At 44.8% G+C, this 57,671-nt stretch carries 48 protein-coding genes and 1 tRNA gene (2 of these 49 cut by a window edge); 25 read left to right on the top strand and 24 right to left on the bottom strand.

The features are described from left to right. Window positions 1-1,814: the 5' portion of an acyl-CoA dehydratase activase-related protein gene (locus HGH47_RS08530; RefSeq protein WP_432911730.1), read on the bottom strand. It extends 2,749 nt beyond the left edge of the window; 1,814 of the gene's 4,563 nt are visible here — the first part of the coding sequence; it begins with the start codon at window positions 1,812-1,814; the stop codon falls past the left edge of the window. A gap of 92 nt (window positions 1,815-1,906) precedes the next feature. Between HGH47_RS08530 and HGH47_RS08525 the strand changes: the two genes are divergently transcribed. Together HGH47_RS08525 and rsmD are read left to right on the top strand one after the other, a co-directional pair. After that, window positions 1,907-2,347, top strand: coding sequence for a hypothetical protein (locus tag HGH47_RS08525; protein ID WP_212564810.1), 441 nt, complete (start codon window positions 1,907-1,909; stop codon window positions 2,345-2,347). Window positions 2,348-2,357: 10 nt separating this feature from the next. After that, a complete protein-coding gene (rsmD, locus tag HGH47_RS08520) occupies window positions 2,358-2,897 on the top strand; it encodes a 16S rRNA (guanine(966)-N(2))-methyltransferase RsmD (protein WP_212564809.1) in 540 nt (179 codons plus the stop codon). Between the two features lie 545 nt (window positions 2,898-3,442). Here rsmD and HGH47_RS08515 read toward each other — a convergent pair. Next, a complete protein-coding gene (locus HGH47_RS08515; RefSeq protein ID WP_212564808.1) occupies window positions 3,443-4,216 on the bottom strand; it encodes an IclR family transcriptional regulator in 774 nt (257 codons plus the stop codon). Window positions 4,217-4,556: 340 nt separating this feature from the next. Between HGH47_RS08515 and HGH47_RS08510 the strand changes: the two genes are divergently transcribed. Together HGH47_RS08510 and HGH47_RS08505 are read left to right on the top strand one after the other, a co-directional pair. Continuing rightward, the gene (locus tag HGH47_RS08510) at window positions 4,557-5,783 is read left to right on the top strand and encodes an Nramp family divalent metal transporter (RefSeq protein ID WP_212564807.1); all 1,227 of its coding nucleotides are present in this window, start codon (window positions 4,557-4,559) and stop codon (window positions 5,781-5,783) included. Between the two features lie 45 nt (window positions 5,784-5,828). Next, a complete protein-coding gene (locus HGH47_RS08505; RefSeq protein WP_212564806.1) occupies window positions 5,829-6,812 on the top strand; it encodes an agmatinase family protein in 984 nt (327 codons plus the stop codon). 250 nt (window positions 6,813-7,062) lie between these two features. Here the strand turns inward: HGH47_RS08505 and HGH47_RS08500 are convergent, their stop codons facing one another. Genes HGH47_RS08500 through HGH47_RS08490 form a run of 3 tightly spaced genes read right to left on the bottom strand, consistent with a single transcriptional unit; the run spans window position 7,063 to window position 9,503 of the window. Then, on the bottom strand, window positions 7,063-7,602 hold the full coding sequence (locus HGH47_RS08500; RefSeq protein WP_212564805.1) for an ATP-binding protein: 540 nt from the start codon (window positions 7,600-7,602) through the stop codon (window positions 7,063-7,065). A 20-nt stretch (window positions 7,603-7,622) separates the two neighbouring features. After that, on the bottom strand, window positions 7,623-7,967 hold the full coding sequence (locus HGH47_RS08495) for an anti-sigma factor antagonist (RefSeq protein ID WP_212564804.1): 345 nt from the start codon (window positions 7,965-7,967) through the stop codon (window positions 7,623-7,625). 18 nt (window positions 7,968-7,985) lie between these two features. Beyond that, window positions 7,986-9,503 (bottom strand): PP2C family protein-serine/threonine phosphatase, encoded by a 1,518-nt coding sequence (locus tag HGH47_RS08490; protein WP_230974327.1) that lies wholly within the window; start codon window positions 9,501-9,503, stop codon window positions 7,986-7,988. Between the two features lie 374 nt (window positions 9,504-9,877). On the opposite strand from HGH47_RS08490, the gene ftsH reads away from it, so the two are divergent. From ftsH to ispH, 5 genes are all read left to right on the top strand, one after another. After that, on the top strand, window positions 9,878-11,956 hold the full coding sequence (ftsH, locus tag HGH47_RS08485) for an ATP-dependent zinc metalloprotease FtsH (protein ID WP_230974326.1): 2,079 nt from the start codon (window positions 9,878-9,880) through the stop codon (window positions 11,954-11,956). A 175-nt stretch (window positions 11,957-12,131) separates the two neighbouring features. Continuing rightward, window positions 12,132-14,069, top strand: coding sequence for an alpha-amylase/4-alpha-glucanotransferase domain-containing protein (locus HGH47_RS08480; protein ID WP_212564802.1), 1,938 nt, complete (start codon window positions 12,132-12,134; stop codon window positions 14,067-14,069). A 25-nt stretch (window positions 14,070-14,094) separates the two neighbouring features. After that, complete coding sequence (locus HGH47_RS08475; protein ID WP_212564801.1) at window positions 14,095-15,177, top strand: 3-dehydroquinate synthase; 1,083 nt, start codon at window positions 14,095-14,097, stop codon at window positions 15,175-15,177. Beyond that, window positions 15,174-16,358, top strand: a complete 1,185-nt coding sequence (locus HGH47_RS08470; protein WP_253675125.1) for a cysteine desulfurase family protein — start codon at window positions 15,174-15,176, stop codon at window positions 16,356-16,358. The genes HGH47_RS08475 and HGH47_RS08470 overlap by 4 nt, the downstream gene beginning before the upstream one ends. Window positions 16,359-16,382: 24 nt before the next feature. Next, on the top strand, window positions 16,383-17,291 hold the full coding sequence (ispH, locus tag HGH47_RS08465; RefSeq protein ID WP_432911721.1) for a 4-hydroxy-3-methylbut-2-enyl diphosphate reductase: 909 nt from the start codon (window positions 16,383-16,385) through the stop codon (window positions 17,289-17,291). A gap of 161 nt (window positions 17,292-17,452) precedes the next feature. On the opposite strand, the gene HGH47_RS08460 is transcribed toward ispH, so the two are convergent. After that, a tRNA-Val gene (locus HGH47_RS08460) sits at window positions 17,453-17,526 on the bottom strand. 82 nt (window positions 17,527-17,608) lie between these two features. Here HGH47_RS08460 and HGH47_RS08455 point away from each other — a divergent pair. Beyond that, a complete protein-coding gene (locus HGH47_RS08455) occupies window positions 17,609-18,535 on the top strand; it encodes a ribonuclease Z (protein ID WP_432911718.1) in 927 nt (308 codons plus the stop codon). 50 nt (window positions 18,536-18,585) lie between these two features. Here HGH47_RS08455 and HGH47_RS08450 read toward each other — a convergent pair whose 3' ends face one another. The 11 genes from HGH47_RS08450 to HGH47_RS08400 all read right to left on the bottom strand — a co-directional run bounded on the left by HGH47_RS08450 (window position 18,586) and on the right by HGH47_RS08400 (window position 36,887). Next, window positions 18,586-19,842 carry a fibronectin type III domain-containing protein gene (locus HGH47_RS08450; protein WP_212564798.1) on the bottom strand — a complete coding sequence of 419 codons (1,257 nt, stop codon included), beginning with the start codon at window positions 19,840-19,842 and terminating at the stop codon, window positions 18,586-18,588. Continuing rightward, window positions 19,832-22,603: a FecR domain-containing protein gene (locus HGH47_RS08445; RefSeq protein ID WP_432911713.1), complete on the bottom strand. Its 2,772-nt coding sequence runs from the start codon at window positions 22,601-22,603 to the stop codon at window positions 19,832-19,834. The genes HGH47_RS08450 and HGH47_RS08445 overlap by 11 nt, the downstream gene beginning before the upstream one ends. After that, window positions 22,569-24,479, bottom strand: a complete 1,911-nt coding sequence (locus HGH47_RS08440; RefSeq protein ID WP_432911711.1) for an adenylate/guanylate cyclase domain-containing protein — start codon at window positions 24,477-24,479, stop codon at window positions 22,569-22,571. The genes HGH47_RS08445 and HGH47_RS08440 overlap by 35 nt, the downstream gene beginning before the upstream one ends. Window positions 24,480-24,935: 456 nt before the next feature. Then, on the bottom strand, window positions 24,936-26,411 hold the full coding sequence (gene gatB, locus HGH47_RS08435; RefSeq protein ID WP_432911708.1) for an Asp-tRNA(Asn)/Glu-tRNA(Gln) amidotransferase subunit GatB: 1,476 nt from the start codon (window positions 26,409-26,411) through the stop codon (window positions 24,936-24,938). Beyond that, window positions 26,408-27,868 carry an Asp-tRNA(Asn)/Glu-tRNA(Gln) amidotransferase subunit GatA gene (gatA, locus tag HGH47_RS08430; protein WP_432911705.1) on the bottom strand — a complete coding sequence of 487 codons (1,461 nt, stop codon included), beginning with the start codon at window positions 27,866-27,868 and terminating at the stop codon, window positions 26,408-26,410. The genes gatB and gatA overlap by 4 nt, the downstream gene beginning before the upstream one ends. 2 nt (window positions 27,869-27,870) lie before the next feature. Beyond that, entirely contained in the window at window positions 27,871-28,176 is a 306-nt protein-coding gene (locus HGH47_RS08425; protein ID WP_212564794.1) for an Asp-tRNA(Asn)/Glu-tRNA(Gln) amidotransferase subunit GatC, read from the bottom strand. A 91-nt stretch (window positions 28,177-28,267) separates the two neighbouring features. After that, the gene (locus HGH47_RS08420; protein ID WP_432911701.1) at window positions 28,268-30,664 is read right to left on the bottom strand and encodes a methyl-accepting chemotaxis protein; all 2,397 of its coding nucleotides are present in this window, start codon (window positions 30,662-30,664) and stop codon (window positions 28,268-28,270) included. Window positions 30,665-31,036: 372 nt separating this feature from the next. Next, complete coding sequence (locus HGH47_RS08415) at window positions 31,037-32,392, bottom strand: MFS transporter (protein ID WP_432911698.1); 1,356 nt, start codon at window positions 32,390-32,392, stop codon at window positions 31,037-31,039. Window positions 32,393-32,399: 7 nt separating this feature from the next. Continuing rightward, a complete protein-coding gene (locus HGH47_RS08410; protein WP_230974324.1) occupies window positions 32,400-32,861 on the bottom strand; it encodes a SoxR reducing system RseC family protein in 462 nt (153 codons plus the stop codon). A gap of 82 nt (window positions 32,862-32,943) precedes the next feature. Then, complete coding sequence (locus HGH47_RS08405; RefSeq protein WP_212564791.1) at window positions 32,944-35,010, bottom strand: adenylate/guanylate cyclase domain-containing protein; 2,067 nt, start codon at window positions 35,008-35,010, stop codon at window positions 32,944-32,946. Then, entirely contained in the window at window positions 35,007-36,887 is a 1,881-nt protein-coding gene (locus HGH47_RS08400; protein ID WP_212564790.1) for an adenylate/guanylate cyclase domain-containing protein, read from the bottom strand. The genes HGH47_RS08405 and HGH47_RS08400 overlap by 4 nt, the downstream gene beginning before the upstream one ends. A 191-nt stretch (window positions 36,888-37,078) precedes the next feature. On the opposite strand from HGH47_RS08400, the gene HGH47_RS08395 reads away from it, so the two are divergent. The 6 genes from HGH47_RS08395 to dnaB all read left to right on the top strand — a co-directional run bounded on the left by HGH47_RS08395 (window position 37,079) and on the right by dnaB (window position 41,621). After that, window positions 37,079-38,122 (top strand): hypothetical protein, encoded by a 1,044-nt coding sequence (locus tag HGH47_RS08395; RefSeq protein ID WP_212564789.1) that lies wholly within the window; start codon window positions 37,079-37,081, stop codon window positions 38,120-38,122. A gap of 158 nt (window positions 38,123-38,280) precedes the next feature. Continuing rightward, window positions 38,281-38,562, top strand: coding sequence for a 30S ribosomal protein S6 (gene rpsF, locus HGH47_RS08390; RefSeq protein WP_212564788.1), 282 nt, complete (start codon window positions 38,281-38,283; stop codon window positions 38,560-38,562). A 15-nt stretch (window positions 38,563-38,577) separates the two neighbouring features. After that, window positions 38,578-39,057, top strand: a complete 480-nt coding sequence (ssb, locus tag HGH47_RS08385; protein WP_212564787.1) for a single-stranded DNA-binding protein — start codon at window positions 38,578-38,580, stop codon at window positions 39,055-39,057. A gap of 12 nt (window positions 39,058-39,069) precedes the next feature. Further along, complete coding sequence (rpsR, locus tag HGH47_RS08380) at window positions 39,070-39,381, top strand: 30S ribosomal protein S18 (protein WP_212564786.1); 312 nt, start codon at window positions 39,070-39,072, stop codon at window positions 39,379-39,381. A 169-nt stretch (window positions 39,382-39,550) separates the two neighbouring features. Then, window positions 39,551-40,150, top strand: a complete 600-nt coding sequence (gene rplI, locus HGH47_RS08375) for a 50S ribosomal protein L9 (protein ID WP_432911691.1) — start codon at window positions 39,551-39,553, stop codon at window positions 40,148-40,150. Between the two features lie 142 nt (window positions 40,151-40,292). Further along, window positions 40,293-41,621 (top strand): replicative DNA helicase, encoded by a 1,329-nt coding sequence (gene dnaB, locus HGH47_RS08370; protein WP_432911688.1) that lies wholly within the window; start codon window positions 40,293-40,295, stop codon window positions 41,619-41,621. A 49-nt stretch (window positions 41,622-41,670) separates the two neighbouring features. On the opposite strand, the gene HGH47_RS08365 is transcribed toward dnaB, so the two are convergent. Next, window positions 41,671-42,918 carry a CapA family protein gene (locus HGH47_RS08365; RefSeq protein ID WP_432911685.1) on the bottom strand — a complete coding sequence of 416 codons (1,248 nt, stop codon included), beginning with the start codon at window positions 42,916-42,918 and terminating at the stop codon, window positions 41,671-41,673. A 136-nt stretch (window positions 42,919-43,054) separates the two neighbouring features. Here HGH47_RS08365 and HGH47_RS08360 point away from each other — a divergent pair, with 136 nt between their 5' ends. Beyond that, entirely contained in the window at window positions 43,055-43,783 is a 729-nt protein-coding gene (locus HGH47_RS08360) for a hypothetical protein (RefSeq protein ID WP_253675140.1), read from the top strand. A 98-nt stretch (window positions 43,784-43,881) separates the two neighbouring features. On the opposite strand, the gene HGH47_RS08355 is transcribed toward HGH47_RS08360, so the two are convergent. The 3 genes from HGH47_RS08355 to murG are packed head-to-tail and all read right to left on the bottom strand — an operon-like array spanning window position 43,882 to window position 46,807. Next, on the bottom strand, window positions 43,882-45,183 hold the full coding sequence (locus tag HGH47_RS08355; RefSeq protein ID WP_212564784.1) for a hypothetical protein: 1,302 nt from the start codon (window positions 45,181-45,183) through the stop codon (window positions 43,882-43,884). A 14-nt stretch (window positions 45,184-45,197) separates the two neighbouring features. Beyond that, window positions 45,198-45,686, bottom strand: a complete 489-nt coding sequence (locus HGH47_RS08350; protein ID WP_212564783.1) for a CvpA family protein — start codon at window positions 45,684-45,686, stop codon at window positions 45,198-45,200. Then, on the bottom strand, window positions 45,683-46,807 hold the full coding sequence (murG, locus tag HGH47_RS08345) for an undecaprenyldiphospho-muramoylpentapeptide beta-N-acetylglucosaminyltransferase (RefSeq protein ID WP_212564782.1): 1,125 nt from the start codon (window positions 46,805-46,807) through the stop codon (window positions 45,683-45,685). Before murG ends, HGH47_RS08350 begins: the two co-directional genes overlap by 4 nt. Window positions 46,808-46,898: 91 nt before the next feature. Here murG and folD point away from each other — a divergent pair, with 91 nt between their 5' ends. From folD to HGH47_RS08305, 8 genes are all read left to right on the top strand, one after another. Further along, on the top strand, window positions 46,899-47,819 hold the full coding sequence (gene folD, locus HGH47_RS08340; RefSeq protein ID WP_432911680.1) for a bifunctional methylenetetrahydrofolate dehydrogenase/methenyltetrahydrofolate cyclohydrolase FolD: 921 nt from the start codon (window positions 46,899-46,901) through the stop codon (window positions 47,817-47,819). A gap of 83 nt (window positions 47,820-47,902) precedes the next feature. Beyond that, window positions 47,903-48,529: an IMPACT family protein gene (locus tag HGH47_RS08335; protein ID WP_432911740.1), complete on the top strand. Its 627-nt coding sequence runs from the start codon at window positions 47,903-47,905 to the stop codon at window positions 48,527-48,529. A gap of 60 nt (window positions 48,530-48,589) precedes the next feature. Next, window positions 48,590-49,198, top strand: coding sequence for a Holliday junction branch migration protein RuvA (gene ruvA / locus HGH47_RS08330; protein ID WP_212564779.1), 609 nt, complete (start codon window positions 48,590-48,592; stop codon window positions 49,196-49,198). 127 nt (window positions 49,199-49,325) lie between these two features. Beyond that, a complete protein-coding gene (locus HGH47_RS08325; protein ID WP_432911677.1) occupies window positions 49,326-49,742 on the top strand; it encodes an iron dependent repressor, metal binding and dimerization domain protein in 417 nt (138 codons plus the stop codon). Between the two features lie 196 nt (window positions 49,743-49,938). Beyond that, window positions 49,939-50,889 carry a metal ABC transporter substrate-binding protein gene (locus tag HGH47_RS08320; RefSeq protein WP_432911674.1) on the top strand — a complete coding sequence of 317 codons (951 nt, stop codon included), beginning with the start codon at window positions 49,939-49,941 and terminating at the stop codon, window positions 50,887-50,889. Between the two features lie 142 nt (window positions 50,890-51,031). Next, window positions 51,032-51,961, top strand: coding sequence for a metal ABC transporter ATP-binding protein (locus tag HGH47_RS08315; protein ID WP_212564777.1), 930 nt, complete (start codon window positions 51,032-51,034; stop codon window positions 51,959-51,961). An 84-nt stretch (window positions 51,962-52,045) separates the two neighbouring features. After that, window positions 52,046-52,933 carry a metal ABC transporter permease gene (locus tag HGH47_RS08310; RefSeq protein WP_212564776.1) on the top strand — a complete coding sequence of 296 codons (888 nt, stop codon included), beginning with the start codon at window positions 52,046-52,048 and terminating at the stop codon, window positions 52,931-52,933. Window positions 52,934-53,066: 133 nt separating this feature from the next. Further along, window positions 53,067-53,930, top strand: coding sequence for a metal ABC transporter permease (locus HGH47_RS08305; protein ID WP_212564775.1), 864 nt, complete (start codon window positions 53,067-53,069; stop codon window positions 53,928-53,930). On the opposite strand, the gene HGH47_RS08300 is transcribed toward HGH47_RS08305, so the two are convergent. The 3 genes from HGH47_RS08300 to HGH47_RS08290 all read right to left on the bottom strand — a co-directional run. Continuing rightward, window positions 53,927-54,376 (bottom strand): DUF523 domain-containing protein, encoded by a 450-nt coding sequence (locus HGH47_RS08300; RefSeq protein WP_212564774.1) that lies wholly within the window; start codon window positions 54,374-54,376, stop codon window positions 53,927-53,929. The genes HGH47_RS08305 and HGH47_RS08300 overlap by 4 nt on opposite strands. Window positions 54,377-54,457: 81 nt before the next feature. Then, window positions 54,458-56,947 carry an ATP-dependent Clp protease ATP-binding subunit gene (locus HGH47_RS08295; RefSeq protein WP_212564773.1) on the bottom strand — a complete coding sequence of 830 codons (2,490 nt, stop codon included), beginning with the start codon at window positions 56,945-56,947 and terminating at the stop codon, window positions 54,458-54,460. A gap of 15 nt (window positions 56,948-56,962) precedes the next feature. Continuing rightward, window positions 56,963-57,671: the 3' portion of an ATP--guanido phosphotransferase gene (locus HGH47_RS08290; RefSeq protein WP_212564772.1), read on the bottom strand. The gene runs 392 nt beyond the window's last position; 709 of the gene's 1,101 nt are visible here — the last part of the coding sequence; its start codon lies beyond the right edge, outside the window; it ends in the stop codon at window positions 56,963-56,965.

The raw sequence follows: 57,671 nt of genomic DNA, 5'->3' as shown, positions 1-57,671 counted from the left end.
AACGTACCGCCCTGCACAATCACCTTTTCGCCGATAGCGGCGGTATTTCTCAGTTTGATAACCTTAAAGAGGGCATTTTTAATCACCGAATAGGAAAGCCCCGCAGAAATATCGCCGACGGACGCGCCTTCCTTTTGCGCCTGCTTAACACGGCTGTTCATAAAGACCGTACAGCGGCTTCCGAGATCGATAGGTTTCGGTGCAAGGAGCGCTTGAGCGGAAAAGTCCGTAACCGGCATACCGAGCGAGCGGGCAAAGTTATCCAAAAAGCTGCCGCAGCCCGAAGAACATGCCTCGTTCAGTTGAATGGAGCTGATACAGTTATTCTTCATGCGGATGCACTTCATATCCTGTCCGCCGATGTCGAGCAAAAACTCAACACCGGGAAGAAAGAAATCGGCTGCGCGGTGGTGTGCGATGGTTTCAACTTCTCCCGCATCGACGCCGAAGGCCGCTTGGAAAAGCCCTTCGCCGTAGCCGGTAGATAAAGAGCGGGCGATATGCGCTCCGCTCGGAATTTGCTCATAGAGGGATTTCAGCATGGTTACTGCAAGATTGACAGGGTTCCCTGCATTCGATTCGTAGAACTGCCAGAGGATTCTCCCTTCTTGGTCGATAAGCACGGCCTTCGTTGTGGTGGAACCGGCATCCATACCGAGGAACACGGGTCCCGTTGCTGCTTCAAGCGGGGCGGTTTCCGCCCGTTCTCGCCCGTGTCGTTCGCGGAACTCTGCAAGCGCCGCATCATTTTCAAAGAGGGGCGTAAGCCGCTGGACTTCCTGCATTTCCGCATCGGCGAGGGAGCCGAGCTTATTCCGCAGTATTTCCACGGTCAAGGCGGCGGGGGCGATAAATACTGTTGTGTTTGTTATTTCCGGCGGTGCACTCGGATGAGCACGGAAGCCCGTGCGTAAGAGCTGTGTTTTCGTTGGCGCCGTGCAGGAAATCGCCGCCGATTCGGCGCCGTTGTTGACAGCCCTATGGGGCGATGCCCGCAGCGATTGATTGGAACCGGCGCTGAGCGCTGCGCCGAGTGCGACAAAGAGTTCCGATTTTTCCGGCACGATGATTTCATCGTCCGTCAGGTGCAGGGTTTCGATAAATCGCTGCCTCAGCTGATCAAGGAAGTGTAGGGGGCCGCCTAAAAAGGCGCAGCGGCCGCGGATTGGTTTCCCGCATGCAAGACCGGATATTGTCTGGCTGACAACCGCCTGAAAGATACTCGCGGCAATATCTTCCCGCCGCGCTCCTTCGTTGATCAGCGGCTGTACGTCGGTTTTTGCAAAGACCCCGCAGCGAGCGGCGATGGGGTAAATCGTTGTTGCGTTTTTTGCAAGCTCATTTAAGCCTGTCGCATCGGTTTCGAGGAGCGCCGCCATTTGGTCGATAAAGGCGCCCGTACCGCCTGCGCAGGTGCCGTTCATACGCTGCTCAACCGAACGGCCGAAGTACGTTATCTTGGCATCTTCGCCGCCCAACTCGATAGCAACATCGGTTTGCGGAATCTTTGCCTGCACGGCGACAGCTGCGGCGACAACCTCCTGCACAAAAGGCACGGAGAGCCACTTTGAAACAGCCAAGCCGCCGGATCCGGTTACCTGTACTTGTAATTGAGCGCGGCTGCCGTAAACCTTTGCCACCTCATCCAAGGCTTCCGTTACCACCAAAATAATTGTCTTGCGGATATCTGCGCGGTGCCGCTCGTATCTGCTATATATTATGGAATTATCAGCAGCAAGAATCACCGTTTTTACGGTTGTCGAGCCGACATCAATTCCCATGTGAAGTTTATCATTGAAAACCATGCGTATCATACTGCCACATTGCATAAAAAATGGCAAGTTCGGCAAAACTCATATTTATTGAGAAAATACCGATACTGAAAAAGTAGAAAGGGAGGCGTTCTATGCTTAAAAATACCGCATTCCATGATAATCTCTATCAGCTTGCAAAAATAATCAATATTACCACCGAAGGACTTTCGCTTGAACTGTCGGAAAATATGTTTTTAGAAAAGACCATTGCTGATATATCTTTTATATCCGATACATTGCAGTCGCTATTTACCGAAGTGCAGAATCTTTCACATTTGCCTGAATATCTTCCGATTATGCAGAGTCTCTATTCCTGCGAAACTGATTATTTATTGCTCTTAAAAGCATTTGCCGCTAAAACGATTGAAAAACAGATTACTTTGTCTGTTTCGGGTACCGATCTGGGGGCTTATTATAAATTACATACTGATATAAAAGATCGAATAGAAAAGCGGATTCAAGAAAGCGATAAGAATCTTGATGCGTATCAGATTGTTTCGCAAAACGAACTCAGTCAACTTCTTTGTATTTAAGTAAATCGATATGCGTATAACAGGCGGGACGCTAAAAAACCGGAAAGTTCAATGTCCTAAAGGTATTATCCGACCGGCAATGGATAGAATGAGGGAATCTCTTTTTGCGATTTTAGGTGATTTGGAAGGAAAATCTTTTTTAGATTTGTTTACCGGATCGGGTATGTGCGGACTGGAAGCCTATTCACGGGGAGCATATCCGGTCGTATTGGTGGAAAAAGACAAGGATAAATTTCCTATTTTGTTAAAAAATGCCGCGCTTGCAGACAAAAAACTTGACTGTAAATGTATGCCGGTGGAGCTTTATCTCCAGCGTTCAAAACATATCTTTGATATTATCTATCTTGATCCCCCGTTTCCCTATCAGTTCCATTATGATCTATTACATACAATTGCCGAAAAACCGATTCTTGCTGCCGGAGGGCTTACGCTGATACATCGCCCCAAAGAGAAAGAGCTTCCGGAACAAATCCTGTCATTAACCCGCATCGACCAACGCGCTTATGGGCGGTCGATAGTGGATTTTTATCGAAAAGCAAGCTCCTTTTGAAATATACGGCGCATCTGCGCCAAAACTATACATCTGTGTATAGTTTTGGCTGCGAGTTTTGCGTGAACGAAAAACATCGCTTCTCTGACAGGATGTCAGTGGTTCCATACAGTATCGCGGGGATGTATCAAAAGTTGGTTGCTTTTTCGCCATCCCTCATCAGCATAGCTGATAACGAGTTTAAAATTAAGTCTTTATACAGTAATAACTTTTAAATCTGCCATGGATGGTAGTGGTTTTAACAGTAACAAGTTTTCGATGAGAAAACTTGAAGATAACAACGGTACAAGGACGTACCGTTGTTATCGTAACATCGCATCTAAATCTAAGGAAACTGTCAAAAAGCTGTTACGCAATCCGCTTTAGCGGATATGATAAATCATTTCCTTACAGAAAAAGCCGATAGGCTTCCAGTTTTTGGACAGCCCCCTATGCTATCATATGCTTGGGGCAGGAAAAATGACATTATAAGAACCTTTGAAAAGTATAAATCGGATATTAAAAAAGTAAAGAAGATGCCGCTTTCTCAGAAGCAACGTCTATGCCTACTCATGATTAAAAAGCATATCACTGAAGTTATCCGCAAGTGTTTTTAGCTCTCTTACTAAATCTATGTTATTTTTAATCAGCACTGAAAGACCGGTTGCGCTGATAGTAGCATATAAGCATTGCTTATCATCTACAATCGGCGCCGAAACCGCATAGACGCCCAACTCAAGCTCCTCATCTTCTATAGAATACCGATTTCTGCGGATTAATTCGATGTTTTCCCGTAATGCTTTCTTTGTTGTAATGCTGTGCGATGTTGTGCTTAGAAGGGGATGCCGTCTTAAATATCTATCGAGCTGTTCTTCATCAAAAGTTGCAAGAAGCAGTTTACCCGATGCGGACGTGTGCAGCGGATTAATAATTGTTTCCATCGCAGCAATAGAATAGATTGAAGAGTTAGGCTGTATGCGCTCAAGGAGTATTAATTCTCCCGATTCCAACGTAAATATTGCAGTACTGCAGTTATATCGGTTAGAAAGCTCCTGCATTGCTTTCTTTGCTTTTTCTTTGAGAATGCGTTGTTTGGAATCATTCATCACGATAATCTTGTCGCGGAAAAAATGCCCAAGTTTATACTTTCCCGATATATCCTGTTCAACGTATTCATTTTGACGCAGCGTGTTAAGAAGTCCGTGCACAGTGCTTTTGTTAAGATGGAGAAGACTGCTGATTTCTGCAAGACTCATTTCAGTACTGCCGTTCTTAAAGCAGGCGATGATATCAATAGCACGCTGAACGGATTGAATATTTTTCGGAGATTTCGGATTCATACATTTTCCTTTTGATTCGTGCGGAGGGTTTAATACCCCGACGCTTGCGTCGTAACAAAGGGTATTAAAGCCGACTGCAACCACCTTATGAGAACAACATACCCCGACGCAAGCGTCGGGGTTGTTGATTCGTGGTGCTGAAACAAAAATTAGTATAGCCATACAATTTGAAATGGTCAAATATCTTTAGTAAAAATCAAAATCAACGAACAGCTATTTGATAATGTAGTAAAATATGAAAATATCAAAATATTATATTGACAAAAGATAATACACTCCTTAGAATATTATATAGACAAATTGCATTTGCTATTGTCAAAAATAAAAAGGGGGTGACAAAATGCAAGGACAAAAGAAAAGGTACGGTTTTAAGGATAAACTGATTGCTATGGGCCCCGGCTTTCTCATTGTAGGTTCTTTTATCGGGCCGGGAACGGTAACAAGTTCTACTCGGGCAGGAGCAGCCCACGGTTTCGCACTGTTTTGGTGCATTATCTTTTCCGTCATTGCCGTAGTTGTGGTGCAAGGAATGGCGGCTCGGCTTGGTATTGTAACTCAAAAAGATTTGGCACAGAATCTTACAGATGACTTTGCGGAACGTCCGGTGCTTAAATACATTCTTTGCGGTTTGGTAGCTGTTGCTATCGCTGTGGGCGGTTTTGCTTATATGGGCGGAGATTTAACGGGAACGGCTCTTGGTATTAGCGCTTTGACAGGTATTTCTACAAAAATTATTGCTCCGATTTGGGGTTTGGGAATCCTGCTGCTTCTCTTTTTTGCCAATGATGCTGTAAAATACTTGGAAAAGCTTTTAGGTGTGTGTGTGATTATTATGGCCGCTGTATTTTTAATCACTATGATTATTGTAAAGCCGAACATAGTTGAATTGCTTCGCGGCTGTATTCCAATAGTTCCGCAAGGAAATATTATGACTTGTTTGGCTCTTATCGGTACCACAGTAGTCCCTTACAATATGTTTTTACATGCTGCCAGTGCAAAACGGACATGGAAAACGGCGGATGAGCTTCCGCTTTGTTCTTTCGGCACCACTGTGCCTATGCTTGTCGGCGGTGTCGTAACCGGTGCTATTATGGTTACGTCTGCTACTGTAATGCGCGGTATGGCCGTCAACAATGCTATGGATATGGCTGTTCAGTTAAAACCGCTGCTCGGCGATGCTGCTCTGCCGTTTATGGCAATCGGTTTGATAGCTGCCGGTGTTTCATCTGCAGTCTGTACACCTATCGGCGTTTCCTATGTGCTGGCAGGTCTTCTTGGTTGGGAAACTTCGCGCTCCGACAAACGATATACCATTACCAACGCCGCCGTTTTGATTGTCGGCATTATCATTGCCGCTACCGGCAGCAACCCTCTTGCGTTGATTATGACAGCACAGGCTGTTAATGGAATTGTGTTGCCGGTTGTTGTGGGTATTACCGTTTATCTTACCGGACGTAAAAAGATCATGGGGCAGTACACTAATACTATTATACAAAACATTCTCGGAATAGCCATCTTTATTGTTTCTCTGATACTCGGTATCAGCAGTTTTATCGGTGTATTCTAATACAAGAGTATTTAATACGATTTTATACAAGGAGGACGTAAAATTATGCGCTACAGCAAACCTACAATTTATGACCCTAACTTTCTGCCAAATACTATTTACAGCGGAGTTCCTTCGTGGCTCAATCTTCCGGTGCTGGAATGCCGGTCGGATCTTAAAGGACTGGATGCCGCAGTCATCGGTATTCCATGGGAGGGCGGCTGTACTATAGGCGGATACTCTTCCTGTACTGAGGGGCCAAAATCCATCCGTTCCGTTTCAATCCGTTATACCGGTTTTTTGCCGGATTTTGGTATTGACTGTACAGATTACCTGAAAATCGGCGATTATGGCGATGTTGCCTGCCGTAACGGCGACTACGGTTTTACCTTTGAAAAAGTGCGGGAGCGGATTGGGGAAATTATTGATGAAGGGCTATTTCCTATTACATTCGGCGGAGATCACGGCATAGCATATCCTATTATCAGTGAAATTGCAAAACGGCATCCCCACAAGATCGGTGTTCTGCACTTTGATGCGCATTTGGACAACTATGCACGTTTCGGGGACGATGAATTATCCCGCTGTTCTCCGTTTTACCGTATGTACAATGACCCAAACATTGATCCTGAGAAAATCGTCCATATAGGAATTCGCGGCCCGCGGAATCATCGCGATGAATTTAACAATGCAAAAAAATTCGGCGCACACATTATTCTTGCTCGTGAGATCAAGGAAAACGGGTGGAAGGCTTCTATCGATGAGGCTATTGCGGTGGCATTTAAAGATACGGAGCAAGTCTATATAACTATCTGTGCAGACGCACTGGATGCATCTTGTATGCCTCAAGGCCCGCAGGATATGTGCGGGCTTAGCTCCTATGAGTTGTGCATGATGGTTCATGAAGCCGGGCTTTACGGAGCAAAAGGGTTTGATTTTGTAGAAATCTATCCGGATGTTCTAAGTTATCAGACTGCGTCCCACGATGCCTGTTGGGCTGCGCTCTACTATTTGAATGGTCTCGCAGAATACAAAAAGAATCAGGCGTAAATAGATTCTCCGACACCGGTTTTTCGAGACAGAGCGGTAAAAGATCGCTTTCTTCTAAAATCAACAACCCCGATACTTGCGTCGGAGTTGTTGATTTTTTGAGTAGCCTTTTTAAAAACTTCAGTTCCGTGGAAAGGCGGAGCCTTAGGATTAATTGCTCCGTCAGCTTGTTGAAAAAGTAAGCAACTTTTGAGATATCCCCATTGCTACAAACGGCGGGATGGAAAAGGCGTATTAGCACCGTGTTATTTTATTCTATTGCAATACCGTGGCGTTTTTTGGGGTATTGTTTCAGCATCGCGATCGAATTACGCTTATCGCCGAATACAAAACCGCCGTTCCAGTACTCAAGAGCGGCAAATAATGCATTCCCGCCGTCATTTTCATCACTCTGCGCTGTCCTAAAGGAAACATAGTCGCCGAGGTTTGTAAAATCCTGCTTATGCAGACATTCAAGCCGTTTCCGGTTAAACTCGTTCCATTTTTCTATGTCTTTAAAGCCGGAACCTTCGTCTTCTACGATGAGGTGTGCGTGTTCGGGGCTAAACTCGTACCACACCTTCACTTTCTTTTTAGGGTCGCATTTATTTCCATGCTTTACGGCATTTTTGATAATTTCACTGATTTGCTGTTCAAGCAGGTTAATTCCTTTAATTTCCAACGGAGCGGATTGAACAATTAAAAGGGTAAAATAGCGAATCTGCCGAAAATCCGAAGGGAATTCCTTATAGAGCATACCGGTCTTATCAAACAACGGATCATTTCCATCAACACGTAACTCTTTAATCATATTGTAACTTTCTCCTATTTTTATTGACTATCGGCTAATTTTTGCAGTGCTTCTTCCAAAGTATTAGTGATGGGAAAGAAACCCATCAACTTTGTTAATTCGATAACTTTTTTTACCGAACCGTGAATATTAGTAATATATAATTTTAAGTTTTTCTTTTTTAAGGTTGAACAAATATAAATCAACGCGCCGATACCGGAAGAATCGATATATTCAACTTCTTCAAGATTGAGTACGATACATTGAATCTGACGTTCAAGCATCTTGGTAATCAACTCCTTTAGTTTATACGAATTGTATAAATCCATTTCTCCGCTTATATCGACAATGTATATATCCTTGTTTTTTCGGATTTTCAGTTCCATATTCCGTTCTCCTTCACGCTATTTTACCTTAATAATCATCACCGTCTGATCATCATGCGGTGATGTCTTTCCCATAAACATCTTTATTTGCTTATTGATTTTATCGGTAATGGCTTTCGCCGACAATGTAGCGTTTGCAGCCAAAAGCTCCGCAAGAGCTTTTAATCCAAACGGTTCGCCCCGATCATTCAGTGTTTCGATAATACCGTCGGTAAACAAAACAGCGATATCTCCTTTTTCAACAGGAATCCTTTTGCAGATATAAACCGATTTACTATCTACACCGATAGGATCCGATTTTTGTTCAAGCCGCACTAATTTCTTTGTCGAAGCTTTCCACAAGAGGAGAGACTGCGTTCCGGCATTTACATATTCAATGCTTTTCTCTACAGGAATATACGTCAATAACGATATGCTTGCATAGTGGTCAATCGATATTTTTCCGGTAATACCCTTATTTAAAATATCGAGGATACTCTGAGTGTTCTGCGCCGTATTGGTGATAAGATAGAGCAACGAGCGAATCATCACCATAACGATACAGGCGTGAATACTTTTTCCGGCAACGTCTGCGGTAATACAGAAAAGCCTATCTTTCTGATTCTGAATAATATCATAGTAATCACTGCAAACGCCTCGCGCCTGATTAAAAAGCACTGAAAAATTCAAGTCCGCTGTGTCGACAATCTTCTTAGGAAGCAAGATTCTTTGAATACGGCTCGCAATATCGGTTTCGTTTTCGATGGTGTTTAATTCCGTTTCATCCTGCAAATCATATATCAGTCTCAGAGCAGCCGTTGCATAGCTGGTCAATATTTCGCCGATTTGTACATCGGATTCGGTAAACGGTGCATGCTCGGTACTGCGTGATAAAGAAATCAGCCCCGCTACCGTACCGTGATAAATCATTGGTAGCGTTAATAACGAACCCGGCAAGAGGAACGGCTCTTCTCCGTTGATAACAATTCTACTATCGTCCTGTGCATGCGGAATTAAAATCGATTGTGCCGAACGCGCGGCCTCACCGAAAAATGAATTATTGAGTGGAAATTCCGCATATCTAAAATTAGTGGCAACCTGCTCTTGCTGGTGCGGCACATCATCGGGCAGCTTATACGGCGGCGGATAATTTCCACTATACGCCTTAACGCTGAGCACGTCTTCAAATTCACCGATGGTAAGGATAACACCTCCGTCTGCAAAGAGCTGTTCTATCATGATTTTATTGATAAAACCGAGAATACCGGACGTATCGGTTCGTTGTCGTATCGCTTCGGCGGCTTTTATCAGGAACGTATTGCCGACCGGTAACAATTCTTTTGCCCTCATTGCAGTTTCATCAGGCCGTTGCGCCTTAACCAGTTCTTCTTGTATTAGCTCCGTCTGCGTTTTGAGCGTTGTATATTCCCGCCGGTAGACCGCATCGTTTGATGCAATAATCACTAATAGTATAAAACAAAGAGCGCCGAGTGCTGTCGACGCAAGAGGAAAAGATGTATGCCTGAAAAACAAAGCTGCCGCTATCGACAAGAGCATAATCACAACCAATACAATGTTATATAACCGAACTGATTGTGCACTTTTTCTATTTCTTATAGCTCGTATTATGAAAAACAAGCAACATATTACACTTACCGCAAGAAACACCGTTGCGGCGGAAACTATTTTCATAAATGCAATTCTATCATCTATTTCCGGTATCGTCAATTATAAAACTTTTCCTTGTTTTCCATTATTCTGCAGGCGCGTATTGCGGAGAACTTGATGCATTTGCCCTGACTTTTTGAATATCCTGCTTGTCTATATTGTCTTTTTTGAGTATGTTATGCCTTATAAGATAGGGAATCTCCACTACCTTCACCGAAGTTTTGAGCGGAATCCTAAAATAAAAAGATGAGGCAACGGCAATTATGAATCAAAATGATGATAAGAATAAAAAGGATCCGAACGAACGAGATCCCTTTAATTTTTTTAAGTTGAGTCCGGAACCGTCCAATAACAATAATAACAACAAGGATCAAAAGAAACCGAAACTTCCTTTTATCGCTATTATTGTCGGCGTGTTTATCGCGCTGCTTATTGCAAACCAGTTTTTGATGAAGCAAGATGCGAATGTTATTCCCTTTTCGGAGTTTAAAGATCGCGTTGCATCGGGTGAAATCGTCAAAGTCATTATGGGACCGACGTATTTTATCGGGCAAACAAAGACGCAGGCGAGCAGTGAGCAAACCCGCAGCAGATTGCCGTTTTTGTCGGCAGATACGGGAGACGCCTATCAAACGGTCGGGATCTATTCGGAATCTTTTTTACAGCTGCTGGATGAGCACAATGTCATTTATTTAGTACGCCCTAAAGAAAATAACTTTCTTGTCGACTTTTTGGTACAATGGATACTTCCGTTCGGTTTTATCTTCCTTCTCTGGCATTTTGTGATGAAGCGTTTCACCTCGAATCTCGGCGGACTCGGCGGCAGTATCTTTTCCGGAGGGCAAGCGCGATCCGCAGCTGTCGAGGAAGGAAAAGTTACCACCCGCTTTAGCGATGTCGCAGGTGTCGATGAGGCAAAAGAAGAACTGGTTGAAGTTGTAGACTTTTTAAAATACCCTCAAAAATATACCGAAATAGGCGGTAAAATACCTCGGGGTGTCTTATTGGTTGGCCCGCCCGGTACCGGAAAGACCTTACTGGCTCGCGCCGTTGCAGGGGAATCCGGTGTTCCTTTCTTTAGAATCAGCGGTTCGGACTTTGTAGAGATGTTCGTCGGTGTCGGAGCCTCTCGCGTACGCGACCTTTTTAAACAAGCACGGGAAAAAGCTCCCTGTATCATATTTATCGACGAGCTGGATGCCATCGGTAAGTCTCGTCTGAATTCCATTCATTCAAACGACGAGCGGGAGCAGACGCTCAATCAGCTGCTCGTAGAAATGGATGGATTCGATAACAGCACGGGACTCATTTTGCTTGCGGCAACCAACCGGCCTGATGTTCTAGATCCCGCGCTGCTTCGTCCCGGACGGTTTGACCGGCAGGTAGCGGTTGATCGCCCCGATATGAAAGGGCGGGAGCAAATTCTCAAGATACATGCCAAGAATGTGAAGCTTTCCAGCGGAATTGATCTCAGCGATACGGCGCGGATTACGAGCGGTTTTTCGGGCGCGGATCTTGCAAACGTGATTAACGAGGCTGCGTTGCTTGCGGTGCGCGGCGGTCGTAAAGAAGTTATTGCGGAAGACCTCAACGAAGCGGTGGAAAAGGCCATCGCCGGTTTGCAGAAGAAGAGTAGGGTAATCAAGGAAAAAGAACGCCAGATTGTTGCCTACCATGAAACAGGCCACGCTATAACGGCCGCCTTTACCGAAGGGGCGGATAAGGTACATAAGGTTTCCATTATACCGCGCGGTATTGCAGCGCTTGGCTATACCCTAAACATCCCCGAAGAAGACCGCTTCCTGCGCACTGAAAAGGAATTGCTTGCAGAGGTTGACTGTCTGCTTGGCGGGCGGGCTGCCGAATTTGTGCAGTTCGGCGTTGTTTCCACCGGCGCTGCAAATGATCTTTCACGCGCTACCGATATTATCCGCGGTATGATAACCGACTATGGTATGAGCGACCGCTTTAAAAACGTTGCGCTTTCAAAGCGGGGCAGTGGATACGGAGCGGGGGATCCTCAGCTGGTACGCGAATACTCTGAAACAACGCAGCAGTATATCGATGAAGAGATTGCCCGCATCATGGAAGAGCAATACGCCATCGTTGTAAACCGGTTACAAGCAAAAAAGTCCCTGTTGGACTATATTGCAAAGCGCCTGCTTGAGAAAGAAACGATTGATAAACAAGAATTTGAGGATATTATCAAGGCGGAATCTCAGTTACCGCACCAACCTGTCCTCGCAGCGCCGGAAACTACACTGTCTGATTCATCCGATGCAGTCGCCGAAACGGACAAGCCCGCTGCCGATGACTCGGATTCATCCACTTCTCATCAATAATCAACATAAAAAATACTCATCGGGTATCTCTAACAACTAGCTGAAGTTTTTAGAGCTACCCAAGGAGGCTTTCACTTAAAATTTTCTGATACAGTTGCTATGAATACGAAAATTTATGCTTCCATATTTACTAAAAATAGTATACAATAAGCATTGTTTTAGTAAGGATGATCCTGTGAATACCTCGAAGAAAAATGTACATTTATGCTTTTGCGTACAGCTTTCCATCTCCTATTTGCAGCAGATTGATAAAAATGACATTGCATCGCTGTATAAATCTTTTTTTTCCGGTATTCAAGCGGAAGAAAAACTGCCTCTGACTATTTTTGCAACAGGCAGCTTTTTAGAGTGGCAGAAAGGGAAGCGTCAAGCATATACGATGTTGCTTAACAATATGCTTTCCCGTAAGCAAATTGAGCTTCTGGGCGGAGGATATTACCAGCCCTATCTCTCGCTCTTGTCGGCTCCCGATGTTATCGGTCAAATTGAGATGATGACTTCTGCTATCCGTACCCATTTCGGAAAGCGGCCACGCGGTCTTTTTTTAACTGCTTCTGCATGGACACCGTCATTGATTACACCGTTTACTCGGTGCGGTATGGAATATTGTCTCCTCGATTATCGCCTATTTCCTCAATATAGAGAACAAAATAATCAAAATGCTGATTTTTCTCCTGCAATTGTTGAAGATAAAGGAAAAACGATAACCGTATTTCCGTATATTCCCGATGATCTTGATTTTCTAAACCGTACACCGCAAGAATTTTATGATAAATTAGCAAATGCAGCCTCATCTACCGGAGAATCGATGTATCTTCTTTTCTTACCGGTTAAAACTTATATAAAATGCCTCGAAAAGAATAAAGATGGGCAGAACTGGTTTTCTTCTTTTATTGATATATGTAATCAACCGGATTCGGTCATACGGCTTACCCATACGGCTGAATTGATGAAGCGGCGGCGCCCGCATCTGCCGGTATACGTCGATTCAAATACCATTCTTTGCGATACTCCGACAGGACATGCGGTAAAACATACCATTACGCTGCAGCGTGATGCCTTTAAAATTTATTCAAAAATGATGTATGTGAATATGTTAGCAAACGGTATGAAAGGCGATAAAGCGCGTAAAAAATATGCCTTGCAAGAGCTATGGAAAGCGCAAAACGCAGAGCTTTTCGCGCTGGAACCTTGTATCCCCGAATACCATAACGAATTACGCTGTATTGCCTATCGAAAACTGCTTGTTGCCGAAAAACAAACGCGGCTTCCGGGTATATTTACCGAAGGCCTTACCCGATATGATATCGATATGGACGGTTTTAAAGAAGTCTTATCGCAACGTTCATCATTAAATATGTATGTGCATCATCACGGCGGGAAGATTTTTGAATGTGATGTATTCTCTGCTTATAAAAATTATTCCGATATGCCGCTCGAGCATTCGGGGATGTTTATCGACTATCTCTTATCGGAAGCAGCCTTGCAGCGCCTCCAAGATGGGCTGCCGGAAGCGCTTACAACCGTATTTTCCGATAATACCTATCAAGAAACCGAAATTAATACAATCCGCTCTGAGCTGAAACTGTCAACTTCCGGTTTATTTGATTCCGGTATCAAGCAGCCGGTTTCTCTGCGTAAACAATACACCTTTTTTCCCGAAGGAACACAGGTTCAGTACATCTTAAAAAACGATAGTCCTTTTAATCTTTCCGCTTATTTTGTTGCTGAAATTGATATTGCCTTGGAGGAAACCGATTCTATTGTGCCTTCTTTATCGTTGTATGACTGTGATGATAATCAAAAGAAAGAACGCTGTATTACGACGGAGGCATTCAATAAAGTGTCATGGATACAGCTTGAAGACCCCGAAGGAAAGATCCAGTTTACAATGGAAGCAAATGAAGTACCCGGTCTTATCGTTATTCCTGTTTACGGTATCTGCAAAAGAGCAGCTAAGCCGGTTAGACAGCTGATACGCGGTGTGCGAATGTTTTTTTATTGGCGGACGGACTTAAATCCTAATTATGAAACGGAAAAACTGCTCTGGTTAAAAATAAAAAATAGAAAAACATCGCGAACGGCGGCTCCGGCAGCCTCACACACCGACTAACGTTTAAAACTTTAGCAAAAAACCGATGAAACAATTACCACAATCGTTTTCGTTTTCTACGCCGCACGGAACTACGCAGGTTTGGTGGCACTCGGATACCATCCGGCTCCCTGAACTTTCGGAAGAGAAGGGGAGAGTAGACGCATTGTACGTATGCGACGAGCATACGCTCCCTCTTTTACGGCAAGCTGAAAATTTTTCCGCTCAAGTGCCGCTGGTAGTGCTGTCGGCAGGAGATGCTGCAAAAAACTTAAAAAATCTTGCGCTTATTGCCGAGAAAGCTGCCGAATATGAACTTGACCGGCACGCTTGTTTTATTGCGTTCGGCGGCGGCGCAGTGTGCGACATAACCGCCCTTGCCGCTTCACTCTATATGCGCGGTGTCCGATGTATTCTGGTGCCGACAACCGTGCTCGCAATGGCTGACGCAAGCATCGGCGGCAAAACGGCAATTAACCTTTCCGGTTATAAAAACCTTATCGGTACGTTTTACGCCGCCTCATCGATTATCCTCTGTTTTCCGGTACTCCGTTCCTTACCGGAAGCCGAATATCGCTCCGGCCTTGCAGAAATACTGAAAACGGGAGTCCTCTACGATACCGAACTGTATCAAATGTTCGTAACCCAGCATGATGAGATTGTCCGCAGAGATAGCGCCTGCATTTCGAAGCTAATTCGCCGCGCAGCGGAGGCAAAAGCTCGGGTTGTCGAGCGGGATTTTACCGAACAAGGAGAACGCGCTTTCTTAAATTTCGGACATACCTTTGGTCACGCACTCGAAAGTTTAGCCCATTTTTCCATACCGCACGGAGACGCCGTCGCATGGGGTATATCCCGCGCCTTAGCCGTAGGTCTCCGTTTGCAACTCACCGATAAAGACTATGCTGATGACTTTACAACAATTCTTAACCGTTACGACTGGTGCACAGATTCTGTCTACTTTAGTAGACGGTTTAAGGATGGTTCTTTTGCTGATGCGATTATCGCACGCATGAAAAAAGATAAAAAGAACCGCGGAGGGGTGATCCGGCTTGTTCTTCAGGAGAATATCCTTAAAACACAGGTACGCGAAGTTGATACTTCTATAATACGGGAGGTACTGATATGATTTATCTGGATTGGGCAGCATCGGCAATGCCGTACACCGACGAGATCGAAGCCGCTTACCGTGAAGCAACGGCTGTGTTCGCAAATCCTTCGGCTCAACACCGTTTCGGAAAAGAGGCACGGGATATGCTGGAAAAAGCTCGCAGCCGCTGCGCCGCAGTGCTCGGAGTCCCTGCCGAAACGCTCTATTTCACCTCCGGCGCATCCGAATCAAACAGCCTCGTACTCCTTTCATTATTAACCCGTCCGGCAACCGGTAGTCTTGTTATCAGCACTATCGAGCACCCGTCGGTGCGGGAACAAGCCGCTGTCTTGGAGCACTGCGGCTGGACAGTTTTAACCGCACCTTCCGATAAGAGCGGCTGCGTTACCCCCGATGCAGTGCTCCATACGCTGCGGGAAGATACCATGCTGGTTGCAATTATGGGCGTTAACAACGAGATTGGTTCTGTGCAGCCGGTTCGCGACATTGCACAGGCTCTCAAAGCACATACAGCCGGAAAAAGACCCGTTCATTTCCATGTTGACATGGTGCAATCGATCGGGAAATTGCCCGTAGCGGAGCTTGGTCTTGCCGATGTGCATTCCGCTTCGATGAGCGCCCATAAGATCGGCGGTCCGCGCGGTATCGGACTATTATACTTAAAACAGCCCTTAAATTCCGGAATCCGCGGCGGCTCACAGGAGCGCAATATTCGGCCAGGAACGGAAAATCTTGCCGGAGCCTGTGCGCTTGCCCGCTGTCTTGAAACAACATATACGGATTTTCAGCAAAAATTTGAGCGGGCAGGGGAGTTGTCGCAATTTCTCATCGAAGCATTGTGCCGAATCCCCGAATGTTCGATTATCCCTGCTGCAAGAGCGTCGGTCGAAATATCGAATGACACAGTACCGAATAGTACTAAATGCGCCCCTACATTTTCACCGTGGATCATACAAGTAAGTTTTAAAAATATTCCGGCAGAGATTATGATGCGATGTCTCTCCGATCGCGGAATCTTCATATCGGCCGGCTCAGCGTGTTCCTCAAAGAAAAAAGTTCGACCGATACTGGCTGCTCTTTCCGTTAGTCCCGAAATTGCGCAAAATGCCGTACGGATTTCCATCGGACATAACACGGAAAGAGGCGAGCTGGAACAGTTTGTTGCTGCTGTGAAAGAAATCGTCAAAGATTTTAATTAAGACTCAAAGGGAAAAAAGTATAAAATGATGCAATCCGATAGACCGTATCCGCAAGAACAGCATCGGCAGGTGAAGCGGGCAAAAGTGCTCGGCTACTGTATGGGAGTGCGAAGGGCGGTAGAGGCGGTATATCGCGCCCTTGCCAAGTATCCTGACAAAACCGTTTATACTTATGGTCCGCTTATCCACAATCCGGTAACGATGCGCCTTTTAGAAGCAAAGGGTGTGTGTATTGTAAACCCCGACGAGGAGCTTAAATCGCAGATTATACCCGACTCGCCAATTATTATCAGAGCACACGGCATTGCCCCGCAGAAACGACAAGAACTAATAGACTGCGGGGCAATTATTATCGATGCAACCTGCCCCCGCGTTATCGCAAGTCAACTGAGGGCTGCGCAGTATTCCCAAAAAGGGTATACGGTTATCCTTGCCGGAGATAAAAATCACGGAGAATTGATCGGGATTAAAGGATACGCCTTGTCAGTGCCGGATGGTAAGTGTATTACCGTGCAGACAGCGGCGGAAGCGGAAAAACTACCGTATGACGGAGCGCCTACCGTTCTTATTGCCCAAACTACCATTAAGCGGGAAGAATACCGTGCAATCGCCGAAATCCTCAATAGCACAATTTCTAACCTTACTGTTTTGGAAACTATCTGTCCGGCAACTGACGAGCGGCAGGAGGCGCTCCTAGAGCTCATTAAAGAGGTTGATGCAATCCTCGTTATCGGCGGCGGTAATTCCGCCAATACGCGCCGTCTGTTGCAAACCGCCCTCGACAGCGGTAAGCCGGCTTGGCTTGCCGAATCCGCCGATGATATTCCGCAGGAAGTTTACCGATATAGTACAATAGGCCTCGCTGCCGGCGCTTCAACCCCCGACAGCAGTATTAACGCAATCGAAGAACGACTACTAGACAAACCACTATGAAGTATGGTATAATATTCAATTAAATCTATCAATAATGAGCGTTCTGTCTACTAGTGATTGCTATTATAAATAATAAATTAAATCTAAGAGAAACCTGTGAGCAAAGCTTACTTACTAAAAGCCGCAAACCTATCCTATTCATCAGCTTATTCTGGCGGGATTGGGCAATGCTGGAATCGAACCAGCGACCCCAAGCGTGTCATGCTTGTACTCTAACCAACTGAGCTAATTGCCCGCATTCGATAAATAACAAAAAAGAGTTTATCTTATTTTACTATTTACGTCAAGCCCCAAAAAAGGTATACTGTTTTCCAGCTATGAATCTTGAAGCGTTTATCTTGGGTTGCGGAGGCATGATGCCTTTACCGTACCGCCATCTTACTTCGGTGCTGCTTCGCCGTGAGGGCGATTTATTCCTTTTTGATGCAGGTGAAGGTACGCAAGTTTCCCTACGCCGCCTAAATCTCCGATGGAAAAAAATCAATGCCATCTTTATCAGTCATACCCATGCGGATCATGTAACGGGATTACCGGGAATTCTGATGCTATCGGCGCAGGTTGACCGCGATGAGCCGCTCTACATTATCGGTCCGCCGAAAATTAAAGAATATGTTGAAACAAGCCGACAAGTGCTCGATATGTATATCAATTACGAAATTATCATTCAAGAAGTTACCGAACCCGGCATTGTGTATAAAACCGATGAATTTCAAGTGCGGGCGTTTTGGCTCGAGCATACCAAGCCATGTCTCGGCTACGTATTTGAGGAATTTCCCCGTCCGGGAGCCTTCGACCCCGAATCGGCACGTAGGCTTAATGTTCCGTGCGGCCCACTCTGGTCAAAGCTGCAGGCAGGATTAGCAGTAGAAGTGGCAAACGGTACTGTCGTAGAAAGCAGCCAAGTGCTCGGCCCGCCTCGAAGCGGCAGAAAATTCAGCTTTGTAACCGATACAAAATATCTACCGACTATTGCACCGGAGGTTGCAGGATCCGACTTCTTAGTCTGCGAATCCATGTTTGCAAAAGGTATGGAACAAGATGCTGCCGAAAAAAAACACATGACTTGTACGCAGGCTGCCCGCATCGCACGAGATGCTGCAGTAAAAAAAATGGCGCTTATTCACTACAGCCCACGTTATACGGATTATGACTTAAAACAGCTTTTAAAAGATGCACAAGAAATATTCCCCAATACGGTCTTATCAAAAGATCGGATGGTAGAAACGATTGAATATCAAGATTAAGCACCGGGCGTCTCTAAATGCTCATTGAGTTCTTAGAGATACCTGAGCTTTTAGAATTCCCATCCGATACCTAACTGAGGTTGGATAATATATGCTGGGAAGCCTTTTCCTTGTTTAATTTTTCCTATATTGATTGGAATTGGAATAACATGATCGATATTGAATTCAACATATAGTTTTTTGTATACGTACACATATAAAGCCGTACCGGCGTTGAACGTCAATTCCGCAGACCATCCCTTTGGGCTTGTCAGTTTTTCCGTTGTATTAGCAGTATTATAGGTAAACTGCGTATTTACGAGAAACATCGTACCAAATCCGGCATGTGCATCGAACACCAATCGATGTTTAATAATCGGTACAAAATATGCGGCGTTTAAACTTGCAAATAGCAATCCCCCACTCAACGTATACCCGTCGGTCTTATTTCTTAAATAGGCTCCGGAACCGGTAAAATTAAAACCGAAATTCCCGTAAAACCGCTTTATCGGAGCAACAGTTAGCCGTATACCACCCGCCAAAGGTGCAATATTCGTATTGAAATAGTCTTTTTTTGACAATACTTGATTTCCGATAAAGCCATTAAAAACATAGTTGCCGGAAATAAATATATCAATTGGTTTTTGAAATCGAAATATGATATCATCTTTTTCCGCTAAAAGATCGCTCGGATCGACTGCTGCAAAGGTATAGGTACCCGGATTGGTCTTCATAAAATCAAAGGCGACAACTGCATGGGTACCGTTGTCTTTTATCTCAACAATAGTTCCGTGTAAAACCGATCCGCTAAAATTATTTGTAAGAATAAAGTCCGTTTCTTCATGGAAATTTTTACCGGTTATGGTGAGTGTTTGTTCTTCCAGCTCATCGAAGTTGATAACTTGCGGAGAAACCGAAGTAACTTCCGGCTGATAAGCGATTCGAATAGCAAAATTACGGTATTCACTCGCCTCTTCTTTTTGCCCTAAAAGATTGATAACCCGCACGCGAAAACGATAATCCCCCGGAGGCAAAGAAACGTCCGCATAATTCGTTTTTACGGTACGTTTATCTATTGCACGCCAGACCTTTGTTTTTTTATCCCGCTGTTCCAGCTCAAATTCAAAACCGAAAATATCATCCAACGCTTCCCAAGAAAGCCGCTGCACAAGCTCGACACCTTTATCGGTTTCTTTAAGAAAATAATTTTTCTTTTCATTCTCTCCTTTTTTTGATTCCTCTACAGGGGAAGAAAGCTCTTGCGCCGATAATGAGATAAAACAAAAAAAGAAAATACCGGCGAGTAGCAAACCGTACTTATTTTCCATACAAAACTCCCGTCTCGTCCGTCGATACCGCTCTTGCCTTAGGTATATCTATTTGGAAACGTACACGTGAAACAGTCCCGTCTTGGAATACTTTTCCATTACTTAACCGCCGCTGAGCTCTTACTTCTGCAGAAAAAGTACCACGGGATAAACGCGCAATGTCTTTAAAGTTGACTGCCGGATCTTTTGCCTCATCTGCACGGATATCGGCCGTAAATATTGAGCGTCCTGAAGAATCCAAAAGTTTAAAACGATAATGGGTGGCATCATCCACTGAACGCCATCTAAACTCGATAGTTCGGTTTGACTTAAAGAAAGCAGCATCCAATACGGTATCTGCTTTTGGGAAACTGAATGCAGCAGGCGGAAGCGGCGGTATCGGTAGAACGGTAAACGCGAATCGCTTACGCGATGAAATGTCAAAACCTTCCGGTACAACAGCTTTTATTTCCCATGTATATTTTCCCGACTCAAGCGGAGGTGCTTGCACCTTTAATGCAGGGTTGGATGCTTCAAACACCGGTTTTGCGACACCGGATTTTCTTAATATAAGCGTTGATGAAGAGGGCGGAATAACTGATTCCCATTCAAAGCTGAAAGGCTTCAAGGCCGCTTCAAGTCCGCCGATTTTTGCGCCGTTGGCAGGATAGACAAGTTCAACGGGTCTTAAATGCTTAAGAACAAAATCATGGTCAACTGCAAGCCCGTACCGTCGCGTAGAAGTTACGGATGCAGCGGCAAACCCCTGAATACTAATACGATAATTTCCATCTTTAACATTCTGTAAAGCTATTTCAACTTTCGTACCCGTAATAAATAAATTCTCGTATACCGGCGAATCTTCATTACCGATTTTTATAATACGTACTTGATAATAATCAGCCTCCTTAACAGACGACCACTCGAATTTTGTTTTACCTTCGGGGAATACAACGAGCATATTGCCGACATCGAACAAGGTCGGCTTTGCCAATGGAGAAGCAACGGTAAAATGCTTTGTTTCAGCTTTTAAAAAGCCGGCCTCACTATCGGCGACAACTCGCCAATACCACTGACCTTGCGGTAAAGAGATACCTTCAATGCCGTTACCGGATGTTTTAACGTCGGCAACAAGCTTCGAGAAATCTTTTGAGGCAGAAACTTGAAAATGCTTTTCAGTTTCGACATTTGTTTTCCACGTAAAACGGGTATCGGGACACAAGGTATCCGCAAGCACATATCCATTCGGCGGGAAAATACCGCGCAATGAATAATCGGTATTAACGGTTTGAAATTTAACGGGCGCTGAGGCAGCCATCTCGGCTCCCTTTGAATCGATCCCTGATACCGTCCAATAATAATCACCGTTCGGCAGAAGCGCTGCAGCATCGTCAAGTTTAAAAGAGTTTGATTCAACCACCCTATCGACAACAATAGTCTTCATTTCAGCGTCTTTTGCAACTTTAAGCCGATAAGATTTCGTTTCGGAGATATTTTTCCATGCAAAAGACATCTCTTTTCCGCGCGAGGTCTCTGCTGTTGCTTGAGGGAAAAGCACCTGCGGGATTTCAGCTATAGCGGCTTGTTTTTCTATATGAAAGAACGCTGTTTTCGATGGCTCAGGTGCATTTTCGACACCGATAAGATATCGAGGGGTAACACGCCAGTACCATGTACCTTCAGCAAAGTCAGACAATGTAAGTGACTGCGTATTGACAAACCGACTTAATTGGGGATTTTTCAGGTCAGGATTGTCGGCAACTTCCAATAGATAAGAAGCGACAAGAGAATTGCCCTCCCATAAGAAACGGATAGCAGGGGGCGCCGCAGTATAGCTATACTCTGCTTCGAGAGCGGGTTCCAATAATACCGGAGCAGGGGCAGCGATGATATTCACCTTACCGGATTGCACATTCGCATCAGACGATCCGGTTGTAGCAGAATAGAGCCGCCAATAGAAAGATATACTCTGTTGCGTAAGCGTATATTCCGTCAGACCGGTAACCGTATATTTTTGAACTTCATCGGAAAAATTACTGAGTGGAGAAGTTTCAAGTATTAATTCTTCACCGGCAGGCAAAGAGCTTTGCCATTGGAAGGGTACATCAACGCCGTTTCCGCTTTGATTGAGTAATCTTACATTTTTACCGGGACTGACTACTACCAGAGGCGCTTGTATTCCCGTCTGTATAACCGAACCTTGTGTCAGCAGCTCCGATTGTGCTCCTTCCTCCTGTCCGGTAACGGCGGCTTCACCTTTTTCTACAACGAGCTGCAGATTTCCCTCGCCGCTTTTATCCGCACGGAACGAAGAACCTTTTGAAATCTTTGCAGTCGTGTTTTCAGAACTAACCAACATGTTAGAAGAATCCGAAGTTTCAACCGATACGAGCCCATTCGTCAGATCAATACGGGATTCTTCGTTGTTGACAAATACCTGAATCATCGTACTCGAACCGAGCTCGACAACGTTACGATCAACAAAATACAAGGTTGCTTCCGCTTCAGGGGACGTACGTATGGTATCACCGTTATATACGGGAGAATTCTGCTGCGGGCGATCCCAAACGGCGCGGTCAAGGAACTTGCGCTGAACCGACTTATATTTAAACGTAACCGTTGCAACCGGTGTCTTATCGTTACGTGAAAACGTTCTATTTAAATTCCTCACAAATAAAAATGAGCAAATAAAAATTATCAATAGACAAAGGGCTACAACGGAAATATCCGCACCCGTATTTTTAAAATTAGGATTGGATTTTGTATTTTTTCTCGTCTTCATTAAGATTTACCTTTGCAAAATCGGGAATAGGAATTCCCAATACGTTTCTAATCTGATTAAGACTCGTCGGGCCTTTTTCACCTGCACCCGGGATACCTTTTTCGTTGGGCATATTGATGACCGCAAACATACGGAGCGGCTTCTCTTTTCCTTTTACGGTAACCGACGGCATCTCTTCTACCAGAACCTGATCATGTACCAGCTTGTAAGTGTATTCAGTGATAAGAATATCGGTTCCCATCGGCTTATTCAAAGCTTCCATTCGTGATGCAAGGTTTACCGCATCACCGATAACCGTATATTCCATACGCTTCTGAGAACCGATTTGTCCTGCAACAACGGGTCCTGAATTAATACCGCATCCGATGCGGATAATCGGTTTTTTATCCCCTCCCCGTCCGCGGTTAAACTGCATAAGCGCCGCTCGCATACGGAGCGCCGCACGGATACAGTTCAACGCATCTTCACGTGGAGAGCCGGAACTTGTCGGCGCACCCCAAACAGCCATAATCGCATCGCCGATAAACTTATCAACGACGCCGTGAGTATTGGTGACACATTCAACCATCTGCGTCATATATTCATTTAAGAAACCGACAACCTCAAACGGTTCGAGTTTTTCGGAAATCGCAGTAAACGAACGAATATCGGAAAAGAAAATCGTCGTCTCTTTCGTTTCGCCACCGAGCGCTAACCGCCCCTGCGCTGCAAGCTCTGCAATTTCCTTATTGATAAACCTACCGAACGAATCCTTGAGGCGTTCCCGTTCTGCAAGCCCCTTCCCCATCTGCACAAAACTTGAAGTTAAAAGCCCAATTTCGTCTTGTGTCTTCGGTTTTAAATCGAGCTCATATTCACCCGCTTCAATCTGATGAGCGGCAGCGGTCAAAAGTTTAATCGGTGTGCTAATGGATTTTGATAGGAACCACACGAACATTGCCGAAAGCGCGAGTACGGCGATGCTTAAATAGAGGTTTCGTTTCGCCGTATCATTGACAGGCTCAAGCACTTGGGCAGCTTCTGCAGTGGTAAGAACCGCCGCATCTCCAAGCGAAAGCCGTGTATATGAACCGAAGTATTTTTTGCCGGTATCATCCCGAAACAGCATCTGCCGGTTGGTATCGCCGTTTTCGCGCATCTGAGTAAAAAGCGGAAAAGAGGCTACATTTGCACCGCGGCGGATAAGATCAAAATCGGGATGAATAAGCACATCGCCCGTATCGTTTACGAGGTACGTTGTTTGCAACGTTCCCTGCCCAAACCCATCGGAAAGTTTTTCCACAGAAAAGAATACCGCAAGTCCCTGTGCAAGACCCTTTTCTCTATAGGGATAAAATAAGACCAACATCGGCTGATTAAAAAGCGGAGCAGCGTTGAGAATTTTCATAATTCCCTGCTCTACTTGAGCAGCAGCTTCTCGTTCCTGCTTTAAAAACGTTTCTACGAGTGAAGGCTCCAGCTCATGGGATAAAAAAAACATCGTATTCAGCAGCGTACGGTCGATACCGTCGGGACGTCGTGAATCGGTAACCAGAACAGCCGCAACCGAAGGGTTTCGTTCAAAATAAAACGTGGCAGCTTGCTTTGCAAAACTGCTTGAGCTTTCGGCCGTATTGATGAGATCCAATAACAGAAAAGCATTTGCTCTAATAGAAGAAAGTTCATTTTCAACGGAACTTGCCGCCTGTGCATTTACCGTTCGATTGTTTTCTTCAGCGGTTATTTGGACATCTTCGCTACCAAACAATGTTACCAGCAAAGTAATAGTACCAAGGGCAATAATCAGCAAAATGGAAATCATCATAACCAGTTTTGCACCTATCGGAAACTTTACTCTTTCATTTTTACTCTTTTGGTTTTCTTTTTGCTCTGACATTTATTTCTCCGTAGTCGGAATAATTATCGTTTTTCTTAGAATCATTATACTTGGCCAATGTACACATTCACCTCATTATATTCTATGACTATTTAAAATGATTTTACTACAACTTTCTATTTACTGCAAGAATAGATATGACAAGAAAGATAAAAGTTCAAAAAAGAACCGTGGTTATTGCTCTTTAATATGCGTAACACCGCGGGATGGTACTGTCTCCCCCCAAAAAAAACAATCCTTAGAGCAGGTATAACTTCGGCAGTCCAATCAGGCTGCCAAAGTTAAAGAAAGGTTTATTTTCAGCCGCTGAAATAGCGCGGCTGAAAAACACGGCGAGTTTGCTCATCGCAAACGTCGCTTATTGAACATGTGCGCTTTTCGCGCGCTAATGCAACAGTTGAACAAAGTTCAAACTTTGTTCAACTGTTGCATTTTAAGGAAGGTTTCATCTTACTTTTATAATGCAGCAAGTTTTTTTCGTACCAATTCCGTCGTTTGATTGGGATTCGCCTTGCCTTGCGACTTTTTCATCACCTGCCCCATCAGCCAACCGGCGACATTGGTCTTACCCTTTTTCCAGTCGGCGATAGCTTGGGGATTTGCCGCAAAGACCTCATCCACCAGTTTCTCGATAACACCGGTATCGCTTACCTGCGTCATTCCCCTGTTTTTGATGATCTGCTGGGGATGCTCACCGCTTTCCAACATCTCAACAAACACATCCTTTGCCTGCTTGCTGGTAATAGTCTGTGCATCAAGCTCATTTACCAGTTCGGCAATATGGCCGGGGCCGAAGGGCAGCTGCTCAAGTCCGATATGCTTTTCATTTAATACCGCAAGAACTTCCGCAAGTACCCAGTTAGCAACTTTTTTGGGATCTTTTGTTTGAGCGGCGGCAGCTTCAAACCACTCTGCCAAACTCCGCTCGGTTGTCAGTGTTTCCACATCGAATTGAGAAAGACCGTATTCTTTCTTAAAACGTTCCCGTTTTGCAGCCGGAAGCTCTCCAACGGTTTTGCATACCGAATCGATGTATTCACGACTCAGCATCAGCGAAGGGATATCGGGTTCGCGCATAAAACGGTAGTCAAGCGCGGAATTTTTTGTACGCTGGATAACGGTCTTTCCGCTCGGCTCATCCCATCCCATCGTACGTTTAAAATCGGCTGAATACTCCTGCCGATCCGTTTTAAACTCTTCGAGCTGCCGCTGAACCTCATACGCACAGGCGTCGCGTACCGTTCTAAACGAGTTCATATTCTTGACTTCGGAAATCGGCGTCCGATATTCTTTGCCGTTTTCAAATACTTTTAGGTTGATGTTCGCGTCGCAGCGCATCGCACCTTCTTCCAAATTACCGTCGGTAACGCCGATAAACTTTAAAATTTCCCGAATTGTCTGCATATACTGCGCTGCTTCTTCGGGGCTTTTCATATCCGGCTTGGATACGATTTCGATCAGCGGAACCCCGCAGCGGTTATAGTCTACATAGCTATGCGCTCCTTCGATGTGAAGGCTTTTACCGGCATCTTCTTCAAGGTGAATGCGTTCAATTCTGATTGTCCTCATCTGCGGCGGTTCATTGGGAGCTGCCATATTGATTTCAACCTGACCGTTTTCGCAAATCGGTTTATCGAATTGGGTAATTTGATAGCCTTTAACCAAGTCGGGATAAAAATAATGTTTGCGGTCAAACTTACTGAATTCGTTAACGGTACAGCCGAGCGCAAACCCTGCTTTAATACCGAGTTTCACATATTCATCGCCGATAACGGGCAAGGCGCCGGGAAGTCCCAAACAAGCCGGACAAACACGGGTATTCGGCATTCCGCCGTAACGGTTTTCGCAAGAGCAAAAGGCCTTTGTCTTTGTTAACAGTTGGCAGTGAATTTCACAGCCGATAATTACTTCGTAGGATAATTCCGAACTCATACCCGTGCCGCCTCCAACGTTTTTGCCAATCGTAAGATTTTTTCTTCAGAAAGCTTCGCGCCCGCAATTTGCATACCGATCGGGCGGCTGTCTTGTGCTTTGCCCGCAGGTATCGACAGCGCCGGAATATGGGATAAATTAACAAATGTTGTAAATAAATCCGAAAGGTACATCGCAAGCGGATCGTTTACACGCTCCCCGAGCTTAAATGCCGGTGTCGGCGCAGTCGGACAGAAAATAAAGTCATACTGCTGTAAGACCGCCCCAACCTCTTTTTCCATACGGGCGCGGACACGGAGCGCACTTTCATAGCAATCTCCCGACAGATGATGCGATAATACATAGTTTCCGGTGATAATGCGCCGTTTTACCTCGCGGCCGAAACCGGCAGAACGGGTTGCACAGTATAATTCGTCGTATCCCTTTCCCGGATCCTCGCGTAAGCCGTAACGGATTCCGTCAAAGCGGGCAAGATTGCTTGAAGCTTCGGAAAGGGCTATTACGTAATACGTTGCGATTGCAGATTCAAGAACCGGTACGGAAACGGAGTCAACTTGAATACCTTTTGACGCAAACCAACTGCGGCATTTTTCAAATATTGCCGCAACATCCGTATCCAAACCTTTTGCTTGCGTAAATTCAACCGGTAATGCAATGCGAAGTTTCTTTAAATCGCTGTCAGTGTATGGTTCCAAATGTGCGCAGGAAGAAAAATCATATTGAACACTCGTTTCATCATGCGGGTCGGCGCCTGCTGCAACGGAAAGCCCCAAACCGACATCATCCACACAGCGGGCGAAAAGTCCTACTTGGTCGAGTGAAGAACCGAATGCAACCACACCGTAGCGGCTGATAGCGCCATAAGTCGGTTTTAATCCGTATATTCCGCAATACGAAGCGGGAAGCCGCACGGAACCACCCGTTTCCGTACCGAGCGCAAACGGAACTTGAAAGCCTGCAACCACCGCTGCGGAACCGCCCGAACTGCCACCGGGTGTCAGCGCGCGATCTACAGGATTATGCGACGGCCCATATACTGAATATTCAGTGGAAGAACCCATCGCAAACTCATCCATATTTGCTCTACCAATCGGTATTGCGCCAGCCTCCGTTAAACGGGTAATAACCGTCGCATTGTACGGGGCTCTGTAGCCGTCCAATATTTTACTGCAGCAGGTACAGAGTTTCCCGCGTATTGAAATATTATCTTTTACTGCAAAGGGCAAGCCTAATAGCGGCTTATCAGTCCCCTTGCCTTCTTTCCGCAGTGCATCAGCTTTTTCCGCTTGCGCTTCTGCATCGTCAAAAAACTCAATAAATCCATGCAACGGCGTCGTTTGCTTTTCATCCGCCTGATATGCTGCCTTTAATGCACGAACGATGTCAACGGAAGAGACCGCCCCTTCTTCCAAGTACGTTCTTAATTCGGCTAAACTTGCTGTACAAAGATCTTTCATAATCACACCCCGCTCCCGAGGACTTTAGGTACACGGAAATAGCCGTCCATATATTCACTCGACATCTTCTTCAAATCCGACTGTGTTATGCCTGCTACAATAGTATCGCGGCGGAGTAACCCTTCCGAAATCATTGCAGTGTCGTCTGCCTCGGTAGGCACATCATACTTTTTGAGAATATCGAAATATTCAACAATTTGACCAACCTGTCCGGCAATAGACTCCATGTCGCTGTCGTTAGAAGAAAGACGCGAAAGATAGAGTAAATTGTCAAATACTTCAGGAGTAATTTTACTGTTTTGAGCCATCGTTTTTCCTTAACCCATAAATATCTAAGGGAATCTCCCAAAACAGAGTTTTAGAGATTCCCATTATTTTTAAGAAACATCGAAAATATGATTAGATTTCGGGAATTTCATTGTTATCCGCCACCACTTCCTGATTCTGAGAAGATAAACGATTTAAGCGACCGATAATTTCCCGTGTTTGCTCTTGCGATTCTGCAGTTTTTGAAAAAATACGTATTAAGTTGGTAATATTGTCAAGCATTGAATCAATTTCTGCATTAACTTTTTCCGTTGCTTTTGTTAAACGTCCAAAGCTGGAAACCGTATTTTCTCGTGTTTCAATTATTCGGCTATTTTCGTTCTTCAAAGCCGTCATTTCTTCCAATACTTCTTTCAGCGTTTCTTCCATCCGGGTTGTATGGGCATCCGTATGTCCGATAAAGGTTGCGATTTCCACGAGCATGTGTTCAAAGTCCGTCACCTTATCACTAATATCAGTGAAACTCTGAGCTAAAACATCTGTCGCAGAAGCAGTTTCATCAATGGAGGCAGTAATCTGCTTAATAATTTTCCCTGTTGAATCCGATTCGGCAGACGCCCTCTCAGCCAAATTTCGGATTTCTTCAGCAACAACGGCAAACCCTTTTCCGGCATCACCCGCATGAGCCGCTTCGATAGCAGCGTTCATTGCAAGCATATCCGTCTGCTCCGCGACCTGTGTTATCAACTGGTTGGTCTCAAGCAAAACGGCGGAACGGGTAGTAATGTCGGATATCGTCTTTGTCATCTTTGAAAAGTTCGTTTTTCCGACTTCATTTGCTTGGAAGATATTTATGAAGTTATCTTGAATAACCTTGAATTTTTCCGTTAACAGTTTTGTGTTTTGGATTAAGTCCGTAAGCTTATCCATCGCATCCTTCGATTTTTCACTTTGATGCGTAATCTTCGTATCTAAACCTTCAAGGAACGTATTTAAATAGTTAGTATTGGTTTCCGTATCAATCAAACTTGTTTTCTGTGAGGATACCTCTTCGAGTACTAACTTAATATAGCTTGAAATTTTATCAACATAAGACTGAGCGTTGTGCATATTCGAAGTCAACACGCTATCTTCGTTTGCCAAATCTTCGATAACCTTTTTAATTTCGGTGATAAATGTACCCAATTGATCGGAAGAAGCAATGACTTTATCACGCATCAACTCACTCTCTCGCTTTTCAAAATAAAATATTCTGGCAAACGACACTGCCTGAATCAGTAGGAAAGAGAGGAGCCCGAAGGGGAGCGTTGCCGATATCTGAATAATATCCATCCCTTCAAGGAGATCGATCACGGAGGTAATTATCAACGCGGCAAATCCAATTGCAATAAACGATGCCTCTTGTTCTTTTTTATAAATAAGCCGCACGATAAGATACAGAATATAAAAAACTTCAAAAAGGCAAATAATTTGGTGTACAAAAAGGAAGGATGTAAAAAAAGAACCTTTTGTAACAAGCGTTAGAATTCCATATAGAAGACCTTCGGAAACCCAGACAATGACAATCGCCTTATGAATATATTTCTTATATAGTTCATAAAAGTATAAGATGACGGGAACTGAAACAGTTGCAAAAGTAAAGTAATCCATACGGAGCGTTGCCATCCAAGACAAGCCGAATAAATCGCATCCAATCATCGTCCCTGTCGAGAGTATTCGTATCATAACGATAAATACGAGCATGGTAAAATACAAAATACTGATTTCTTTTGATCTGAAAATAAACAATATCAAATGGTAAAGACCGAGCGCTAACGCAAAGCTGAAAATCATTGCTTCGATAAGCTTACGTTGATATATGGACGATTCGAGGACGGATGTTTTATTAAGGATAACAGGATTGTATATACCCTGTTTTTTGTGATCAATACTCTTTATTTGAATCAAAAGATCGATCTGCGTTTCGCCCGAGGGTAATACAAAACAAGAAGATTGCGCATCTGTAAGTTTTCTTCCGGAAGGATTATATGTGTCAAGTTTTACGCCGTTTGCAAAAACTGTCAGCGAAGGGAATCGGTTTTTCAGATACACCGAAAGAGAAGGTGCTCCTTTGGGCAACAGTAGTCTTATGGTATATGTCGCATATCCGTTTGAAGGATAGGCCTTACCTTGTCCCGCTTTTTCAGCTGCCCAAGAAGACGGCACCGACATATAGACAGAGGGTTCTTTCCAATCTTCCAGAAATTCGTTCCAGAAAAAGCCATAAGTACCGTTAAGCATCACTTTACCCTGAGTGTCAAAGTTCCAGTTGCGTAAATCGATAACACCACGTTGTACCGTAGGGACACTTTCTGCATAGACAGCGGTGCCCAAGCCCAAAAAAATAAAGGTCGTCAATACGACCGACAAAAAATACTTTTTATTATAGAAAGCTTTTTTAAACAGTGAACCGAGGCGGTATACCATAGCAGAAGCGGGACAAATCACTTCGGTATATTTTGCACCGGAACGAGAAATTAATTCTTTCATGCTGTAACTCTCCATAGGTATGCCGTTATCACAAGGGTATGATACCCCCAGCGATATAGACCGGCTATTTTGAATACATTTAGTATAGACTAAAAAGCCGAATTATGCTAGCACCCTACTTTTGAAAATATGCATACCGTCTACGGCGTTGCAGGGTGAATAACAGTCCTCGACGTGCAAAAAGCACGCCTTCGGTTGTTTTTTACACGCGCCTTGTAGTTTCAGAACGGACACGGATGTCCGTCTTTATAGCAGTAGCGAGATTTGTGTTATGCACAAATCTCGTCGTTGAGAAGCGTACAAGGATGTACGCTTCTCAACAGGCTATTTTCAAAAGCGCTGGAATTACGGGGCATATACGGCGTTGCAGCGTTATTTTTTATCGATGGGGTAAAAATGAATGAGTATAAAGCCTAATAGACACACGGCAGCGGCGATCGGCCCTGCAATAAGTCTGATAGCAAATATCGTATCGGAGGACTGGAGTATATCGGCGCGATATCCCGCAGCGCTGAGGATTAAACCTGAAACACCGGTCGAAACAGCCTGCCCGAGCTTACTGGCAAATGTCCACACTCCGTAATAACAGCCCTCGTTGTGTACCGTATCAGATTGCCACACAATCGCATCAGGCAACATTGCCCAAGGCGTTGCAAAAGCAAAACCCACCCCAACTCCTGCACATACGAACAACAAAGCAAGACCGATTAATCCGATACGGTGTCCTATAAAAAAGATTACCATCGTAGAAATACACAATACGGCAAGCCCTATGCGGTAGGAAACATTTTTCCCCAGCACATTTGAGCATTTTGCCGCAACAGGAATCGAAATAATAGCGGTTATCAGCAATAGCCCCATAATCGTACTTGAAAATGATTCCGCTTGGTAAATGTATTTTAGGTAATACACAACCATTCCCTGCAAAAAATTGAGCGCAGTAATATGCAGCACAAAAACTGCCAGCAACACTGTGTACGCGGAATTTTTAAATACCGAGCGGTAGGCGGAAAAGAACGCTCCTGTTTTTTTCTTACCGTTTTTAGGCGGTGCAGCAGACTCTCGCACTGAAAAAAAGGTGATAAGCGTTGCTATTATGATAATACCGCCGATAGCTGCCCCTGCAACCGAGAAGCCTAAGGCTTTAGACGGAAACATATTGACAATCGGCACCACAATAACAGCACCCATTATCGTGCCGATTCCGGCGCACAAAAAACGGTAGGCATTTAACGAGGTTTGTTCGTTATAATCCGAGGTTAATTCGGGGGTTAAAGCAGAATACGGAATATTCACGAGGGTCATCGTCGTATTTACCAAACAAAGCATCAACAATGCCCACCAAAACAGCGCCGTTTGACCGGTAAACGAAGGCTTGGTAAAAAACAGCCAAAGCGAAAGACCGAACGGAAGCGCTCCGAACAAGAGATACGGACGGCGCCTACCGAATCGGGAACGAGTGTTATCGGAAAGAAAGCCGACAATGGGGTCGGTAACCGCATCCCATATTTTCGCCACCATAATGGCGATGCCGGCAAGAGCGGGCGCCAGATACACCGTATCGGTAAGATAGGTCAGCGTCCAAAATCCCATCGCCGTAAAAAACAGATTTCCACCGATGTCGGCAATGCCAAAACCGATTTTTTTTCGTACCGGCAACCGTACATCGGCTAAGCATACTTCGGTTATCGGGACTTCTGCACTATCGGCAATGTTTTTTTTATTCATAGTTTTCTTACTCATAAACGATAACAATCTGCGGAAGCGCCCGCTCTTTTAAGATACGGCTTATGCCAAAAGCGATAGCTGCCCCTACGGCAAGACCGGCAGCGATACCGGCTAAAGCCAGCGATTCGTTATGCGTTTGCAAAAAGATTACCGTAAAGAAAAGCATCGAAAGCACGAGCGGAATACCGACTGCGCACAGTCCCTGAAAGCGGGCGGCCTTCTCGGAAATAAAGACGCCAACCTTGTTCCCAATCCATAAATCTTTTCCCGAAACGTTCAGCGCATCGACGATGTTGCCCTGTACAACCAACAAACCGTCTTTACTGCCTCCGCCACAAGCATGACACCCGCCGCCGCATGACGCGCATCCGCTGCGACTATCGGTAGATTTAATGGAACAAAGATCTGCTTCGGGCGTATCGTATTCAATAGTCGCAATCTGCATGCCGTTCCGTTTCGTTATCGGCATACGTATCACTCTTCCTATTCTTTCCATTAAAAGACCCTCCAAAATCAGTCGAATCGGCAATATGTGGGTTCATCTAAGCCACTTAAAGGTTATAGATTGTCTCCTGTATCACTTTTTGATAATACAGCGCTAACGGATCATCGGGAAATAGTTCCAATGATTTTGCAATATATGTTTGGGCGTTGGCATAGTTTTTTTCTTTGATTCTTTTTAACGCTTTTTCAATATATGAGGCGGTCTTTTGTTTTTTACTCTGAATATCAGGCGTATCACAATCATATACTTCATAAATAACAGTTTGTTCCGTTTCACCAATAACCGGCGAGTTTTGAATACAGCGTATGTGAAAATCTTCAGGATGCTGAAGTGATTTAAAAATCGATTCGGAAATAATAATGGTGTTGGAATAAACTTTTGTTGCAGCCTGTAATTCTTCTGCCGTATAGCAGGTATTCGAAATAACAACGCTGTCTAACCGGCTGTCACTTCCGATAATGCCTAAAAGGATATTTCCGGTATCAATTCCTATTCCTGCCCTAATTGCAGGAAGATTTCCCAATCGTATATTTTCTTCTTGTAACTTTTTCTGAATTTCAACACCGCATGATACTGCCGCATCAGGCTTCTCGGAAAATAATGCGGTAAAACCGTCACCGAGAAATTTCATAATCACACCGCCGTATTTTCGAATAATAGGAGCAACTAACGCAAAATATTTATTAAGCAATATAAATACTTCATCAGGTTCAAGCTGTTCAGATATGCCGGTAAAAGACCGAATATCAATTGAAAGTACAGTCATGGACAATTCAGAGGAATCACCGGTATTTATTTCAGTAATACTGTTTTTTTGAAGAAACATCAGTAATTGATTGGGGAAAAATCGGCGCAACGCAGTTTGAATTTTTTTCAGTTCCTCTATCAGCTGTTCAATTTGATGTATTGCATTCGCATATCCGTCAATACTCATAATAACGGTGATAATAATTGCAACCATTGCACCTTCTTGTAAGCGTAATTTACCCGAGACCACCCATAAGCTAACCAGTGTATCATATAATGCAAAACCGGCAAGAATACCTAATACCACAGCAATCCATATAGCAGATTTTTTTCTTTTAACTAATGCACGGATAACAATCACCGCATCATAAATGATAGCAATGAATATAAGCGCTTGTTGTATATATAAATACTGGGATACAAGAAGTGTCGGTGCAATAACAATAAAAGCAATTGATAATAGGCAAAGTGCGATAATCCCCCGATAAACAAATTTATACTGAATATTAAAAATCTTATTAATAAATATCGTAAAAAATAATGCTGCTAATGGCATGGAAGAATAGCGTACAATAAAATACAACTTCCATGGAATTGCAGGCCAAATATAAGCGAGAATATGCGGATAAAATACGCTAACTCGGATACTAATCGTTATAGCAGTAAATGCAAACCATAGTATATAAGGCATTTTTTTATAATTTAAATGCAGCATGATAAAGAACATACTGAACAATAGCAGTACCGTTGATGCAATATTATAAGATAAAAGATTGAATACAAAAGAGTCGTTTACAATATCCGCAGAACCGAGGATAATCGATTTGTCTGTTCCTCCATACCGGTTATGAAAATTGGATATATTCACAATAATATCAGCCGTACCGTTTTTTGACGGCTTAAAAGTTGCAATACTGATTGTTTTTCCGGGTATTTCCGTTTTTGTCGAAATGCCGGGTTGTCCCTGCCCTGCCCTATCAGCACCGTTAATAACAATAGTACAACTTGAAAGAATATGATTTACTTGGAGAGCATATACTTTATTAGGATTGAGCCCTACCACACGCAGCCCGTATGAGGCATATCCAAAGTCGCTTTTCAGTGCAGTTTCACTGAGTTTACCCGGTAACGGTGCATATAACGGTCGTGTGTTATCCCTAAAATAATAGAACTGATGAGGGGTAAAATGCCATTGACCTTTAATGTTGAATATATCCCGATCGTTATGCGCCGGCAGTGTTAATAACCCATACTGAGCCGTTACCGTATGTTCCCTAAGGTTCTGTATCGGCTTTTCTCTAGTAATAAACGTTAGTATGAGGAACATAAAAAGAAAGGGAGACGCGCCGAGAAGTATCTTTTTCATAGTAGATTAACCTCATAAACATTTATTAAATTTCTCTTACCATGGAACTTTATTTTTCCGTAATAAAAGCATGTATGGGTGCGCCAATAACTTTCGAGAAGCTGCTCCCTAACAGTTTCACTAATAATGATATTAACTTTTTGTTCAGTTGCATAGTTGTACATTCGAGAAGAAATATTTACCACATCGGAAATAACCGTTGTGTCCATTCGCTCCGGCTCACCGATAGTACCCATCATTAATTTTCCATAATGAATCCCTGATGATATCTGAAGCAGCGATAAGGATTGTTTCTGCCTATGCATATTAATTTTTCTAATAAGCTGTGTAATCTCAATAATACAATCTACTGTTTCTTCTGCAGTGCCATAAAAAAGAACCATTAATCCATCTGTTAAATACTTATCAATAAATCCGTTATATTTTTTAATAATAGGATTAGCAGCCTGAATGATGGTGTTATATAAAATTAACAGTTCTTCACGTGCTCTGCTTGATGAAAGTTTGGATTTAATACCGAGATGGATAAAAGCGATAAACATATTTTTATCAATATTATCACCAAGTGAAACATCCGTAACGTTTTTCTTATTTAAAAATTGCAAGAACTCATCCGGAAAGAATCGTTGAAAAGATATATTTGTCTTTTGGATTGATTCGATCATCTGTTCCTGTGTTTTAAAAGCTGCGGAAAAATGCTTGATAACAATAAACGCCATCGGAATCATCAACAGTAATACTCCAAAATGAGAAATAAAGGGAGCATTAATAATACCGTTTGAAATTAAACCATCAAATATTGCCGCACTGATAAACAATAAAAATGAAATTAAAAATGTCAGTGCGAACGGTTTTCGTTTAATTAACGCATGAGCAACCACTGTACATACGATTGATGAAAGGAATAAAATATAGATCTGTACAATCAGTAATGCTCCGACGAATACCGGTATTGGCGTAATGAGAGTCATTAAACCGTACAGGAGCAACGGAATAGTCAAAAAATAAAAAATTTTTGACGGTTTTTTGATAAACAGATTAAGAATAAAAAGGAATGTAAAGACAGCACACAGGGGAAACGTCAAATACCCTACCCTGTACATAATATCCGTCGATACATTCGGAAAAAAATCTCTTAATAAAAAATCATTGTAACAAAGTGTTCTAACAGCAAAGCTATAACACAGAAATCCGAAGATACCGGCAGTGGTTTCTTTCCGATAAAAGAGAAATAGAGAAACAAAGAAAGTAGCCATACTAAATAGGATAGAAAATATACCGGAGGAAACAAGCTTATCCGATACTGTTTTTGTTTGTAATGTTGAATAAAGACCGAAAAGGAAGGGCGTTTCTAAACCCGGATTTCTATCATGAAAATTCGACAAATGAATAACAATAGTCGCTTCAGTTTCATTATTGAGCGGCAATATAACCGTTTCCGAATGCCAATCAAATATTTCTTCTTTAAAACTCTTCCCGGGAACTCCCGATGTATAGAATAAGCTGCTGTTTAGATATACGGTAAAAGCCGATGAGGTACGTGTAAAATGAATCGCATATACTTTCTCGGACTCAAATCCGCGGATTCTAATTGCATACGAAGCATAGCCTTGTACCGGCTGGGGATGCGTATACGTTGTCCACCCAAATTCAATCGGCTGAAAATCCGTATACATCTCAAGAGGCATAACCGCAGAAACAAACTCTTTTTCCGCATAAGCCCATGAACCTTTTAGCGAATAGACCGTACCTTTATCGATATCTGATATATCATAAACTCCATTTGAGGCATAGAGTCTATCTTCCTTTGTACAAGAAATCGTATAAAGAGTCACGGTAAACAGCATAAGAATGAATACTCTGTTTTTAATTTTCACAATTAATCCTTGACTGTTGTATTACGGTACAGCTACTTTGCTAAATTTTCTTAATTTACTATATAAATGAGGTTGTGTCTAGGATGATTTCAAAAATGCATGGCAAACGCATCAGCCTGTTTTTTTAATTCATAATTAAGAATACCGGCAGGCTAAACACACTGAGAGTTATATGATATACTGTTTCTGCTGTGAAACGTATTAAGATTAATCATTTTTATATTATTTTATCTTTATGCTTTATTTTGTCGCGCCCCTGCCCTGCTCAGCCGCTTGCCGGTATTTGGGAAAACTCCGAACGTTTTATTGAATATACCGATAAAACAGACGAAACCGTAGAAGATACGCTGCGAATAGTCTTAAAGACCTATTACCGCTTTGTGTATGAGGATATGGGTACTTACCCTGCCAAGGTAAACCAAGAAGGCACGGGAAATATTTATTCGCTGCGTATTCGGTATCCCGGATATAAAGCTCCGGTACCTGCCGATGTATGGGTACATGGCAACGGATTATTTTCATCATTTTATAAAAAAGTTCCGTATAATCTTGTTACCGGTACACAGCAAAACGCTGCTCAATCGGAAACTGAGGAGACACCTGTAAATCCGCAATCGTCGGCTTCAGCCGCAACCGTTTTGGACGGTTTTTGGGTTGAACGAGGCTTTCGAGACGGCATCTTGATATATCAGCAGGAAGCTCCGGCATTTTTTGATGCTTTTTTCTTTAATGGAACACAGTATATCAAATTCCGCTATTGGACGGGCGATTTTGAATACAAAAAAAAATATGCAGGATTTGCATTCGATGACGGATTACAAGTAACCGTACCTAAGTTTATCCGACAATATGATACCATATACAGCTGCATAACCGATAATGGTTCAAAACTCAAAAACTATGAGAAAGGGGGTGTATCAATCACTGATAGCAGTAATGGTATACGACAGCTGACACTTACCCCTCAAGGAGGCGGGCCGGGAACTCATGCGGTAGGCGATGTGTATCCGAATCAGAAATACCTGAAGGTACAAGGGCTTCCTTTATATTATGATGAATCGGATGGCGCTTTTGCATTGGGCGAGCCTTTTTTAACCCGATCATCAATTTCAGACCTGCAAGAAGAGATAACACGGCATAACAGCCTTAAACGGCCGCCGCCCGAACCGCTCCTTAAAGCAGACGAGCTCGATTTTTATTGGGAGCGGATTAAACAAATACGCAAGCAAGACTGAACTTCAACGGCATTGACTAAGTAAAACTTTTTATAGTATGCTTAATCTCTGTTTATAGTCTTTTATATATAAAAGGCTATAAATGCTATTTCGGGATAAAACCCGATAAATACTCCATCCCGCAGCAAATGCGGGGCTAATGGCCATCAGGAGGGCACATGAGAAAGTATGAATTGATGACTGTCTTTCCCATTGAGGAAGCACAGTTCAAGCCAGGCATTGAAGATGTTCGATCCGTTCTGGGGGACTTCAGTGTTCAAATTGATTCCGAAGATTCGTTCGGGGACCGCGAATTAACGTATGAAATCAAAAAAAGAACAAAAGGTCGCTATGTATTGTTCAATATCCATGCCGAACCGGATAAGATTATCGAAATAGACCGCAAGTTTAAGCTCAATCAAAACCTTTTGACTTTTTTATTTATCAAAATTGATGAATAATTCAGGAGGGCATTGATGGCAGATATAAACCACGTCGTACTTGTCGGTAGGCTTACCCGTGATGCAGAATTAAAATACACCCAAGGAGGGGCTGCCGTATGCAGGTTTTCGGTTGCAATTAACCGACGCCGGAAAAACGGTGAAGAATGGGTTGAAGAAGCAAACTACTTCGACATCGTGCTTTGGGGCAGACAGGGCGAAGCGCTTAATCAATACCTTGTAAAAGGAAAGCAGGTCGCTGTTGAAGGCGAACTTCGTCAAAACCGATGGGAACAGGACGGGCAGTCCCGCAGTAAAGTAGAAGTTATCGCGAATAATCTCCAGCTTTTAGGGGGCGGTTCCGGAAGCGGCCAGCAGGTGAATACCGGCAATCGGGAGACATATCAGCGATCAAATGCACCTTCGGCATATCAGGCTCGGCAAAATACACCGCCGTCTAATGACGGTTATGAAGCCGATTTTGATAACGCCAATTATGACAATATTCCATTCTAAGGAGAATCAAACATGGCAGATGAAACACTGAATACCACTGAAGTAGATACAAATACACAGGAAAATCCCCGCGAAGGCGGAGGAGAAGAACGGCAGAGTAATAAAAAAGGAAAGATGTTTTTCCGTAAAAAGGTTTGCCGCTTCTGCGCTCAGAAAGCAAAAATCGATTATAAAGACCCCGATTCTTTACGGCGCTTTATTACCGAACGCGGAAAGATTTTGCCGCGCCGTATTACCGGCACCTGTGCAAAGCATCAGCGCAAGCTTGCTCTCGAAATTAAACGGGCACGTGCACTGGCTCTGCTTCCGTACGTTGTAGACTAACAACCATAATAGAAGCCTCTAAGGACTTGAAGTTTTTAGGGGGTCTTCCCAATTACCTGCTGCCCGCTTCCAACTCCTGGAATGCAGGGCGGCTTCCGTTTTTTAACATTATGGGAATGATGAAAAAACAACCGACTTTTAAACCATTCCCGTTTATAAGGAGCTTGAAATGAAAGTAATTTTAAATGAAGATGTCAAACACCTCGGTGAAGAGGGCGATATTAAAGATGTTGCCAAAGGCTATGCCCGTAACTATCTGTTTCCGAGGAATTTAGCAGTTCCCTGCAATTCTTTTACCCTTGCCCATTTTGAAAGCCGTAAGGAAGAAATAGAACAGCGGAAAGCCGTTAAACGGCAAAATGCGGCCGGTTTAAAAGAGCAGCTTGAAGCCTTGACCCTTACCATTGTAATGCCGGCAGGTCCTAACGGAAAATTGTACGGTGCGGTTACCAACCAAACGATTTCCGACGAGTTGCAAAAACTCGGATTCGAAATCGAACGCAAGCGTATTGAGCTGCCCGGTCTTACCTTCAAAAGTGTTGGGCATTATAATGCGACCCTTAAACTATATGAAGCGGCCGTTGCGGTACTCCCCGTTGTGGTAGAAGCTCAACCTGAGGCTGAAAAAACGGTCGAAGCAAAACCTGAGAAGCGTTCGCACCGCCGTAAGGAAGAAGCTGAAGCAGAGCCGGAAGCATCGGCAGAGGCTCAAGCCGAAGTCGGCCAAGAAGAAGTAAAAGCAGAAGAACCTGCCGAAACGCAAGAATAACCTACTTCTCTTGTATTTATTATTAGAGAGAAAACGGTGTAGCATCCCAATCACAAAAGAGAAGTTCTATTCAAGGACTTCTCTTTTATTTTTTTTAGAGCATATAAATACAATTAATATAAAAACGATCGAGGAAAACAAAATGTCGGATATGATAAAGCAGCTTTCTTCTTCATTAAAAGATAAAATACCGCCGAATAATACAGAGGCGGAAATAGCCGTACTCGGAGCTATTTTACTTGACTCGGATGCTATCGGAACGGTTTTACAGTATATCCGCGCCGAAAGTTTTTATACGATTGCTCACCAAAAAATCTTTCAGGCTGCTGTCGATCTTTATAATAAAGGGCAGAATGTCGATATCCTTGTGATTAGTGAGCATCTGAGACAGGAGGGTCTTCTTGATTCCGTAGGCGGCACCGCTTATATTGCTTCGCTTACAGATGCTGTTCCCAGTACCGCGAATGTTACCTATTATGCAAAAATTGTCCTCGATGCAGCGATTCGTAGATCGCTTCTAAGAGTTTCGCATCAGATTTATGCCGATGTCTTTGATCAAACCGTTGCCTACTCTTCCGTACTGGAACAGGCACAGAAAAATATCTTCGATTTAACCGATGCGGGGCAATCGGCGACCTTCCATACTCCGAAAGATCTTATCCTTGAAGCTATTGAGATCATCGAAGCGCGTGCGAAACACCGCGATGAGTTTTCCGGTATCCCTTCCGGTTTTGAATTTTTAGATAGCCTTACCAGCGGCTTCCAAAACTCGGAGCTTATTATCATCGGGGCGCGCCCCTCAATCGGAAAAACAGCGTTGGCGCTTACCATTGCCGATTATATTTCGGTAACAAAAAAAATACCTTCGGCTTTCTTTTCGCTTGAAATGTCCAATATGCAGCTGATACACCGTTTATTCTCTCTGGAATCACGGGTATCGTCTTCCAAAATCCGTTCCGGCAATTTGCAGAGCGCTGATTTTGCAAAACTACAAGATGCAGCGGGTAGGCTCTACGATGCCCCGCTCTATATCGTCGATATGCCCAATATGAAGCTGCTTGATTTACGGGCGATGGCGCGGCAGCTCTGCTTGCAGGAAGGGGTAAAAATTATCTTTATCGACTATCTCGGCTTAATTTCTTCGGAAAATAATGCGATTCCACGTCATGAGCGTTTTGCAGAGATTTCTCAATCACTGAAAAGCCTTGCCCGTGAGCTCAACATTCCCGTCATAGCGCTGTCACAGGTAGGCCGCGATGCCGAAGGAACTGCGCCGACGCTTGCAAACTTACGGGAGTCCGGCGCGATTGAACAAGATGCCGATGTCGTTATGTTTTTACACCGAGAAAAACGGGAAAGTCCCGACACCGAACTGATTGTTGCAAAACAGCGTAACGGTCCTGTTGCGACCATCAACCTTGAGTTCATCAGTGAATGTACCCGTTTTGTTTCTAAGGCGCGGAACGGATAGCGCTGCTGGAGATAGCTAATCTACAGCAAACCTCTTCCCCAAAAAAGCCTTATTCGGCTGGCGAATTTATCGGGAGATATTCCTTCATAAGCTCAAACCGCTTTGTAAAATATTTTTTGTCTTTTTCGTTAAGCGTATCAATCCACTCTTGCGTAAAACGCTTGACAACCGGATATTCCGGTTCATTGTATTGGGTTATCAGCAGAGGAGTAACCGAAAAATCCGCCCTACCTGCTTCGTTCCGTGTACACATTAATTGCAGCATCACGGCATCGCCGGTATATTCCCGATAAAACTCAGGATCATCATACCGAGTGTGCCAACGCTGCCCTGAAATAAAATTCCCCATAGAATACATACAAAAGACCTTACACTGCTCCGAAATAGTAACGGCAGTATCGTTAACAGTAGTATTCGGTAAAAGTAAAGACCGTTCGACAGTGATTATCTCCCATGTCTGCATAACATGCGGATGATGTGCCCAAATAATGTCGACGCCCGCTTCTCCGAGCTGTTTAAACCACTTTTTTTTCGACTCGGAAACAGTTCGCCCATATTCTGGTTCATTGAGATGAAGACCCAATACAAATAAATCGCAAGGATATCGGTTGCGAGCCTCTTTAATGAGCGAAAGGAGCGCTGCCCTGCCCTGCTTTGTAGGTGCACTGTAATAAAGCCGATCCTTTGATGCATCATAAGAATTTAAAATCTCGGTAACGGAGCAAAAAAGGATATTCCACCCTTTATAGACAAAAGGGGTTGCTTGTATGTGGTCGTTTACAGAGTCTTTTAAGCCGGAAAAAGCGAGAAATGGAGGAAGTGAAGCTTCGGCAGCGAGCCGTTCTTTTTGTACTGTCCGTACCGCAGCAAGCGTTCCGTCAATACCGGTTGTACCGTGATCGTTCGTATGGTTATTTGCAAAGCTCAACACATCAAAACCTGCTTGAACGGCAGCGCGTAAATACGGCGTGTGTACATTAAAGCTAGGATAGGTCGAAAGCGGCAACGCATCGCATACCGGTGTTTCGATATTTACAAAACTTAAATCATCATTATGTAATATTTTTTCAACATCTTTGTATATTAAATCATACTCATTCATATTGAAATTCACTGTATGAGCCATCAGATCGCCTGCAAAGGTGAGTGCAAGCGGCAACGTATGGGAAGCGGAAGCGCTTTTGCTCGAAGATCGGTTATCATTCGTCGAAGGAACGCCATCATCTTGACTGGCTGGGCTATCACCGGTTTGCAGAGAAGCGGCGCTCACACAACATGAAAAAAGGATCGGTAACATAAACAAAAATACGGCTTGTCGGCGCATATACATATGCAAATCACTCCTAACCCCGTTAGTATGTGAGGAATATTAAAAATATTCAAGTTATTTTTATCCTTGCCTTTTTAGATAAAATATGATAAATTGTAGGCAAATGGATACAGTATCGCTTAATAACCTGGTATTTTCTAATACTGAAAACGGATCCGTTGAGCTGGATGCTACAACTCTTGCCGGATTAAAAAAGATGCCGGTCGATATATTCGATAACGTATATGTCGGTGATGTAAAGCCTCATGCACTTATCCTTTGTGTCGATGTACGTGGGTTCAGTAGTTTTCTCTGTTCACATGATGAAAAAGCCGTGTTTTCGCTTATTACCTCATTTACCTCAAACTTTTTATCCTGTGTAAACCAATTCGGATACGGATGTTCCTACTATAAGCTTCTAGGAGACGGCGCTTTAGTTATCTGGGATGAAACGACTCCGACGACGTTAGGTGAAGCCATTATGGTATTTCAAACCTATACCGAGTTTCTCGGCGAAGAACTGTTTAGGCCGTATCCAGAATTAGGGCTGGGCGGCGCCTTAGTAATGGAGCAGGTATATAAGTATGAAATTTCTGCAGAAGCATCCGCTTTAAAATACCGTGACTATGTCGGTTACGGTATAAATCTTGCCTGTCGGTTGCAAGGGCTTGCGCAAAAATCGGAGTTAATTATCAATAAAAAACTTGCAGACCTTAATGCCTTAACAACGGTAACTAAAGATGCTCCGGCACTGCTGGAGGAGGCCAAACGGTTGAAAGGTGTTTTTGCTGAAGATAAGTATCCGTTATATTTTTATGCAGGCGTAAATCCGGCAAATACATTTGGGTTATAATTCCTATTAAGGCAACCGCACGCTGGAAATATTGTAAGAGGGGTTCCCCCTTTGTGCGAAATTTCAGTTAAAATTTCGCACCGTTTGCTGACAATTTTCTATGTAAAAGCGATTTGTTCACTCAGTGTTTCCAGCGCTGCTTGAGGGGTGCCGTTAAAAATATCTACCGATTGCATGGCTTTGTGAATAAACTGAGAAACAGCAACAGAGCTTTCCAATTCGTGCGGTGTGCATACGCCGGTGTGAATACTTTCCTGTAAAAAAGCAATAACCGCTTCTAAAAACAGCGCATATATCCGGCGCGGTTTGCAATTATTCAACAGTTTCAGTACAGCCGTAATCGATGGTTCATGACTTGACGGATGTTCTGCTCGATAAGCCGTAAGCTTTTGAATAAGCACTGTAAATCGGCTTTTTTGCTGCTCTCCCCTATGTAAGCAATATTCCCAAAAGAGCGCAGCAGCTTCCCGAATATATTCGGGGGAAACAGGCAAAAAACTCTGCAAGTACGAAACAATGCGGATCGGCTGCGATGGAGATACGGCCGTACAAAAATGGTGATCGCGGAATACCCGCTCGATGACTGCCTGTTGATGTTCAGTATCCCGTTCGATGAACAGATAAGTCCGCACACGGGACAAAATAGTCGGGATAACGGCAGCGCGGCGCGCCGTAGTTAAAATAAAAACGGTATATTCGGGAGGCTCTTCCAATATTTTTAAAAATGCGTTTCGGGCAGACTCTTGCATTTTATCGGCATTTTCGATAATCAATACCTTTTTTTTACCGACAGGCATTAATCTCACCCATGCGGAGGCTTTCCGTACTTGATTAACAGGGAGCGTATCATACATACAATCTTCTTGCAATTTTTGGCAGAGATCGGTGATTTTTTCAGTCAGCTTTTCCAGTTTTTTTGCTTCTTCTTCCGATATGGTGGTTTCTATTGTACCATATCGGTCGATAAGATCGGTCAACGACTCTTCTATGTCAGCGAGAATCGGCGCCGCTTTAACAAAACGGGATTCATCCGTATCCCACAATCGGGAATCAAATCGGGAAGTAAGCTTGCGTACGGCTCGGACAAAAAGGTAGCGCGCTGCCGTAGTCTTTGCCGTACAGAGCGCATGGGCGGCAGCTTTTGTTTCAAGCACGGTATCTCGCGTTCCGAGGATTAAAAGATCGCTTGACGATAAGTCTTTATGCCGTTTGCAAGATTCACAGGTACATGTCCAGCTACCCGATTCGGTACACGAAAGAATCCGCGCCGTTTCCAATGCAGCAGTGAGTTTACCGCTTGATTCCGGCCCTGCAAAGAGTAATGCCGGAGGAACTTTCCCCTGCTCCAGCTCATCACTGACTAACTGAATAACCGGTTGTCCGAGTACATTTTCAAACATATATGCCTCTCACCTTAGATGCCGTTTTGGATTATCTGTAAGACATTACCGCTGTCTATCGGAAGAGGAATCAGTATCCGTACAATCATGCTGCGGGCGATAAGGGCATCGATATTAAAAAACGGCTGCAGCTGTAGAAGCGCTACGAGAATAATAAGGACAATATACGCTTCAAATAAACCCAAAAAGAACCCAAGCGCATGATCAAGGCTGTTTAAAATTTCATTATCGAAAACTGCGGATATCAGCATTTGAAGCAGTTTAACGGCGATAAAAACGACGATAAAAATCATAAAAAAAGCGATAAGCTTCATTGCTGTCGGAGAAAGTCCGCTCACCTTTGTGTGCAAAGAAAGCGGGCGATAAAACCAAAAGGCTACCGCAATTGCAAGCAAAAAAGCCGCCATTGAAAAAAACTCATCGACAAAACCCCGAACGGTAACCTTAATGATGACAATAATGCTGATAATCAATAACACCATATCAAGTATATTTATGCTCATTTTTCCGTTATCCATTGTTGTAAAAGATGTGCAATTTTGACTGCGGGTTTTTCATCGGCAAGAGCCGCCGATGCTTGAGCCATCGCTTGTAACTCTTGAGGGTTTTCTAAGAGCCGCGTTAGAATACTGCAAAGCGCGGCAGGCGTTGTATCTTTACCGGAAAGGGTGATTGCCGCCCCTTGTTCGGTAAAGAAATCCGCATTTTCAATTTGATCGCCGCGGCTGCTGCCTTTTTCAAGCGGTAATAACAACATCGGTTTCCCTGCCGCCGCAGCTTCCCAGATGGTGTTAGCGCCTGCGCGCGACATCACAAGATCGGAGGCAGCGAGGACATCCGGCATTTGCTCAACGATAAAAGGGAACGGTTTATACCGGTCGCTCAAATCAGGGCGTTCTTCCTTTAACCGTTTTTTAATCCGGTCTCCTTGGGCACGGTGCTGAGCGCCGGTTTGGTGCACAACAAAAAAAGACTCTGCTAAAAAAAGAATCGTTTGTTCTACCAATACGTTGATCTGGAGTGCGCCGAGGCTCCCCCCCTGTATAAACAGAATCGGCTTATCTCCGGTATATTGAATAAATGCTTTTCCTGCATCCGCATTGGCCTCATAAAAACGCATTCTTACGGGATTTCCCGTAACGGTAATTTTACGCTGCACTGCATTTGGAAAAAAACTTGCCGTTTTTGTGTATGAAACAAAAATTTGAGCGGCAAATCGGGTATTTATTTTTGTGGCAAGTCCGGGAGAAAAATCACATTCATGCGTAATAACCGGAATCTTGAGGCACCGCGCGGCAGCACACGGCGGCACCGACACAAAGCCCCCCTTAGAAAACACGAAGCTAGGCTTCAGTCTTAAAAGTATAATCAATGAGGCGAAAAATCCTCCGATAATTTTAAACACATCGATGAGGTTTTCAAGGCTGAAATATCGTCGGAGCTTTCCTGCCGGTATTCCGTAAAACGGGATATCCGCACTACACACATACGATCGATCGGTGCCGTTATTGGAACCTATCCAGATAATCGGTATCCCTGTTTCTTTTTTAAACACTTCTGCAACGGCAATACCGGGGAATATATGCCCTCCGGTACCTCCGCCGGTAAATATAACACAGCTCATAACTCGGCAAGTATACCAGAAAAAAGGCCGTCATACAATGCGCCGGATATTCCCAAAGCGATTTTAATATACTACAATAGAGAACTTGATTATGGCACAGATTATAGACGGCAAAAAATTAGCCGAAGCATTGACCGAAGCGGTAACACAAGAAAACGCCGTATATTGCAAAGAGCATCCGCAGCCCTGCCTCGCGATTGTATCATCGGGAAGCGATCCTGCCTCACAGGTGTATATTAAAACGAAGGTACGGGCGCTGGAAAAAGCGGGTATGCAGAGCAGGATTATTCCATATTCCCAAACAATAAGCGAGCAGGAACTAACAGCGTGCGTACAAACGTTGAATGCCGACGATACGGTTGACGGCATTTTGATTCAACTCCCACTTCCCTACCCGCTGGACAGTAGACGGATACTGGCGCCGCTCGATCCGGCTAAAGACGTCGACGGATTTACACCGGAAAACTTGGGTCGCTTACTTATCGGCAGTCAGGGCTTTATCCCCTGTACACCGCAGGGAATTATGTATGCGCTGCAGCAATACGGCATACCGCTCAGCGGCGCTCATGCGGTTATTGTCGGGCGCTCTGCGATTGTCGGGAAACCCCTTGCCGCCCTGCTCACTGCGGCGGATGCAACCGTTACACTCTGCCACAGTAAAACGAAAGACCTTGCCGCGCTGACACGGCAGGCTGATATTTTGATTGCGGCTGCGGGACATCCGGCGCTCATTACCGGTAGCATGATAAAAAAAGGCGCCGCAGTTATCGACGTGGGAATTAACCGCGTCCCCGATTCTACTGCACCCAAAGGCAGCAGGCTGACCGGCGATGTTGACTTTGAAAGCGCCGCTGAACAAGCCGGCTGGATTACCCCGGTTCCCGGCGGTGTCGGTCCTTTAACCGTAGCGATGGTGCTGCGAAATACCCTGCGTGCCGCACAGCTCCGGCACGGCTGCTTGCCGGAAACGGAAACCGGAGCAGGGCTTAACACGGGCCTCGCCGGATGCTAGTTCTCAGCCGCAGCCGGGAGCAAACCGCTCGACACGAACCCACTGTAGCGCCGGATGCAGGAGCAACGGATAAACCGGCGGTTATGCCCGACATATTGGTATCTATCCCCGAAGCATCGAGGCCCATAGCTGCCGCTGTCGCAGAAATAACCGTAAAAAAATCGGTGTTCCGCGCCGAGGTGTTCTATACGGACGATGCGCAGGGAGCAAAGGAGACCGTAAAGCGGCAAAAAGAGCAATACCGCGATGCTCGGCACGTAGTTCACGCCTTTGTTATCGGTGAAACCGGCTCGATACTCGGCTGCAGCGACGACGGAGAGCTGACGGGTACGGCGGGACAGCCGGTTCTTGCCGTCCTAAAGGGAAGCGGAATTACCAATATATTGATAACCGTTACCCGCTGGTTCGGCGGTACCCTATTGGGAACCGGCGGCTTGGTAAAAGCGTATTCTACTGCGGCAAAAGAGGCACTCGCTAAAGTACACACAGAGCCGCTTATTCAAAAAGCGGAGTTTATATGTGAATGCAGCTATGAGAATCACAACCCGCTGCTCCGCGCCGCCGCACATCTGCCGATCAGCTTTGCACAAACGGAATTTGCACAAACCGTCCGGCTGAGCGGCTCAATTCCGCTTGAATATTGTACCGAGTTTGCTCAGCTTGTTACGGAAATCACCAAGGGCGCTTCCGCGGTGCAATTTTCAGAATAGAAAACCTCTAAAAACGGAAGGTCATCTCTAAGAACGGATATATTTCAAAAGGAGAAAATCATGTTTAACAGCATCAGCGGGACGTTGACCGGTAAAACGGCAGAATCCATCTACATAGAAACACACGGCATTGAATGGGAAGTTTTTGTATCCGCCCTGAGTGCAGACCGATTCGGAGCTGCAGGGAACACGGTACGGGTCTATACATGGCTCTATCATCGGGAAGATCAGATGAGGCTTTTCGGCTTTTTAACACCGGCTGAGCGGAGCCTTTTTTTGGATTTAACAAAGGTTGACGGAATTGGCCCGAAACAAGCGCTGAAAATTCTTTCCGGTCTGGACGGCGCAGCGCTGGAAGCGGCTCTTGAGGCAGGAGACGTCGCGCGGCTGCAAAGTATCCCCGGTATCGGAAAGAAAACAGCGCAAAAGATGGTGCTTGCTCTAAAAGGTCAGCTTACCGGATTGCACGATACGGGGCGGGCGGAAACGGCAAAAAAATCGGAGTTTGAAGATATTATCACAGCTCTTATCAATATGGGATATGATCGGAAGCGTACCGCAGAAACGGTAGAGTCGGTTGCGCAATCCATGCGCGCAAAAGGTGCCGATCCTGCTGCAAAAGAAGAGGAACTGTTCCGTACTGCAATTGTCAATTTGAGTTCAACATAGATAGTGCAGATACAATTAAAAAGAACGATCCCGATAAAGCAAAACGAATGATATAAAAGTATTTCCACTTGAAAGACAGACGCCGAACCATATATTATAAGAAATCTCTAAAAAATCGGATTGAATAATGATGGAAGAAAAAACGGAAGCATCGGCGGCGTTTTCGCGGACGCGAGCGGATCACGCAATAGAAATACTGGAAGATTATACGGAAGCTATCGCCAAAATCAGTAACGAAAACGGGAAATGCCGCGTTATGGATCTTGCACGATATTTCGGCGTAAGCCATGTGTCGGTCATTCAGGTGCTGCAACGGTTAAAAGCTAATCATTTGATTGAAAGCGGTACCCATAAACCGATATGTCTTACCGAAGAAGGCCGCGCATTGGCACGCGAATGTGCGGCTCGGCACGATGTTGTGCTTCAATTTTTGTTAAAACTCGGCGTAAGCGAAAAAAATGCCCTCCTCGATTCCGAAGGATTGGAGCACCATATCAGTTCCGAAACTTTGGAATGTATGAAGAGATTTATAGGAAACCTCTAAAATAGAGGCCTTATCAAAATCAGTCAAATGGTTGTTGATAAATTCTTGTGAGAGTCTTGACAAAATATCGTAGTATGTACTACATTTATGGTGAAAAATAAGTAGGTAATACTACATAAAAACAGACATTTAATGTAGTATTGACTACTAAAAAATAAAATTTTGTTTTGGAATAATTTTTCCAAAGGGAGCTTGTATGAAAAATCATACACAATGGGCAATAATTATGTTCACAGCGCTAACGTTTATTATCGGTGCAACCGGTATGATGGGATGTTCAAAAAAGAATAATGCGGTTGCAGATAAAGCGAATACAGAACGCCCCAAACGGGTGGTAACGACCTTCACTATTTTGCAGGATATGGCGCAGAATATTGCGGGCGATAAGCTTTTGGTAGAATCGATTACCAAGCCGGGGGCGGAAATTCACGAATATGAGCCAACCCCACTCGATATTGTTAAGGCTCAGTCTGCTGATTTGGTTCTGCGCAATGGTTTGGGGCTTGAACGCTGGTTTGAAAAATTCATGGGCAATGTAAAAGATGTACCGAGCGTTACGCTTAGCGATGGGATTGAGCCGATGGGTATTGGGGAAGGACCGTACAACGGGATGCCGAACCCGCATTCGTGGATGTCGCCGAAAAATGCACTCATCTATGTGGAAAATATCCGGAAAGCCTTTGTGAGTTTAGACCCTGCAAATGCGGAGACCTATAATGCCAATGCAGCTGCGTACAGCGAAAGCATCAAAAAGATCGATACGTTCTTGACTGAAAAGCTTTCCGAAATTCCCGAATCGCAGCGATGGCTGGTAACCTGTGAGGGGGCTTTTTCTTATCTGATCCGCGACTGTAATATGAAAGAATTATACCTGTGGCCGGTCAACGCCGACGAGGAAGGCAGCCCGCAGCAAATTCAAAAGGTGGTCGACACGATCCGACTGCATCACATTCCGGTTGCCTTTTCCGAAAGTACCATCAGCAATAAGCCACAGTTACAAGTCTGTAAGGAAACCGGAGCCTATTATGGCGGTGTTCTGTATGTCGACTCTTTAACGTATGAAGACGGCGATGCCCCGACTTACTTAAAAATGCTTGAATACAATGCGAATGCAATTGTGAAGGGATTTGAGGATAGCCGCCGTTGAGCATGTACATCCATGTACATGCTCAACGATGAGTTTTTGCAAAGCAAAAACTCACTCCTGTATGGAACCACCGCCATCCATGGCGGTACTGAATGCACATTCCGTGCACGAATTGAATAACTGAGCTGAGAAGGGGAGACGTATGGTGATACATTCGCTGCGGCATGCGGCTTATAGTAATAATGGAAGTAACAATATAAATGACAAAGGGGATTCCGTTGAACTGGCAGTAAAGGATGTCAGTGTAGCGTACAATAACGGACATGTTGCCCTCTACGATGCGTCGTTCACCTTGCAAAAAGGAACAATTACCGCATTGGTCGGTGTAAACGGCAGCGGTAAATCAACCCTTTTTAAGACAATCATGGGCTTTATTAAACCGATGAGCGGCTCCGTAACCATTTGCGGAAAATCGATCCGTTCGGCGCAGAAGCAGCATCTGCTTGCGTATGTGCCGCAGTCGGAAGACGTGGACTGGTCGTTTCCGGTGAGTGTGTGGGATGTGGTGATGATGGGACGGTATGGCTACATGAATTTTCTCCGCATTCCAAGCAAGCAAGATAAGGAAAGAGCTGAGCGTAGTTTGGAACGCGTGCAGATGCTCGATTTTAAGGATAGGCAGATCGGCGAACTTTCCGGCGGACAAAAAAAGCGGGTGTTCCTTGCACGGGCGCTTGCGCAGCAGGGAAAAATCATCTTGCTCGATGAGCCGTTTACCGGAGTCGATGTTAAAACGGAAACAGCGATTATCGAGCTGCTGCGTGAGCTGAAAAACGAAGGGCATCTGATCTTTGTTTCCACACACGATTTAGGTTCCATCCCTGAGTTTTGCGATCATGTTGTAATCATCAATCGGACAGTGATTGCCTCCGGTGCGACGGAAACAACCTTTACCGCTGAAAATTTGATTAAAGCATTCGGCGGGGCACTGCGGACTATTAAGATTGATCATACCGATAATCCGGAAGATACTGCTCATGAAATAAGAGTATTTACCGATGACGAGGGGGCTTTGATTACCAAGCAGGAGGGTAGACCGTATCTCAAGGGCATAAGAAATGTTGTTGAGTAGTGGCGGTTTTGAAGAGAAAGGCAGCCCCATTATTCTGCGGGGTGTTAAAAAAATAGTCTGATGCGTTTGCCTTGATGGAGTGATATGTTATTGATTCCTTTTCAGTATGAGTACATGGTGAAAGCGATTTTGGTGAGCGGAGGTGTCGGCGGGGTGTGTGCCTTGCTGTCGTGTTTTGTTGTGCTGAAAGGCTGGTCGCTTTTGGGAGATGCGCTGTCCCATGCGGTGGTGCCGGGAGTTGCGGTTGCTTATATTATCGGTATTCCGTTTTCTGTCGGTGCCTTTATCAGCGGGATGCTCGCTGCGCTCATTATGGGCTTTGTTAAAAAGAACACACGGATACGCGAGGATGCGGTCATAGGCATTGTCTATACCACGTTTTTTGCGCTCGGTGTGCTGCTGATCTCGCTGTATCCAAGCAATATCAGCCTGACGACCATCATTATGGGAAATATCCTCGGTATTGCCGACCGGGACATTGTGCAAACGCTCATTATTGCGGGTGTGAGCCTTATCATCATTTTGCTGAAATGGAAGGATTTGCGGCTTTTTTCGTTTGATCCGTCGCACGCCCGCTCGATAGGGCTGAATACCAATACGCTTTACCTGTTGCTGCTCACCCTGCTTGCCGTTACGGCGATTGCGGCGCTGCAAACGGTGGGCAGTGTGCTGGTTGTAGCAATGCTGGTAACACCGGGAGCTGCCGCATATCTGCTCACAGATAGATTTCCGATAATGATGGGGCTTGCAGCAGTAATCGGGACACTCACCGCTTCTGCAGGAGCCTATATCAGCTATTATCTAAACGGCTCGGCAGGCGGGTGTATTGTTGCGCTGCAATTCTTTTTATTTTTGACCATTTTGTTCTTTGCGCCGCATCACGGCATCATCTCCGCGCGGCGGACGGCAGCACGTTCGATGAAAGCCTTTTTTGCACAAAAGAATGAGGTTTATACCACAGGGCATTTCTAAAAACTCGGTTAGATTTGCTTCGCGTCCTTCGGAATAGAGATTGGAGCCGAGAGGCGGAACCCCGAAAAGCCTGATTTTTGCGAAGCAAAAAGCCGCTCAAAAGAATATAAAAAACAAAACTGAGGAGAGGTCTATGTGGTTAATGTCGGTTCTAGAGCCGTTTACGTATGGATTTATGATAAAGGCGCTCGTAATAGCGGCGTTGGTTGGGGGTGTTTGCGCCCTTATTTCGTGTTATCTGATCTTAAAGGGCTGGTCGCTGATGGGGGATGCGATTTCTCATGCGGTACTGCCGGGGATTGTAGGGGCGTATCTTTTGCATATTCCGCTTGGGGTTGGGGCGTTTGCGGCGGGGCTATTGAATGCGGCTGCGACGGGGTGGATAAAAGACCGGAGCCGTATCCATGAAGATTCGGTGATGGGGGTGGTTTTTACGGGGCTGATGGCAGTCGGGCTGATTTTGGTTACAAAGGTGAGTTCGAATATTCACTTTATGCATATTTTGTTCGGGAGTCTTTTGGGAATCGAACAAGGCGATATGATACAGGCGATTGTGTGTTCGGTGGTGACGCTGGTTGTGGCGCTTATGAAACGGAAGGATATTCTGCTGTACTTGTTTGATAAAAACCATGCGCAGGCGGTGGGCTTGAATGTGCAGGCTATTCATTACCTGTTCCTTTCGCTGACGGCGCTGACCATTGTTGCATCGCTGCAGGCGGCGGGGATTTTGCTGACGGTTGCGATGCTGATTATTCCCGGCTGTATCGCCTACCTTTTGACGGACAGACTGAACCGGATGCTTCTTATTTCCGCCTGCTCCGCGGTGATGAGTTCCTTAATTGGTACTTATGTGAGTTATTACCTGAACGGAGCAACCGGCGCCTGTATCATTTTAACGGAGTCGTTCTTTTTTGCCTGCGCGATGGTGTTTGCGCCTAAATACGGTATGCTGGCGCACCGCCGGGCAACGCGGAAAGCCCGTTTAGGACTCGCTTAGTGCTTCAAAAAGCGCAAAGGAAAATCGATATCACTCCATTCTTCTTCGGTCATTACGGTTATCCCATTCCTCATGAGCAAATCTGCCGTTTTCCCGTTTCCTGCAGTGAGTATTCCGGAAAAAGTCCCATCATACACCAAACCTTTTCCGCATGAAGGGGAACGGGCTTTAAGCAGTGCATCTTTACAACCATACTGCTGTGCTATTTCTAAAACTACAGCAGCACCTTTTTCAAATGCTTCGGTTACGTCATCGCCGTCAGTGTTGATGACTTTTCCTGCTTTCATTTCTGCTGCCGAACGCGGTGTCGGTAAGCCTCCAAGCTGCTCCGGACAGACAGGTATTGCTTTTCCTTCTTTTACAAGCTGCTGCACGGCAGGAGTTATTGCTTTCTTTCCGTCATACCTACAGGGGAATCCTGCAAGACAGGCGCTTACAATGATCATACGCGGAATACTCCTCTTCGCGGGTGTATCATAATTCCGGCATTTTCAGCGCTTCCGATAATGCCGGAAGCGCTGTTTGAACTACCCTTCCTGCGGTTCCGTGGAGACGGCAGGAAGTAAGGTGATGGTTGTTGCCGGAATCGCCGGTCTGTCGGTTTGAATGCTTATCGTAAGTGCGTTTCCGTCAGTATCGACGACCGCGATAGTGCCGGGGGTAAAGTCCCCTGTGATGATTTTGACGGCGAGGACATCTTCTATTTCGGTTTGCAACAGCCTGCGCATCGGACGGGCGCCGAGCAAGGGATCATAGCCGTGCTTTATACAATAGGCGCGGGCATTATCAGTGATTCTAAGCTGTAACTGTTTTGCAGCGAGGCGGCCGGTCAATTTAGAAAGCTCTAACTCGAAAATAGCTTCTATTTCTTTTTCCGAAAGCGGAGTAAAGACAATCAGCGAATCGAGCCGGTTTAAAAACTCCGGACTGAAGATTTTTTTTGCCTCCAGTTCGGCGGACTTCTTCATACTTTGATAGTCGATGGTGCGGTTTTCTACCCGTGCAAAGCCGAGCGGCTCGTCCATCAAATTTCGCGTGCCGACATTGCCGGTAAGGATGATCACCGTATTCCGAAAGCTCACCGTATGGCCGAGGCTGTCCCGCAGTTCACCTTCTTCCAGCACCTGCAGCAACAGGTTAAAGACATCGGGGTGCGCTTTTTCAATTTCATCAAACAGGATAACGGAATACGGATTCCGTCTGATTTTTTCCGTCAGCATTCCGCCGTTTTCAAAACCGATATAGCCCGGAGGCGCTCCGACCAAGCGTGCAACGGCATGTTTTTCCATATAGTCGCTCATATCGACCCTAATAAGGGATTCCGCAGAGCCGAAGAGGAATTCGGCAAGCGCTTTTGCCAGCAGCGTCTTCCCTACCCCCGTCGGTCCTAAAAAGAGGAACGAGCCGATAGGGCGGTCAGCCGAGGCAATTCCTGCGCGGGAACGGCGCAGCGCATTTGCGATAATACCGATTGCCTCATCCTGTCCGATAATAGTTTTATGCAGCTCTTTTTCGGTTTCGGCAAGGCGCTTTGCCTCGTCGGAGCCGACACTCTTGAGCGGAATATCCGTCATCAAAGAGACGGTTTCGGCAATGTCGGCAGGGTCTACTTCAAGCATTGTTTCGTTTTCTTGGTTCAACCACCGCATTTTGATTTTTTCCAGCTGAACTTTTAAGAGCTTTACTTCGTCGCGCACGACAGCTGCCCGTTCATAATCCTGTACTGCAACCAAGTCCTTCTTTTCGCCGGCAAGCTCCGCAATCCGCTGTTCGATGGTCGTGATATTTTGCGGCAGCTCGGTAGTATCCATTTTCTTCAAAGCGCCGGCCTCATCCATCACATCAATCGCCTTATCGGGGAAAAAACGGTCGGGGATGTAGCGGGAAGAAAGCTCTACAATCTTTTTAATCGTTTCGTCGGAATAATGAACATGATGATGCTGCTCGTATTTTGATTTAAGCCCCCCAAGAATCGCGCAGGTTTCTTCTTTGGTCGGCTCCTTAATCAGCACGGACTGAAAGCGCCGCTCAAGAGCGGAATCTTTTTCAAAATACTTGCGGTATTCGTCAAGCGTCGTTGCACCGATGCACTGTATTTCCCCGCGGGCAAGCGCCGGCTTTAAGATATTGGCCGCATCGAGCGCTCCCTGAGAGCCGCCGGTACCGATGAGGGTATGCAGCTCGTCGATAAACAGAATGATATTTTTAGCCTCGCTGACTTCTTTGATGATGCGCTTGATGCGTTCCTCAAACTGTCCGCGGTACTTGGTGCCGGCAATGACGGAGGCAAGGTCGAGCGATATAACCCGTTTCCCGAACAGCGACCGAGGCACCTGTTCATTCACAATAGCCGCCGCGAGTCCTTCGACAATCGAAGTCTTTCCGACACCGGGTTCTCCTATTAAAACGGGATTATTCTTGCTGCGGCGGGATAAAATCTGCATCACGCGGCGCATCTCCCGCTCCCTGCCGATAACGGGATCAAGAAGCCCTTGGCGAGTTATCTGTGTAAGATCCCTACTGAATTCGGATAATGCGCTATGTTTCTTTTTTTCCTGCTGCTGTTTATCGCGCCGCGTATCCGTACCGTTCAACTTTTTCATGGTTTGCTGTACGTCATCCAGAAAAATTCCCTGCTGTAAAAAGAAATGCGCAAGGATACTCTCCTGTATCTGAGCAAAGGCCAGAATAAGGTGCTCCGTCCCTGCTGCTTCCTGCTGCATAATCCGGGCTTGAGCGGCGGCGGTATCGACAAGCTGTTTTACCCTATTTGACGAAGGAATTTCTCCCCTCACCGGCTCGCCTTCCCGTATCGGGGTACTTTGCTCCAATCGCAGTTGCAGCGTCAAAAAATTGACATGGAGATTCTCCAATAAGCGATATCCGCGCCCCAGCTTTTTTGTGATGAGCGCAAGCAGTATATGTTCCGGTTCTACCGTGTCGGCATTGACCCGCCGAGCTTCTTGCTGGCTAAAAACCGTCAATAATTCATAAAGATTCTGTGAAAGAGTATGCATAGTTGTCTCCCGTTTCTACAGTCTGCTTTTTGCGGAGTTTTGTATCCGCAGTTCAGCCCGTTTTAAGATCTCCTGTACTAAAATTGCGCGGATACGCTCAATACGGAGTTCATCCAGCTGAAAGGGTTCTTCAAGATGAAACGTACCGTTCAGCATCAAAAAGGCAATATGGGCGGTCTGAGTTTGATACAGAAGCGCAAGACAGGCTTCCTGACTTAAACCTTCGATAAAGCCGAGATTGATACCGAGTTTTATCTTGAACACAATATCTATCGTATCTTTTACATCGAGTAAATAGGCATTTTTCGCAATACTGAACGCCTTAATGACCTCATCTTGGATACGCCATAATTGCGTTTTTACCAACGAATCCCGCAACTCCCGCTCTTCATTGATAAGTTCCCGAATCGCAGACGTTATCATACTGATTTGTGCCTCATCGGTATAGCCTGCAGCGCTTTTCGTAGAAATGAGGTACAGATATCCCAGTAGTCGTTTGGTATTCTGCGCATAATAAGCGTGTACTTCAAAATTTTGCTTGGTCAGCGCCTCTATCCTTTCCTGTATCTTATTATTCAGTGAGTGTCCGGGGAGCGAACACAGTACCGAGCATTTAATCCCGCTGCCGATATTCATCACATCGGAAGATAAATATCCGAAATCCTGCACTGCACTGAATTCCAGCGTTTCAGCCAATGTATCGATGATATTCTTTCCCAGCGTA

The organism is Treponema sp. OMZ 805, assembly GCF_050937395.1.
Taxonomy (GTDB): domain Bacteria; phylum Spirochaetota; class Spirochaetia; order Treponematales; family Treponemataceae; genus Treponema.
This window is presented reverse-complemented; position numbering and strand designations above follow the sequence as displayed.

Excerpts from the sequence above, each read along its gene's own strand:
- HGH47_RS08325 (WP_432911677.1), top strand. The coding sequence starts at position 49,326 with ATGATGGAAGAAAAAACGGAAGCATCGGCGGCGTTTTCGCGGACGCGA.
- HGH47_RS08425 (WP_212564794.1), bottom strand. The coding sequence starts at position 28,176 with ATGGCTCAAAACAGTAAAATTACTCCTGAAGTATTTGACAATTTACTC.
- HGH47_RS08455 (WP_432911718.1), top strand. The coding sequence starts at position 17,609 with ATGAATCTTGAAGCGTTTATCTTGGGTTGCGGAGGCATGATGCCTTTA.
- HGH47_RS08525 (WP_212564810.1), top strand. The coding sequence starts at position 1,907 with ATGCTTAAAAATACCGCATTCCATGATAATCTCTATCAGCTTGCAAAA.
- ftsH (WP_230974326.1), top strand. The coding sequence starts at position 9,878 with ATGAATCAAAATGATGATAAGAATAAAAAGGATCCGAACGAACGAGAT.
- HGH47_RS08420 (WP_432911701.1), bottom strand. The coding sequence starts at position 30,664 with ATGAAAGAATTAATTTCTCGTTCCGGTGCAAAATATACCGAAGTGATT.
- ispH (WP_432911721.1), top strand. The coding sequence starts at position 16,383 with ATGATGCAATCCGATAGACCGTATCCGCAAGAACAGCATCGGCAGGTG.
- HGH47_RS08450 (WP_212564798.1), bottom strand. The coding sequence starts at position 19,842 with ATGGAAAATAAGTACGGTTTGCTACTCGCCGGTATTTTCTTTTTTTGT.
- rpsR (WP_212564786.1), top strand. The coding sequence starts at position 39,070 with ATGGCAGATGAAACACTGAATACCACTGAAGTAGATACAAATACACAG.
- HGH47_RS08445 (WP_432911713.1), bottom strand. The coding sequence starts at position 22,603 with ATGAAGACGAGAAAAAATACAAAATCCAATCCTAATTTTAAAAATACG.
- HGH47_RS08365 (WP_432911685.1), bottom strand. The coding sequence starts at position 42,918 with ATGTTACCGATCCTTTTTTCATGTTGTGTGAGCGCCGCTTCTCTGCAA.
- murG (WP_212564782.1), bottom strand. The coding sequence starts at position 46,807 with ATGAGCTGTGTTATATTTACCGGCGGAGGTACCGGAGGGCATATATTC.
- ruvA (WP_212564779.1), top strand. The coding sequence starts at position 48,590 with ATGTTTAACAGCATCAGCGGGACGTTGACCGGTAAAACGGCAGAATCC.
- HGH47_RS08410 (WP_230974324.1), bottom strand. The coding sequence starts at position 32,861 with ATGCCGATAACGAAACGGAACGGCATGCAGATTGCGACTATTGAATAC.
- HGH47_RS08295 (WP_212564773.1), bottom strand. The coding sequence starts at position 56,947 with ATGCATACTCTTTCACAGAATCTTTATGAATTATTGACGGTTTTTAGC.
- gatA (WP_432911705.1), bottom strand. The coding sequence starts at position 27,868 with ATGAAAGATCTTTGTACAGCAAGTTTAGCCGAATTAAGAACGTACTTG.
- HGH47_RS08335 (WP_432911740.1), top strand. The coding sequence starts at position 47,903 with ATGCCCGACATATTGGTATCTATCCCCGAAGCATCGAGGCCCATAGCT.
- HGH47_RS08470 (WP_253675125.1), top strand. The coding sequence starts at position 15,174 with ATGATTTATCTGGATTGGGCAGCATCGGCAATGCCGTACACCGACGAG.
- rplI (WP_432911691.1), top strand. The coding sequence starts at position 39,551 with ATGAAAGTAATTTTAAATGAAGATGTCAAACACCTCGGTGAAGAGGGC.
- HGH47_RS08320 (WP_432911674.1), top strand. The coding sequence starts at position 49,939 with ATGAAAAATCATACACAATGGGCAATAATTATGTTCACAGCGCTAACG.
- HGH47_RS08505 (WP_212564806.1), top strand. The coding sequence starts at position 5,829 with ATGCGCTACAGCAAACCTACAATTTATGACCCTAACTTTCTGCCAAAT.
- HGH47_RS08440 (WP_432911711.1), bottom strand. The coding sequence starts at position 24,479 with ATGTCAGAGCAAAAAGAAAACCAAAAGAGTAAAAATGAAAGAGTAAAG.
- rsmD (WP_212564809.1), top strand. The coding sequence starts at position 2,358 with ATGCGTATAACAGGCGGGACGCTAAAAAACCGGAAAGTTCAATGTCCT.
- HGH47_RS08475 (WP_212564801.1), top strand. The coding sequence starts at position 14,095 with ATGAAACAATTACCACAATCGTTTTCGTTTTCTACGCCGCACGGAACT.
- HGH47_RS08510 (WP_212564807.1), top strand. The coding sequence starts at position 4,557 with ATGCAAGGACAAAAGAAAAGGTACGGTTTTAAGGATAAACTGATTGCT.
- HGH47_RS08500 (WP_212564805.1), bottom strand. The coding sequence starts at position 7,602 with ATGATTAAAGAGTTACGTGTTGATGGAAATGATCCGTTGTTTGATAAG.
- HGH47_RS08315 (WP_212564777.1), top strand. The coding sequence starts at position 51,032 with ATGGTGATACATTCGCTGCGGCATGCGGCTTATAGTAATAATGGAAGT.
- HGH47_RS08355 (WP_212564784.1), bottom strand. The coding sequence starts at position 45,183 with ATGTTTGAAAATGTACTCGGACAACCGGTTATTCAGTTAGTCAGTGAT.
- dnaB (WP_432911688.1), top strand. The coding sequence starts at position 40,293 with ATGTCGGATATGATAAAGCAGCTTTCTTCTTCATTAAAAGATAAAATA.
- HGH47_RS08350 (WP_212564783.1), bottom strand. The coding sequence starts at position 45,686 with ATGAGCATAAATATACTTGATATGGTGTTATTGATTATCAGCATTATT.
- gatB (WP_432911708.1), bottom strand. The coding sequence starts at position 26,411 with ATGAGTTCGGAATTATCCTACGAAGTAATTATCGGCTGTGAAATTCAC.
- rpsF (WP_212564788.1), top strand. The coding sequence starts at position 38,281 with ATGAGAAAGTATGAATTGATGACTGTCTTTCCCATTGAGGAAGCACAG.
- HGH47_RS08415 (WP_432911698.1), bottom strand. The coding sequence starts at position 32,392 with ATGAATAAAAAAAACATTGCCGATAGTGCAGAAGTCCCGATAACCGAA.
- HGH47_RS08495 (WP_212564804.1), bottom strand. The coding sequence starts at position 7,967 with ATGGAACTGAAAATCCGAAAAAACAAGGATATATACATTGTCGATATA.
- ssb (WP_212564787.1), top strand. The coding sequence starts at position 38,578 with ATGGCAGATATAAACCACGTCGTACTTGTCGGTAGGCTTACCCGTGAT.
- HGH47_RS08490 (WP_230974327.1), bottom strand. The coding sequence starts at position 9,503 with ATGCTCTTGTCGATAGCGGCAGCTTTGTTTTTCAGGCATACATCTTTT.
- HGH47_RS08515 (WP_212564808.1), bottom strand. The coding sequence starts at position 4,216 with ATGAATCCGAAATCTCCGAAAAATATTCAATCCGTTCAGCGTGCTATT.
- HGH47_RS08305 (WP_212564775.1), top strand. The coding sequence starts at position 53,067 with ATGTGGTTAATGTCGGTTCTAGAGCCGTTTACGTATGGATTTATGATA.
- HGH47_RS08300 (WP_212564774.1), bottom strand. The coding sequence starts at position 54,376 with ATGATCATTGTAAGCGCCTGTCTTGCAGGATTCCCCTGTAGGTATGAC.
- HGH47_RS08310 (WP_212564776.1), top strand. The coding sequence starts at position 52,046 with ATGTTATTGATTCCTTTTCAGTATGAGTACATGGTGAAAGCGATTTTG.
- HGH47_RS08405 (WP_212564791.1), bottom strand. The coding sequence starts at position 35,010 with ATGAAAAAGATACTTCTCGGCGCGTCTCCCTTTCTTTTTATGTTCCTC.
- HGH47_RS08360 (WP_253675140.1), top strand. The coding sequence starts at position 43,055 with ATGGATACAGTATCGCTTAATAACCTGGTATTTTCTAATACTGAAAAC.
- folD (WP_432911680.1), top strand. The coding sequence starts at position 46,899 with ATGGCACAGATTATAGACGGCAAAAAATTAGCCGAAGCATTGACCGAA.